General features: G+C 45.7%; 55 protein-coding genes, 1 tRNA gene and 1 pseudogene (2 of these 57 cut by a window edge). 28 read left to right on the top strand and 29 right to left on the bottom strand.

Going from position 1 to position 57,671, the window contains the following annotated elements; genetic code table 11:
* From B7360_RS10390 to B7360_RS25225, 3 genes are all read left to right on the top strand, one after another.
* On the top strand, nt 1-931 hold the 3' portion of the coding sequence (locus B7360_RS10390) for an ATP-binding protein (RefSeq protein ID WP_085343447.1). 875 nt of this gene lie to the left of the window's left edge; the window shows 931 of its 1,806 coding nt (coding positions 876-1,806); its start codon lies off the left edge, out of view; its stop codon occupies nt 929-931.
* A gap of 4 nt (nt 932-935) precedes the next feature.
* Nucleotides 936-2,273 carry a sigma-54 dependent transcriptional regulator gene (locus B7360_RS10385; protein WP_085343446.1) on the top strand — a complete coding sequence of 446 codons (1,338 nt, stop codon included), beginning with the start codon at nt 936-938 and terminating at the stop codon, nt 2,271-2,273.
* 78 nt (nt 2,274-2,351) lie between these two features.
* Nucleotides 2,352-2,534, top strand: a complete 183-nt coding sequence (locus B7360_RS25225; protein ID WP_041853050.1) for a hypothetical protein — start codon at nt 2,352-2,354, stop codon at nt 2,532-2,534.
* A 42-nt stretch (nt 2,535-2,576) separates the two neighbouring features.
* On the opposite strand, the gene B7360_RS10375 is transcribed toward B7360_RS25225, so the two are convergent.
* From B7360_RS10375 to B7360_RS10335, 9 genes are all read right to left on the bottom strand, one after another.
* Nucleotides 2,577-3,938: a TRAP transporter large permease gene (locus B7360_RS10375; RefSeq protein ID WP_005390510.1), complete on the bottom strand. Its 1,362-nt coding sequence runs from the start codon at nt 3,936-3,938 to the stop codon at nt 2,577-2,579.
* 3 nt (nt 3,939-3,941) lie between these two features.
* Nucleotides 3,942-4,616: a TRAP transporter small permease gene (locus B7360_RS10370; RefSeq protein ID WP_005390505.1), complete on the bottom strand. Its 675-nt coding sequence runs from the start codon at nt 4,614-4,616 to the stop codon at nt 3,942-3,944.
* A 70-nt stretch (nt 4,617-4,686) separates the two neighbouring features.
* A complete protein-coding gene (locus B7360_RS10365; RefSeq protein WP_065645432.1) occupies nt 4,687-5,685 on the bottom strand; it encodes a TRAP transporter substrate-binding protein in 999 nt (332 codons plus the stop codon).
* A 212-nt stretch (nt 5,686-5,897) separates the two neighbouring features.
* Complete coding sequence (locus B7360_RS10360; protein WP_085343445.1) at nt 5,898-7,367, bottom strand: protein adenylyltransferase SelO; 1,470 nt, start codon at nt 7,365-7,367, stop codon at nt 5,898-5,900.
* Between the two features lie 176 nt (nt 7,368-7,543).
* On the bottom strand, nt 7,544-8,305 hold the full coding sequence (locus B7360_RS10355) for a sugar transporter (RefSeq protein WP_085343444.1): 762 nt from the start codon (nt 8,303-8,305) through the stop codon (nt 7,544-7,546).
* A gap of 155 nt (nt 8,306-8,460) precedes the next feature.
* On the bottom strand, nt 8,461-11,445 hold the full coding sequence (locus B7360_RS10350) for a M6 family metalloprotease domain-containing protein (RefSeq protein ID WP_085343443.1): 2,985 nt from the start codon (nt 11,443-11,445) through the stop codon (nt 8,461-8,463).
* A 356-nt stretch (nt 11,446-11,801) separates the two neighbouring features.
* Entirely contained in the window at nt 11,802-13,169 is a 1,368-nt protein-coding gene (locus tag B7360_RS10345) for a TrkH family potassium uptake protein (RefSeq protein ID WP_085343442.1), read from the bottom strand.
* On the bottom strand, nt 13,166-13,828 hold the full coding sequence (locus B7360_RS10340; RefSeq protein ID WP_006742864.1) for a TrkA family potassium uptake protein: 663 nt from the start codon (nt 13,826-13,828) through the stop codon (nt 13,166-13,168). The genes B7360_RS10345 and B7360_RS10340 overlap by 4 nt, the downstream gene beginning before the upstream one ends.
* Before the next feature lie 253 nt (nt 13,829-14,081).
* On the bottom strand, nt 14,082-15,290 hold the full coding sequence (locus tag B7360_RS10335; protein ID WP_085343441.1) for a DEAD/DEAH box helicase: 1,209 nt from the start codon (nt 15,288-15,290) through the stop codon (nt 14,082-14,084).
* A gap of 176 nt (nt 15,291-15,466) precedes the next feature.
* Between B7360_RS10335 and B7360_RS10330 the strand changes: the two genes are divergently transcribed.
* On the top strand, nt 15,467-16,771 hold the full coding sequence (locus B7360_RS10330) for a hemolysin family protein (RefSeq protein WP_085343440.1): 1,305 nt from the start codon (nt 15,467-15,469) through the stop codon (nt 16,769-16,771).
* A 9-nt stretch (nt 16,772-16,780) separates the two neighbouring features.
* Here B7360_RS10330 and B7360_RS10325 read toward each other — a convergent pair whose 3' ends face one another.
* The 4 genes from B7360_RS10325 to B7360_RS10310 all read right to left on the bottom strand — a co-directional run bounded on the left by B7360_RS10325 (nt 16,781) and on the right by B7360_RS10310 (nt 20,487).
* On the bottom strand, nt 16,781-17,521 hold the full coding sequence (locus B7360_RS10325; RefSeq protein WP_080619239.1) for a transglycosylase SLT domain-containing protein: 741 nt from the start codon (nt 17,519-17,521) through the stop codon (nt 16,781-16,783).
* Nucleotides 17,522-17,741: 220 nt separating this feature from the next.
* Complete coding sequence (locus B7360_RS10320) at nt 17,742-18,986, bottom strand: NAD(P)/FAD-dependent oxidoreductase (RefSeq protein ID WP_005390463.1); 1,245 nt, start codon at nt 18,984-18,986, stop codon at nt 17,742-17,744.
* Between the two features lie 7 nt (nt 18,987-18,993).
* Nucleotides 18,994-20,061, bottom strand: coding sequence for a methyltransferase (locus B7360_RS10315; RefSeq protein WP_005390460.1), 1,068 nt, complete (start codon nt 20,059-20,061; stop codon nt 18,994-18,996).
* A gap of 27 nt (nt 20,062-20,088) precedes the next feature.
* Nucleotides 20,089-20,487 (bottom strand): hypothetical protein, encoded by a 399-nt coding sequence (locus B7360_RS10310; RefSeq protein ID WP_005390458.1) that lies wholly within the window; start codon nt 20,485-20,487, stop codon nt 20,089-20,091.
* 76 nt (nt 20,488-20,563) lie between these two features.
* On the opposite strand from B7360_RS10310, the gene B7360_RS10305 reads away from it, so the two are divergent.
* Genes B7360_RS10305 through B7360_RS10225 form a run of 17 tightly spaced genes read left to right on the top strand, consistent with a single transcriptional unit; the run spans nt 20,564 to nt 35,778 of the window.
* Complete coding sequence (locus B7360_RS10305; RefSeq protein WP_005390456.1) at nt 20,564-21,292, top strand: beta-ketoacyl synthase chain length factor; 729 nt, start codon at nt 20,564-20,566, stop codon at nt 21,290-21,292.
* Nucleotides 21,289-22,056 (top strand): 1-acyl-sn-glycerol-3-phosphate acyltransferase, encoded by a 768-nt coding sequence (locus tag B7360_RS10300; protein WP_085343439.1) that lies wholly within the window; start codon nt 21,289-21,291, stop codon nt 22,054-22,056. Before B7360_RS10305 ends, B7360_RS10300 begins: the two co-directional genes overlap by 4 nt.
* Nucleotides 22,057-22,069: 13 nt before the next feature.
* Complete coding sequence (locus tag B7360_RS10295) at nt 22,070-22,330, top strand: phosphopantetheine-binding protein (RefSeq protein ID WP_005382278.1); 261 nt, start codon at nt 22,070-22,072, stop codon at nt 22,328-22,330.
* Nucleotides 22,331-22,345: 15 nt separating this feature from the next.
* Nucleotides 22,346-22,603: an acyl carrier protein gene (locus B7360_RS10290; RefSeq protein ID WP_005396007.1), complete on the top strand. Its 258-nt coding sequence runs from the start codon at nt 22,346-22,348 to the stop codon at nt 22,601-22,603.
* Nucleotides 22,603-23,163: a hypothetical protein gene (locus tag B7360_RS10285; RefSeq protein ID WP_005396008.1), complete on the top strand. Its 561-nt coding sequence runs from the start codon at nt 22,603-22,605 to the stop codon at nt 23,161-23,163. Before B7360_RS10290 ends, B7360_RS10285 begins: the two co-directional genes overlap by 1 nt.
* Before the next feature lie 4 nt (nt 23,164-23,167).
* Nucleotides 23,168-24,568 carry an AMP-binding protein gene (locus B7360_RS10280; protein WP_085343438.1) on the top strand — a complete coding sequence of 467 codons (1,401 nt, stop codon included), beginning with the start codon at nt 23,168-23,170 and terminating at the stop codon, nt 24,566-24,568.
* A 10-nt stretch (nt 24,569-24,578) separates the two neighbouring features.
* Nucleotides 24,579-24,947, top strand: a complete 369-nt coding sequence (locus B7360_RS10275) for a 3-hydroxyacyl-ACP dehydratase (protein ID WP_085343437.1) — start codon at nt 24,579-24,581, stop codon at nt 24,945-24,947.
* Nucleotides 24,940-26,646, top strand: coding sequence for a glycosyltransferase (locus B7360_RS10270; RefSeq protein ID WP_085343475.1), 1,707 nt, complete (start codon nt 24,940-24,942; stop codon nt 26,644-26,646). The genes B7360_RS10275 and B7360_RS10270 overlap by 8 nt, the downstream gene beginning before the upstream one ends.
* Nucleotides 26,630-28,183, top strand: coding sequence for a histidine ammonia-lyase (hutH, locus tag B7360_RS10265; protein WP_085343436.1), 1,554 nt, complete (start codon nt 26,630-26,632; stop codon nt 28,181-28,183). Before B7360_RS10270 ends, hutH begins: the two co-directional genes overlap by 17 nt.
* The gene (locus B7360_RS10260; protein ID WP_069513649.1) at nt 28,183-28,629 is read left to right on the top strand and encodes a thioesterase family protein; all 447 of its coding nucleotides are present in this window, start codon (nt 28,183-28,185) and stop codon (nt 28,627-28,629) included. Before hutH ends, B7360_RS10260 begins: the two co-directional genes overlap by 1 nt.
* A complete protein-coding gene (locus B7360_RS10255) occupies nt 28,629-29,249 on the top strand; it encodes an outer membrane lipoprotein carrier protein LolA (protein WP_005382286.1) in 621 nt (206 codons plus the stop codon). Before B7360_RS10260 ends, B7360_RS10255 begins: the two co-directional genes overlap by 1 nt.
* On the top strand, nt 29,221-31,563 hold the full coding sequence (locus tag B7360_RS10250; RefSeq protein WP_085343435.1) for an MMPL family transporter: 2,343 nt from the start codon (nt 29,221-29,223) through the stop codon (nt 31,561-31,563). The genes B7360_RS10255 and B7360_RS10250 overlap by 29 nt, the downstream gene beginning before the upstream one ends.
* A complete protein-coding gene (locus B7360_RS10245) occupies nt 31,560-32,171 on the top strand; it encodes a DUF3261 domain-containing protein (RefSeq protein ID WP_085343434.1) in 612 nt (203 codons plus the stop codon). The genes B7360_RS10250 and B7360_RS10245 overlap by 4 nt, the downstream gene beginning before the upstream one ends.
* 20 nt (nt 32,172-32,191) lie before the next feature.
* On the top strand, nt 32,192-33,379 hold the full coding sequence (locus B7360_RS10240) for a beta-ketoacyl-[acyl-carrier-protein] synthase family protein (RefSeq protein WP_085343433.1): 1,188 nt from the start codon (nt 32,192-32,194) through the stop codon (nt 33,377-33,379).
* Nucleotides 33,372-33,836 carry a hotdog family protein gene (locus B7360_RS10235; RefSeq protein ID WP_074191022.1) on the top strand — a complete coding sequence of 155 codons (465 nt, stop codon included), beginning with the start codon at nt 33,372-33,374 and terminating at the stop codon, nt 33,834-33,836. The genes B7360_RS10240 and B7360_RS10235 overlap by 8 nt, the downstream gene beginning before the upstream one ends.
* Nucleotides 33,833-34,558 carry a 3-oxoacyl-ACP reductase FabG gene (gene fabG / locus B7360_RS10230; RefSeq protein WP_021453573.1) on the top strand — a complete coding sequence of 242 codons (726 nt, stop codon included), beginning with the start codon at nt 33,833-33,835 and terminating at the stop codon, nt 34,556-34,558. The genes B7360_RS10235 and fabG overlap by 4 nt, the downstream gene beginning before the upstream one ends.
* A complete protein-coding gene (locus tag B7360_RS10225) occupies nt 34,555-35,778 on the top strand; it encodes a beta-ketoacyl-ACP synthase (RefSeq protein ID WP_085343432.1) in 1,224 nt (407 codons plus the stop codon). The genes fabG and B7360_RS10225 overlap by 4 nt, the downstream gene beginning before the upstream one ends.
* Before the next feature lie 95 nt (nt 35,779-35,873).
* On the opposite strand, the gene B7360_RS10220 is transcribed toward B7360_RS10225, so the two are convergent.
* On the bottom strand, nt 35,874-37,565 hold the full coding sequence (locus tag B7360_RS10220) for a class I SAM-dependent methyltransferase (protein WP_085343431.1): 1,692 nt from the start codon (nt 37,563-37,565) through the stop codon (nt 35,874-35,876).
* A gap of 163 nt (nt 37,566-37,728) precedes the next feature.
* Nucleotides 37,729-37,805 (bottom strand) — tRNA-Arg (locus B7360_RS10215).
* A 203-nt stretch (nt 37,806-38,008) separates the two neighbouring features.
* Between B7360_RS10215 and folD the strand changes: the two genes are divergently transcribed.
* Complete coding sequence (folD, locus tag B7360_RS10210; RefSeq protein ID WP_085343430.1) at nt 38,009-38,869, top strand: bifunctional methylenetetrahydrofolate dehydrogenase/methenyltetrahydrofolate cyclohydrolase FolD; 861 nt, start codon at nt 38,009-38,011, stop codon at nt 38,867-38,869.
* 68 nt (nt 38,870-38,937) lie between these two features.
* On the opposite strand, the gene B7360_RS10205 is transcribed toward folD, so the two are convergent.
* The 4 genes from B7360_RS10205 to B7360_RS10190 form a co-directional block, all read right to left on the bottom strand.
* Nucleotides 38,938-40,137, bottom strand: a complete 1,200-nt coding sequence (locus B7360_RS10205) for a NupC/NupG family nucleoside CNT transporter (RefSeq protein ID WP_031780514.1) — start codon at nt 40,135-40,137, stop codon at nt 38,938-38,940.
* A 257-nt stretch (nt 40,138-40,394) separates the two neighbouring features.
* Nucleotides 40,395-41,339, bottom strand: a complete 945-nt coding sequence (locus B7360_RS10200) for a LysR family transcriptional regulator (protein WP_005396032.1) — start codon at nt 41,337-41,339, stop codon at nt 40,395-40,397.
* A gap of 91 nt (nt 41,340-41,430) precedes the next feature.
* A complete protein-coding gene (locus B7360_RS10195) occupies nt 41,431-42,402 on the bottom strand; it encodes a lytic transglycosylase domain-containing protein (protein WP_005396034.1) in 972 nt (323 codons plus the stop codon).
* A 48-nt stretch (nt 42,403-42,450) separates the two neighbouring features.
* Nucleotides 42,451-42,732: a YcgL domain-containing protein gene (locus B7360_RS10190; protein ID WP_005382303.1), complete on the bottom strand. Its 282-nt coding sequence runs from the start codon at nt 42,730-42,732 to the stop codon at nt 42,451-42,453.
* A 197-nt stretch (nt 42,733-42,929) separates the two neighbouring features.
* On the opposite strand from B7360_RS10190, the gene minC reads away from it, so the two are divergent.
* From minC to minE, 3 genes are read left to right on the top strand one after another with little or no spacing between them, the layout of a single operon-like run.
* Nucleotides 42,930-43,592 carry a septum site-determining protein MinC gene (minC, locus tag B7360_RS10185; RefSeq protein WP_005382304.1) on the top strand — a complete coding sequence of 221 codons (663 nt, stop codon included), beginning with the start codon at nt 42,930-42,932 and terminating at the stop codon, nt 43,590-43,592.
* A gap of 17 nt (nt 43,593-43,609) precedes the next feature.
* Nucleotides 43,610-44,422, top strand: coding sequence for a septum site-determining protein MinD (gene minD / locus B7360_RS10180; protein WP_005388331.1), 813 nt, complete (start codon nt 43,610-43,612; stop codon nt 44,420-44,422).
* A gap of 2 nt (nt 44,423-44,424) precedes the next feature.
* Nucleotides 44,425-44,688, top strand: coding sequence for a cell division topological specificity factor MinE (gene minE / locus B7360_RS10175; protein WP_005396037.1), 264 nt, complete (start codon nt 44,425-44,427; stop codon nt 44,686-44,688).
* Nucleotides 44,689-44,766: 78 nt separating this feature from the next.
* Here the strand turns inward: minE and rnd are convergent, their stop codons facing one another.
* From rnd to B7360_RS10140, 7 genes and pseudogenes are all read right to left on the bottom strand, one after another.
* Nucleotides 44,767-45,885, bottom strand: coding sequence for a ribonuclease D (gene rnd, locus B7360_RS10170; protein WP_031780515.1), 1,119 nt, complete (start codon nt 45,883-45,885; stop codon nt 44,767-44,769).
* Between the two features lie 79 nt (nt 45,886-45,964).
* Nucleotides 45,965-47,656 (bottom strand): long-chain-fatty-acid--CoA ligase FadD, encoded by a 1,692-nt coding sequence (gene fadD / locus B7360_RS10165; RefSeq protein ID WP_085343429.1) that lies wholly within the window; start codon nt 47,654-47,656, stop codon nt 45,965-45,967.
* A 106-nt stretch (nt 47,657-47,762) separates the two neighbouring features.
* Nucleotides 47,763-48,617, bottom strand: a complete 855-nt coding sequence (locus B7360_RS10160) for an alpha/beta fold hydrolase (protein ID WP_005396045.1) — start codon at nt 48,615-48,617, stop codon at nt 47,763-47,765.
* Between the two features lie 6 nt (nt 48,618-48,623).
* Nucleotides 48,624-49,181: a Slp family lipoprotein gene (locus B7360_RS10155; protein ID WP_005396046.1), complete on the bottom strand. Its 558-nt coding sequence runs from the start codon at nt 49,179-49,181 to the stop codon at nt 48,624-48,626.
* 41 nt (nt 49,182-49,222) lie between these two features.
* Nucleotides 49,223-49,527: pseudogene (locus tag B7360_RS10150) on the bottom strand (chromosome partitioning protein ParA).
* A 60-nt stretch (nt 49,528-49,587) separates the two neighbouring features.
* Nucleotides 49,588-50,289, bottom strand: a complete 702-nt coding sequence (gene tsaB / locus B7360_RS10145; RefSeq protein ID WP_005396049.1) for a tRNA (adenosine(37)-N6)-threonylcarbamoyltransferase complex dimerization subunit type 1 TsaB — start codon at nt 50,287-50,289, stop codon at nt 49,588-49,590.
* A gap of 29 nt (nt 50,290-50,318) precedes the next feature.
* Entirely contained in the window at nt 50,319-52,259 is a 1,941-nt protein-coding gene (locus tag B7360_RS10140) for an ATP-dependent DNA helicase (RefSeq protein ID WP_005396051.1), read from the bottom strand.
* A gap of 218 nt (nt 52,260-52,477) precedes the next feature.
* On the opposite strand from B7360_RS10140, the gene purU reads away from it, so the two are divergent.
* A complete protein-coding gene (purU, locus tag B7360_RS10135) occupies nt 52,478-53,311 on the top strand; it encodes a formyltetrahydrofolate deformylase (protein ID WP_005382206.1) in 834 nt (277 codons plus the stop codon).
* A gap of 74 nt (nt 53,312-53,385) precedes the next feature.
* On the opposite strand, the gene B7360_RS10130 is transcribed toward purU, so the two are convergent.
* Complete coding sequence (locus tag B7360_RS10130) at nt 53,386-53,985, bottom strand: VOC family protein (protein ID WP_005396053.1); 600 nt, start codon at nt 53,983-53,985, stop codon at nt 53,386-53,388.
* 220 nt (nt 53,986-54,205) lie between these two features.
* Here B7360_RS10130 and argS point away from each other — a divergent pair, with 220 nt between their 5' ends.
* Nucleotides 54,206-55,939, top strand: coding sequence for an arginine--tRNA ligase (gene argS / locus B7360_RS10125; RefSeq protein WP_046874243.1), 1,734 nt, complete (start codon nt 54,206-54,208; stop codon nt 55,937-55,939).
* Between the two features lie 126 nt (nt 55,940-56,065).
* Complete coding sequence (locus B7360_RS10120) at nt 56,066-56,494, top strand: HIT domain-containing protein (protein ID WP_005396057.1); 429 nt, start codon at nt 56,066-56,068, stop codon at nt 56,492-56,494.
* A 93-nt stretch (nt 56,495-56,587) separates the two neighbouring features.
* Here B7360_RS10120 and B7360_RS10115 read toward each other — a convergent pair whose 3' ends face one another.
* Nucleotides 56,588-56,818 carry a FeoC-like transcriptional regulator gene (locus B7360_RS10115; RefSeq protein WP_005396058.1) on the bottom strand — a complete coding sequence of 77 codons (231 nt, stop codon included), beginning with the start codon at nt 56,816-56,818 and terminating at the stop codon, nt 56,588-56,590.
* Nucleotides 56,815-57,671: the 3' portion of a Fe(2+) transporter permease subunit FeoB gene (gene feoB / locus B7360_RS10110; protein WP_005396059.1), read on the bottom strand. It continues 1,420 nt past the right edge of the window; 857 of the gene's 2,277 nt are visible here — the last part of the coding sequence; its start codon lies off the right edge, out of view; it ends in the stop codon at nt 56,815-56,817. Before feoB ends, B7360_RS10115 begins: the two co-directional genes overlap by 4 nt.

Genomic DNA, 57,671 nt, shown 5'->3' with positions numbered 1-57,671 from the left:
TTACATTTTTGTACTTACTCTTGCATTCACCGTGTTGTTTTTAATTGGCCAGCTCATCTATCACCGTCAACAACGCCACTTACAACTTGAGAGAATTCAACAAGAGGCCAATCAAAAACTTGAATATCAAGTCATGGCTCGCACCGCAGAATTGCAAGCAGAAATCGCCCAGAGAATAGAAACCGAACAAACACTTCGCCTAACCCAAGACGAACTCGTTCAATCTGCGAAACTAGCAGTATTAGGGCAAATGTCAGCCAGTATCAGTCATGAACTGAATAATCCACTTGCGGCCATTCGCAGCTTTGCTGAAAACGGCAAGCTGTTCCTCCAAAAAGAAAAATATGAGCGAGTGGAAGATAATCTAACTCGCATCTCAGCCCTCACTGATCGTATGGCAAACATCAGTCAGCAGCTTCGTTCTTTCGCTAAAAAAACCAGTGGAAACGAGCTAGCTCAATCTCGTTTGTTTCCAGTAATTGCCTCAGTCAAAGAGCTGATGAAACCCGCACTTAAATCTGCACGTGTCACGCTAGAAACGCAGGTACCAGAGCACGATGTTGAAGTTCAGATCAATATCATTCAACTTGAACAAGTGTTGGTTAATTTGCTGACCAATGCGATAGAGGCTCTCAAAGAGCAACAAGACAAACAAGTACAGTTATCCGTAGAGCAAGACGAACATGCCGGTTTGGTTTGGATTCATGTAGATGACAATGGTCCAGGGCTTGGACATTTCTCACTTTCGGACTTATGTGAGCCTTTCCTAACTACCAAACAAAATGGGTTAGGTTTAGGGCTCTCTATCTCGCAACAAATCTTAGCCAGTATGAACGGAAGATTATGTGCCCAAAATCGAGAACAAGGCGGAGCTCGATTTTCATTGTGTTTACCTATCGCTCCTAACAACACAGAACAATCAAAAGGATGAGATCATGTGTCAGGTGTTTTTTATTGATGATGAAGCCGATCTTAGACTGGCAATAGAACAAACGTTTGAATTGGCAGATATCGATGCCACATTCTTTCCAGACGCTGAATCTGCCTTACTCGCCATTAAGCAGGGAGTCGAGCCAGGTGTGGTGATTACCGATATTTGCTTACCCGGTATTTCAGGGATGGATTTACTGAATACCCTTGTACGAAAAGACACCCATCTTCCCGTGATTATGATTACTGGTCATGGCGATATCTCAATGGCAGTTAATGCGTTACACCAAGGAGCGTATGATTTTATTGAAAAGCCATTCCCACCTGAGCACCTAGTTGAAACCGTCAAGCGCGCCATTGAGAAGCGCCAATTAACGGTTGAAAACGAGAAGTTACGCCTGTCTCTCAAGGCAAGTAAAACGCTCGGACCTCGTGTTATCGGAGAAACGTCTAGCATTCAAATGTTACGCCAAACCATTGCTCACATCGCCGATACTGATGCAGATATCTTATTGTTTGGCGAGACTGGTACAGGTAAAGAGTTAATCGCCCGCTCTTTGCATGAGCAAAGCTCTCGACGGAACCAAAACTTTGTCGCAGTAAATTGTGGTGCAGTACCAGAGAATTTGATTGAGAGCGAACTCTACGGGCATGAAAAAGGCGCATTTACTGGCGCAGAAAGCCGCCGTATCGGTAAATTTGAATTTGCTCAAGGCGGTACACTTTTCTTGGATGAAATCGAGTCAATGCCAATCCAAGCCCAAATCCGTTTACTGAGAGTACTGCAAGAGCGTGTGATTGAGCGTGTCGGCTCGAATGAACTCTTGCCCTTAGATATTCGAGTAATTGCCGCAACCAAAGTCGATTTGAAACGCGCTGCTGAAGAGGGAACCTTTCGCCAAGATCTTTACTATCGACTGAATGTGGTTACCTTAGATCTCCCGCCACTGCGTGAACGGAAAGAAGACATCCCTGCCCTCTTCCATCATTTCCTATTGGTAGCGGCTTCACGTTACGGTAAAAGCTCTCCTAGCTTGTCATCCCACGACCTCGCCCAACTGATGAGCCATGACTGGCCAGGCAATGTTCGCGAGCTAAGAAATGCAGCAGAGCGTTTCGTGCTATTGGGTAAATTAATTCAGTTAGGAGAATCGACTCCGGTTGCCAAGCCTTCTTCAAGTCTTGCAGAACAAGTTGCAGAGTTCGAGAGAGCAGCCATTGAAGGTGCATTACTGGAAAATAACGGCAGCATTAAACAGACAATGGCGCAATTGAATGTGCCTCGAAAAACTCTGTATGACAAAATGCAACGCTATCAAATAGATAAAGAGCTCTATAAATAAAACGATTCTCAAGGATTGGTATTATATCCAACTTGAATCATAATTTTTAATAATTGATTCATCATGGTTGTTACGGATATGAACGAGAAAGTGAGAATACCGATCATTACAGATACCGTGATGGTAGACGGGCAATATCAAGAAGAGAGACGTTCAGGCGAGGAGCGGCGCAAGAATAAAAAGAAGTGGCGAAGCTACGAGCGGCGAGTCCACCCAGACCCTCGTAGGCCTAGCTACAAACCCATAGACGAAGAGGTGTGAATCATCACACCTCTTTTGTTTTTCTTCAAATATCTGGTGCCATTATTTAGTGATGATTTCTGGCCCCATCAAGGTGGTTGGTAACCAAGTCGATACCCATGGCACGTACGTTACAATAATGAGGAATAGGAACATCACCGCCACCCATGGCAGTGCGGCTTTTACTACATTCATCATCGACATTTTGGCGACACCTGCAGTAACAAATAAGTTAAGCCCAACAGGTGGTGTTATCATACCTATCTCCATATTCACCACCATCATAATACCTAAGTGAATTGGGTCGATCCCCAGTGCTATCGCAATCGGGAACACCAGTGGTGCAACAATGATCAATAAGCCTGATGGTTCCATAAACTGACCACCAATCAACAGCAATACGTTCACCACAATCAAGAAGGTGATTGGTCCTAGACCAGCTGACATCATCGACTCTGTGATCATTTGCGGGATGCGTTCTTCCGTGAGAACGTGCTTCAAAATTAACGCATTGGCAATAATGAAAAGCAGCATGATGGTGAGTTTACCCGCTTCATAAAGCGTGTGTTTGGTATCTTTATGAACGAAGGTGTGAAAAATTTTGACTAACGCAGGCTTAGTATTTTGCTTATCAGCAAATGGCCCCATGTCTTTGTATACAAAGTTGGCAATAAAGAACGAGTACACAGCAGCAACCGCAGCGGCTTCTGTTGGGGTGAAAATACCGCCATAAATACCACCGAGAATAATCACCACCAGCAACAAGCCCCAGCTTGCATCCTTAGCTGCATCAAACGTCTCTTTCCAACCGACAAATGGTTGTTTTGGCAGGTTCTTAATACGGGCAGCAATATAGATCGCTATCATCAACATGACACCCGCTAGCAAACCGGGAATCACACCACCGAGGAACATACGTCCAACTGATACATCGGTCGCGGCAGCGTAAACCACCATAACGATAGACGGCGGAATCAAAATCCCTAGCGTACCTGCGTTACAAATTACGCCGGCCGCAAACTCTTTTGAGTAGCCGTTTTTGATCATACCTGCGATAACGATGCTACCTATGGCAACAACCGTTGCTGGAGATGAACCTGACAGCGCGGCAAACATCATACACGCGACAACCGAAGCCATCGCTAAACCACCACGGAACCAGCCTACAATCGCAATCGCGAAACGAATGATCCGTTTCGCTACACCACCTGTCGACATAAAGCTTGAAGCTAAAATGAAGAATGGAATTGCTAATAGAGTGTAGTGTCCAGCAAATGCATTAAACAACGTTTGAGCAACAGACGCCAAAGACGCATCCGAATGAATCAAAAGGAAAAGAATACTGGAAAGACCCAGAGAAACTGCGATTGGCACGCCGACGAGCATGAAACCAATCACCATCAAAAATAGAAATAAGATATCCATGGCTTATTGCTCCTTGCTCTTAGAATTGTCTGAGGCCTTTGGAGCCATAAGATCACCGGCATCACTCATCTCTTCTTGAAGCGCCTCTAGCTCTTCTTCCGCTTCATGCCCTGCAATCAGTCGGTCGAGCTTTCCGGTAGCAATTTGCCATGTTGCCTGAGCAAATCTCAGCGTTAGCAACGCCATACCAAGCGGCAAAGCGAAATAAGGAATAAAACGTGGCAGCTTTTCGTAACGCTCTCCCTCGTTTAACCAATCCGCCATAAACTGAAGCATTTCCGGCATTGGAATATCATCCGTTTCATACCACGCTCGGTCTGTGGCAAACGGATACCAGTAGTTCCAAGAGCCAATTAAAAGCAAAATAGAGAAGGCTAAACAGCATATTGCAGCGAATAACGCCAAGGCTTTTCGTTTGCCCTCTGGCACTATGTTGATAATCACATCAACACCAATATGAAAGTGTTTTTTCACACCGTAAGAAGCGCCGACCAACACCATCCATGCGAACATAAAGACGGTGAGCTCAAGCGCCCAAAGAATATTGTCGTTAAAGACATAACGAAAGATGACATTGGCAAAGGTTAACAAGGTCATGGCACCTAAGAAGAAAGCAATCAAAGTCTCTTCAATGGCATCGGTGATTCGTCCAGCCTTGGCAAAAAAAGTCTGTTCCATAATTACATCACGTCGTCTGTAGGGGAAAAGAGCCCCCTCTAATCGAGAGGGCTAAGCGTGCTAGGCGTTATTATTTTTGGTTAGAAGCCAAAGCGGCTTCAATTAGGTCAGAACCAATGTCTTTTTCAAACTTCTTCCATACTGGCTGAAGTGCAGTGACCCATTCTTGGCGCTGTTCTGGCGTTAACGTGCGAACCACACCACCAGCTTCGATGATGTTGTTTTTGTTCGCAAGGTTCACTTTGGTCGACTCAGCATTACGCTGCGCTGTCACCTCTTGGATGATTGTGTTTAGCTGCTCGCGCTGATCGTCTGGTAAGTTTTCCCAGAAGTCGTTTGACGTCACCACTAGGTAATCCAGAATCCCGTGGTTCGTTTCCGTAATGCCATCTTGAACTTCGAAGAACTTTTTGCCGTAGATGTTTGACCAAGTATTTTCTTGACCATCAATAACCTTAGTTTGCAGGCCACCGTACACTTCTTTGAATGACATTTTTTGCGGGTTTGCACCTAGCTGTTCAAACTGAGCAACGAGAACGTCAGAAGCTTGAACACGGAACTTAAGCCCTTCAGCATCGGCTGGAGAAATGAGCGGCTTGTTGGCTGACATTTGCTTCATGCCATTATGCCAAAACGCAATACCTTGTAGGCCACGTCGTTTCATTGAGTTTTTCAGCTTTTCACCGGCTTCAGAGTTTTGGAAGCGGTCAACAGCGTCGACATCGTCGAATAAGAAAGGCAGATCGAAAAGGCGGTACTTTTTGGTGAATTTCTCAAACTTAGAAAGAGAAGGTGCAGCGAGTTGAACATCACCATTTAGTAGTGCTTCCAACACCTTATCATCATCGTAAAGCGTTGAGTTCGGAAACACCTGCATACAGACTTTACCGTTCATTTCTTCGTTGACACGTTTTTCAAGCAACGAAGCCGCAATACCTTTTGGGTGTTTGTCCGCGTTCGTTACATGGCTGAACTTGATGACCGTTTCACCTGGGTCACAATTCGCGGCAGCGTTAAAGCTCGTTACAGCAAGCGCAGAGACAGATAGTAGAGTTAGAGGCTTAAACATTATTATTCTCCTTGTTGAATCACATCCCATCCCGTCCATGAATAACTAAGTGTTAGGCGATGGGTACGGATGTTCAACAAAGAGCAATTAATGGACCATGTTAAAATTCATATGTATTTCAATAAATTAACAAAGCCCATTAACATGAATACAGAGTATAACGAGTGAATTCCACCCAAGAAAAAGATTCAAATGGGTGGGAAATGACCCATTTATGAAGAACAGCTTATCTCCATTTTCTTCCCCCATTCTGGTGGCAATTTCGCGTAATCATCAAACTCGGGCTGCTCATCAAATGGGCGCTTTAACAGTTCGGCCAATCGATGTAATTCGCTAAAGTCCCCTTCTTCCGCTTTATCAATCGCCAACTGAGCCAAGTAGTTACGCAAGATGTATTTGGGATTGGCTTGACGCATCTGTTCGCAACGTTGTTCGGCTGAAATCAGATCCCCTAGTTCATCAACCTCTAGCTCACATCGAGCTAAGTACAGATCAAGCCAAGCTCGCGCAGCTTCTCGGTCTAGAAACAAGTCGATTACGGCTTGAGAAGAATCAGTATCAAGATTTGAAAGCGTTCTAAAGAAGCGAGTGTAATCCGTTTTATTTTGGTGAAGGAGCTCAAACATTGCTTCAAATAAACGTCCATCTTCCGCGATCTTGTTTTTTAAACCCAACTTCTCACGCATTAGGCGGCTGAACTGCTGACTCAACCGGACTTCAAATTGACTCAACGACGCTTCTAAATCTTCTCGCTCAACGAGTGGCGATAGCGCATGCGCGAGTGCTGATAGGTTCCAAAGCGCAATTCTTGGCTGTTGGTCAAATGCATAACGGCCTTGGTAGTCGGAATGATTACAAATATATCCCGGCTCATAATCATCAAGAAAACCAAACGGGCCGTAATCAAACGTTTGACCAAGGATCGACATATTGTCGGTGTTCATTACCCCATGAGCAAACCCATACGCTTGCCAATAAGCAATCATGTCCGCTGTTTTCTGAACAATTTCACCAAACATTGCAGCGTATGGCTTCTCTGCCGATGCACAATCAGCAAAGTGCCACTCGATCACTTTGTCCGCCAGCAACTTCTGCTCTGCCAATTGATTGGTATAGAAAAAATGCTCGAAATGGCCAAAACGCACGTGGGTCTCCGCCATACGAATCAACATTGCGCCGAATTCTGTTTTCTCGCGATAAACCGGCGTGTCACTGACCATCATGCCAAGAGCACGAGTCGTCGGGATCCCAAGCCCCGCCATGGCTTCACTACATAGATACTCACGAATGGTTGAGCGCAACACCGCCCTGCCGTCCCCCATTCGCGAGTAGGGGGTTAGCCCCGCGCCTTTAAGGTGAATATCAAACCAAGTGCCATCTTGATGCTCAATTTCCGCCAACAGCAATCCACGTCCATCGCCCAAGTCTGGGTTGTAAACGCCAAACTGATGTCCTGCGTATTTCATCGCCAAAGGACGAAACGGTTCGAATTCGCTTTGCCCAGAAAAAACCGCCAATAGCTCATCGCTTTGCTCTGCTGGTAAACCAAACTGCTGCGCAAACTCACTATTCCAAGCGACCCAACGAGTATTATCCAAGGGTTGCGGCTCGACCAAAGTATAGAAAGCTGACGGTAATTGACTAAAGCGATGGGTGAAACTGACCCGTTGCCAAATGGACATGTGGGGTTCCTTAATAAAAAGAAGTACTGCTGTCAGTATACGTGTGAACGTCACTGTCATTCAGCCATGAAATGGGCATGGGTATTTTGCGTGAATAACGCGAAGGCGATAGGAAGGTATTAACCCGCTGCATACCACCTCACAAACGGAAGTGGTATGTAAAAGCGATCAAATGATTAAGCGGAAAACTCTTCACCCGTTTTTGGTGGCTCTGATGGTGTATCAAAACGAGCGCGTTCAATATCCACGACCGTTTTATAGCTCAACGATAACAAAGCCAACTGGTACGCACCGAAAATACCATAGGCAACACCCACAAGACTCAGCATGAAGAGGTTAGTAAAGTGACTAAAGATAAGCTGACTGAGCAATCCCGCGCCCAATGGAATTAAGCCCATCAAAATGAATACTTGTTTGTTGTATGGTCTGCTTTGGTTCCACGAACGACGCAAGCTGCGCGGCTGATGATCCATTGCGGTCGCTGGCAATACAAATGACCAGCGCGCCATCACCCAATAGCCCGGAATGCTTGCAACCGTTGTGATAAACGCCATGGCGACAAAATCGGGTTCACCACTTTCTGCAATATAGAGAAACGACAACACAAAGATCGGGATACCAATGACGAGCATCATCATCAGTCCAAATAATATCCACCAGCCAATGAAACGGAATTCTCTGGCTGACAAGCGAAATACATCCAACGCTGAGTGCATGTAATCGCCAATCAAATAAATTCGGTGTACACGCACAGCCGCCATCGCGGCAACAAGTGGGTATAAAATGATTGTGACGAAATAAAATCCCGCGATGTTTCCTTCTTGAGCGTTCGCTTGATCTTGCCCCGTCATTTCAGGATACATAAACACAAAAATTGAGTGCACGATGATCAATGGAATACAAGCAATGACAATTGCGAGTAGGTTCCTTCTGACCATCACTGCTGCTTCTCGGCATATTGCCGAAACAGAAAAATCGCTTTAAAAATAATGAGAAACACATCTCATAAGATAATGAGAGGTACTAGGAAGTAAAACGGGCACAAAATTAAGCCACTCAATCTGAGTGGCTTATACCGTAATTCGATATCGTTTTAGACGCGGCGTCGCCAGCCCAATGCAACAAGTAACATCAGAGCCCAATAAGAAACACTGCCGCTACCTTCAGAGTTCTTGAATGTCGTTGTTTTCAAGGAAGCGACAACCGTCACGGTCACTTCACCTATTGCGGTAGCACCGTTGCCATCTGAAACCGTATATTGCAGCTTGATGTTATCAACCGCACTATCCGGAGCTTGAAAACGAATTTTGCCATTTTCTACACTCGCACTTCCCACGCCCGTCAGGTTCTGTACGCTTTCTACAACCAGTTTATCGCCATTCACATCCGAATCATTGCCAGCAGCATCAATCACAATGCTTTCACCAACGGCAACGGTCGCCGTATCTGCTAGCGTGACTGGCGCTGCGTTTTGCATGGTTAAATTGACGGTAGCACTGGAGGTTTCATTACTTGGATCAGTAACGGTTAGACGGAATGTCAGAACCTCACCCGCTTTTATACCTTGAGGCACTGTAAAGCTTGCCGTAGCACTGGTCGAATTTCCGATAGAAACTGAAGTACCAGCCAATTGCTCCCATCGGTAGTTCAACACATCGCCATCCGCATCTGTGCTGTTTGCCGCCGACAATGTTACTTTCTGTCCAGCAGTAATCTTTTGGCTATCCACATCGATGAGCGCTTTTGGTGCTTCATTACTACCAAGTACTTCGACCTGCACGCTCACAACCGAAGACGAATATACGCCATCCGTAGACAGCAAACGATATTGGAAGCTATCCAAACCAACAAAGTTAGCTTCAGGTTGGTATTGGTTGCCAGAAATGGTGCCATGCTCAGGCTTCTGCACAATGTCCACATTGAACTGATACCCTATGGCCATGGAATCATTGTCCATCAGGTTCAGATCGACTGGCGTATTCTTATCGGTTTGCAGTGAATCAGCTTTCGCTTCAACAATGTTGTTCGCCTCCACATTCAAGAGTGCTGCGAACGGAACATAAGAGAACCCGGCTTGCTCTAAACCAAACGTACCTATCTCGTTGTAATTACCAGTCCACATTACAGGCAGGGATGATTTTTCAGTTTTTAGTAAGCGGCCAAAGTCAAAGTTCGATTCAAATTCACCGCCTTCTAATTCCACTACTAACAGGTGCTGACCCGCACTTAATTGGCTCGGTTGAGGGAATAAAATTCGGGATGGCTTTTGGAAGCTACCTTGCTGTAAAAGTTCAGCATTGTTCTGATCCAATATTAATCGGTAGCCCACGTTACCTGAGAATGGGAATCGCCATACTCGATAAGTAATGTCACTTTGAGCGCTATTGCTTTGCGCGTAAAGTTGAAGACCATCAAGCTTTGACTCAGCATTCAAATCCAATGATATCGCCAGGGTGTTACTGCCACTTGCGTACACATAACCTTGGTGAAGAGAGTTCAACCATGCCGATTTATTTGGCTCGTTTATATGCTCAAGAGAAAAACTGCCGCCGCTGGTATTGCTGGCAATGTTGGAAATACGAACCCCAGTATCAAACCCGGCGATCGCTCTCAGACCCGGGGTCGATGTATCTGAAATGACATTGCCACCATTAGGATACAAATCGCCGGCATCACTGCTTCCATCATGTTCTAACTCATTCAGACCATCGGCCTGCATGATTTGAACCTGCATTGCGCCAACATCGTTAAAGCGATTTTGGACATTAACCGACGTCGCTAGTATGCCTTCTGCCGCCAATGCTCGGTCGTAACCGCTAAAGGTACGGCTTTCCAAATAAACGCGTGGGCCAAACTCTTTCAAGTATGGGTCGAGATACACCAGTTTGACATCGTCGTTATTCACGGAAATAGGCATCGGGCTTTCATGAGTGATCGTTGGTACAACGAAACCAGCGGCGTGTTTACTCCACGCGCTCATGTTCACTGGCGTGTCTCCTGCGTATGAGTCTCCCGGTTTCTGTGCCCATGAACCACCACCCATCACGCCCCAAGAACCGATCGAGGCATCACTGTTCCTTGCGTACAAATCCGGCAAGCCAAGCATTAAATGGCCAAGCTCATGTACGATCACGCCTAACGTCGCTTGATGATCAACTTGGTAGTCAGCAAACACACAATAATCGGCAATTTTTTTGCCATCTAGTGTCACATCGTCGTGAGAGAATTTATGAGGCCAAATAGAAGGACGATCAAGGAATCCGGTTGAACGGTCGCCACCCGCAAAAATAAACATAACTGAGAGTTCTGACGGTTCTACGGTACCATTTTGATTGCTGTCGTAAGCCGAAAGATTAAAGTACGGATCCAGTTTTTGATACGCTTCGGTGAAGACCGCATTCAACTTGGCAGTGCAAGTCTTGTCTGTTGAGCTAGAGTGGCAATTTGGGTGGCTTTGCGCCACGGTCACATTGATCACACCATCATTCGCGGTACCATAACTCTCAATCGCAGGGACAACTTTGAATTTCCCTTGAGAGTTTTTATCAAAATAATCGACAACGCTTTGGCCATCGGTATTAAACACACGTTGTTCGAAGTCATGCACCATCGCTTGATCATCAAAGGAGACTTGCACAACCAACAGTGGTTGCTGCTTCACCGATGAGCTACTCATCGCCTGATAACCTTGCGCCGAACGCAATAGATTTTGGCGCGCCATCGGTTCAATGGTTTTTAGAGAAGATAACTGCGGCTTAACTTGTAGATCCGGGCGAAACTTCGCCGATTCAGGCGCATCACTTGATTGAGTTTTAGCAACACCCGTCGAGCGTAACGTTGGGATGTCTGACTCGCGCTGAATCTGTGCAAAAAACCAAATGCCATCTTCATGAACCAAGGCATTACCTTGTTTATCTTCAAACCAGTGGAAATCGGCAGTGCCGCGTAAAATTGCCTCACTAGAGGTACCATCGCTCAACGCAATAGTATGCCAAACTGGTGATGGCGGAGTAGTTGCCATGCTCTTACCTGCAAGAAGCGCAGTTAGCATAGTCAAGGCGAGTGTGTTGAATTTCAAAGTACGGCTCCATCTTTTCGATTCGTTTAATACCAAGCACAGCCAGTACACAGTAACCCATAAACATAGAATGAGGTTGAGTGGCTAACGACTAAGGCTGGTATCAATTCGCTCAGATAACACAATATTATTTAGCATCACGTTACAAAAGCGTCGGATGCCCAAATACTTTTGTAAGTGTGGCTTCCGAGGGTATAAATTGAGTGAATGAATAGTATCGAAACAAAAAAAAGAAGAAATAAACTTCTGCGACTTTGTAGATAAAATTGGGCAACGTCCCACATATTTTATAAATGTACGAGCACTGCTATTAATCAGTGCTCGTTATGGTCGGTGGGGTGCAGATAAACGCTACTTTAACCTGTAAGAACGGCGTCTTCTGGGTATTTGATTAAGGTAGGCTCAGGGCGGGCCAACATGTAGGCAAGCGTGAGAGGCCCGATACGACCAATGATCATCACCACGATCATAATGTACTTGCCAGGTTCAGAAAGCTCTGCCGTCAAACTAGCGGTAAGTCCTACCGTCGCAAATGCGGAAATGGTTTCAAACATGACCTGATCAAAGCTTGCCTTCTCTGTGAGCATCAATAAAAACATCGCGCTTGTCAGAATGGCGCCGCTCACAACGATAATGGCAAGTGACTTAGTCACGGTTTGCCAGTTTACGGTTCGTTTAAACATAACCACGTGTTTCTTTTGGCGCAAAAAGGTCCACGTAGCCATGAACGCAACGGCAAATGTGGAAACCTTAATACCGCCCCCCGTTGAGGTGGAGCCAGCACCAATCAACATCAAAACAATCATGATCAATAACGATGGCTGGGTAAACTGCGCCAAGTCGACACTGTTGAATCCGGCCGTTCGAGCACTAGCGGATTGGAAGAATGCCGCCAACCATTGACCAGCCAAAGGTAACGATTCCATTGTATTTGGATTACTCCGCTCGAGTAACCAAAACATCACCGTCCCAACAAAGAGCAATATCGGTGTCGCGATAAGCATGATTTTGGTATGAAGATGCAAAAAGTGAAAACCTTTACGCCAGTTCAGCCAGATGTCTCCGACAACAGTAAAACCAAGCCCACCAAAAATGAATAACCCGGCCAGGGTAAAGATGACCAGCGGGTCATTCACAAAGCTCATCATACTGTCTGAAAACAGAGCAAACCCTGCGTTGTTAAACGCAGAAATCGCATGAAATAACGCGTAAAACATGCCAGTTTGCCAGCCCATTTCAGGAACCCAACGAACGGAAAGGAAAATAAACCCAATAGATTCTGCGACAAGCGCAAAAATCACAATCCGCTTCACCAGTCGGTTTAAGTTGACCTGTCGAGCTTGCCCTAGCGCTTCTTTCGCTAACGCTTGCTGGCGTAAGCTTAAACGCACACCAAACATATAGAGTAAAACCGCCGACAACGTCATCTGTCCCAACCCACCGATTTGCATTAAAAACATCAGCAAGATTTTCCCGGCTAACGTAAAGTGCTGCCCGGTATCGACAACACCAAGCCCTGTCACACTGATGGCGGATGTTGCGGTAAACAAAGCGTCCGTTATCGAAAGGCCCGTAACAGAAAAAACCGGCAAAGTTAACAGCACGGCAGAAGGCAGCAACACACCGAGAAAACTCAGCAATATAATCCGCGGCTCGTTACCCTTGGCTTTTTCTCGTTTACCATCTGGCGCGTAAAAAACGCCTTTTTGATGAAACTGCGTCATAGTGATTTTAATTTATTTGCCAGCGCATCTTGCGGGCCAACCACAATAATGAGATCGCCAATTTCTAGCTTGGTATTAAGGTCTGGCGCCTTGGTAATTTCTGGCCCCCGTTTAAACCCGAGTACTTGCACACCGTCGACTTTGCACAGTGCGAGGTCACTTAATGTCTTACCCATCCAACGAGATCCAATCACAAACTCCGTCATGGCTAAGCCACTACCTAAAGGGTGGAACTCAAGAACCCGTTTATCGAGCATTTTACGCGCGACACGTATCCCCATGTCACGTTCAGGCATGATAATGTGGTCCGCACCAATCTTTTGAAGAACACGCGCTTGAAATCGATCGTTGGCTTTAACCCATACTGACTTCACTCCCGCTTCTTTGGCGATCAGTGTGGCGAGAATACTGGCGTTAACGTCCGCTCCGATAGCAATCATCACCATGTCGTAATCATCAAGCTTAAGCTCAGCAACCGTCTCTTCGTGAGTACAATTAGCCACAATTGCCTGACTAACAAAACTGGCAGCTTCTTTAACTCTGTCTTCGTTGATATCAACCGCTAAAACTTGAGCTCCTGAATCTTGTAGCTCTTTACACACTGCCAAACCAAACCGGCCAAGACCAATAACGGCGAATTGCTTATCACCTGTTTTCATTTATGCCTCATCTTATGCATTCACTAGCAAGAAAAAAAGTCTGCGCCCATTCCTAACCTTGTGCAAACCTGAGGACAGAGAATTGACAAAAGCTTTACGAAAGCTGACTCACTTTGAGTGTTAAGCGTATGACATAAATTAACTTTTTTCCTCATTACGGCATAAAAGCCAACACTGTCAACCCATGAGTGAATCTCCCTAAAACGCAAAAAGCCGCAACAATGCGGCTTTTGGATCGTAGAGATAAAACAGGCTATTTTGATTCGCGCTTATCGTGCGGTTTACGCTTGTTCTTAGGTACGTAATTTAAAATAGAAATCGGCACTGGCTTTCTTGGTGCAAAGCCGTCAATTTCCACTCGCTCTAGCAAGTGCCCTAAACGGCTCTCGATCATACAAAGGTTTTTAAAGTCATCTTTTGAGACTAATGAGATCGCTTCACCTTGTGCGCCAGCACGACCAGTACGACCAATACGGTGTACATATTCATCTGCTGGATACGGTAAGTCGTAGTTAATAACAACGGGCAAGTTATCGATATCAATACCGCGCGCTGCAACACCAGTTGCGACTAGGTACTGGATTTCACCGGCTTTGAACTTTTCTATTAATTCTTGGCGAACACGCTGATTACGGCCACTGTGAAACGCTTCAGCCACAATGCCGCGCTTTTCAAGTTGGCTAACAAGCTTGGCAGCACCGTGTTTGGTTTCAATAAATACCAGTACTTGCGACCAGTCGTTTTCTTTGAGCATGTGACTTAACAGTGACGACTTCATGTCCTTATCGACGGTGGTGATCCACTGCTTGATGTTCGACTTAGATGCACTGTGTTTTGCAATCGTGATCTCTTCAGGATCAATAATCGCGTTTTTCGCCAAATCACGAACAGGGTTAGATAGCGTTGCCGAGAACAGTAGGCTTTGAACATGTTCTGGCATACAATCGACGATCTTATCGATCGCATCGATGAATCCCATGTCCAACATTTTGTCCGCTTCATCAAGCACTAGTATTTCCACTTCATCAAAGTGAATAGCGCGTTGACCGTACAGGTCAATCAAACGTCCCGGCGTACTTACCACAATATCGACACCCTCGATCAAGGCTTGTTTTTGTGGCGCATAATCCACACCACCAAACATCGCCATTGAGCGCAGCGGTAAGTTTTTACCATAAGCTTCAATGCTTTGATGAACCTGAAGCGCAAGTTCGCGTGTGGGCGTAAGAATAATAGCGCGAGCGCGTTTTTTACGTTGCGTTTCGCCTTGACTAAGCTTTTCTAAGATTGGTAGAACAAAACTGGCCGTTTTACCTGTCCCCGTTTGTGCTGCAGCAATTAAGTTGCTACCACGCAGTACGATTGGAATGGCTTTTTGTTGGATAGAGGTCGGTTTTTCATAACCTAGCGCTTTTACTGCTTCAGTAATCGATGCGCTTAAACCAAGCTTAGAAAATGGCATAGAAACGTCTCAACAGAAGAAATGGGCGCGTAGTGTATCAGAATCCCAGTGAAGTAACAGAAGGATTCATGCGCGTAGAGCCCGATAATAGAGCGCTGCATGATTTACTCGCAACATCACATTTCTTGCGCGTGAATCTAGTTATGCTGCTAACGTGTACATTACTGGGAAACGTTATGGACGTATTACTGCTGGTTGGATTAATCGCACTCAATGGCGCGTTTGCTATGTCAGAGATCGCTCTAGTCGCAGCCAAAAGCGGAAGGCTAAAATTAATTGCAGAACACAACGCCTCTGCCGCTTTAGCGCTCGAACTAAAAAACAATCCGACTCAGTTTCTTTCCACGATCCAAATAGGCATTACCGTCATCGGGCTATTAAGTGGTATTTTTGGTGAAGCAACGCTTTCAGTACCATTCGAAAATTGGTTAGTAACCCAAGGGCTAGAAAGAGAGATAGCAACGGTACTTTCAACGACGAGCGTCGTGCTCATGATCACCTACTTCGCGATTGTGGTGGGAGAACTCGTTCCCAAGCGCTTTGCACAAAACAACGCAGAAACCATCGCTATTATCGTAGCTTATCCGATCCACTGGCTCGCCAAGCTCACCACTCCTTTTGTCTTCTTATTGACGTTTTCAACCGATACTTTTCTCCGATTATTGCGCCAAAACGACAGCAACGGTGAGATTGTTACCGAGGAGGATATTTTTGCTATTGTTAGTGAAGGCTCTGAGTCCGGTGCGATTGAGCCACAAGAACAATTGATGATTCGCAACTTACTCCACCTTAACGATCGTTTAGCATTATCGTTAATGACACCACGGTGCGATATCCATTACCTGGATGCCAACCAACCTATTGATGTCATCCTTACTGACCTTCGCCAAACCCAACACTCCGTATGGCCAGTCTGTAAAGGTAGCTTGGACAATATTATTGGTACCATTTCATCCAAAGTCCTGCTCGATGAATATGACGAATTGTCTATCAGTAAACTGGCTAAACAGCTCAAGCGTCCGCGTTTTGTACCCGAGTCCATGAAAGGGTTACCTCTCCTTAACTACATGCAACAAACCAGTGCGGAAATGGTCTTTATTGTCGATGAGTATGGTGATGTACAAGGCCTAGTAACCCTTTACGACTTGTTAAAGTCAATTGCTGGAGAACTGGGCATGGCACCACAGCAAGTGTGGGCCAAGCAACAAAAAGATGGCAGCTGGTTGATGGACGCGTTGATCCCGCTCAATGAGCTCAAGAATAAACTCGAACTGAGCAGCATAGAAGGCGAAGAGCGAGAAGGCTTTCAAACATTAAATGGGCTTTTGACATGGCTTTATGGTCGAGTCCCAAATGTTGGGGAGCACATTCACTACCAAGGTTGGCGATTTGACATACTCCTCGTTAAAAAACATCGCATTATGCAAGTCAGAGCCACCAAAGACACCGATACACCAACCAACAATAGCGAAGTGGAATAAAGCGCGGCCCTATCCCATCAAATTGGGCTGTAAACCTTTCTCTAGTTTTTTCCGTACTTTATAGGAAACATCATTAAGCGTGATTTTTCCTGTATTGTGACGATCGATACCCGCATTTTGTCGGTATGCAATCGAGCCTTGCTTGAACAAAACGAAAGAAGACGGTTTGCCAATCGCAGCAGGATAGAGAATTGCCATATACGCATCTTCCAGACTATTGATTTTATGGCGATATGGCCAGTAATAGGCTTTTACATAGTCAAGTTGCTCGACCGCGCTCATCCTCGCAAGAGTTTTCGTACTCACTCCTAATGACTCAGCGGTAGAGGGCATAAATTGAATTAACCCTGTCGCCCCACTTCCTGAACCATTTTTGATGCTTGGACTGAAGGTTTCAGCGGTTTCAAATGCCATGCAGGCCATCAGATGATTAGGGTTGATCTCCAGCTCTTCACTAATACGAATGACTTTGCATTTGAACTCTGGAGAAACTTTGCCTCCCCACGCCACCGCGTTCTCGGGTTCAACAACCGAAGAGACCGTTGGCGCGTCGTGTTCTTTGACAATTCGAGAAAGTAAAGGAAGTGTTTGGCGAAGTCGATGGTTCGAACTCACCAAGCGAATTGATTTGGCAAGAAACTTATCTTTTTTTTGGTGCAGTTTTTGGAACTTTACTAATTTATACAGTTGCTTATAAACCGTTTTCACAACGAAGCCGGATTTAGGGAACACTCCCAAAATGTAATCCATTTCCTACACGTTTAATATAAATATCAGCAATAATGAGTATGTATGTGATCATAATCACTATAAATTTTCTCAAATTCGATACACCTCGAAACAAGTGGTCAAGATGTCTCCAGTAAGTTCGAAGTACAAATAAAAAGGTATTGTCGAGAATAAAAAAGGTCTTACCAATTGCTCGGTAAGACCTAGGTTTACGCATCCTCAGCTAAGAGAATTTATACTCTTACAGTTCCGCTTCTCGAACCAGCTCAGCGAGCGTCGACAAACGTTGTTCGCTTTGTTTTACGTAAGGGTTGTTTGTATCCCAAGCGTACCCAGCCAAAATCGCGCTAATCATCTGCTTAATACGTGGATTCGGGTTTTGGTAGAAAATCACATCTTGCAATGTGCCGTTGTACCACCCCTCCACATAAGTACGGAATGTGTTCACCCCCACCATCAAGCGTTCCGAATACTCTTCTTGCCAGTCAACCACTTCACCATTTAATTGACGAGCTACGCAATCGGCCGCAAATTCCGCCGACTTCATGGCAATGGTGACACCAGATGAAAACACAGGATCAAGAAACTCGCCGGCATTACCAAGCAGTGCGTAGTTTTCTGTCGCTAAGCGTTTGACGTTCGCTGAATAGCCACCCAACTCGCCTGCTGGATTTGGGTACTTCGCGTTTCGCAACACAGAAGCCAACCCCGGCTCTTCATTCGCCAACTGCTGCAAAGCTGCAAGCTTATCCTCTGGGTATCGCTCAAAAAACTCAGGCTCACCCACCACACCAAACGAACACGTACCATTCGAGAATGGAATCAGCCAGTACCACACATCGTGATTTTCAGGATGTACGGAAATCAGAATTTTATTGCGATCGTACTCTAGCTCTTGTGGAGAGATACGATCTTCAATATGAGTAAATATCGCTTTTCTTGGAGGAAGACAAGAAGGCTCTTCAAGATCCAACAAGCGTGGCAAAACACGGCCAAAACCACTCGCATCCAAAACAAAATCAGCTTCGATTTGATAGGTCTGTTTATCTGGCCCAACAACTTCTAAGCGCGATTTTTTGCCTTCAAACGCCAAGCTAACTAGCTCATGTTGATAACGAATATCGACGCCCTGCTCTGCGGCACTGTCGGCGAGCACTTTATCAAAACTGGCACGTTGCACCTGAAACGTCGTACCCGGCCCTGGGGTATATTTGTCCGTAAAATCGAACTGGGTGTAAACACCGTTGCGACGAAATGCAGCGCCATCTTTATATTGGAAGCCAAACTGCTTTACCGCATTGGTCATTCCGGCTTGCTCGACAACTTCCATACATGCAGGAAGCAGGCTTTCTCCGATAGAGAAACGTGGAAAGGTGGCTTTTTCTATGACAACGACATCTATGCCACGCGATTTTAATAACGCAGAAACGGTGGAGCCAGATGGGCCCGCTCCTACGACGACAACTTGCTTGAGCTCTGTTTTCATTCTGAATTTAGTTTGCTTGTAGTTTTAATAAGGTGTGACCAAGGCCAATGTTGTCGGTTCTTTCGACGACAGATAAACCTGCCGCTTCGACAATTTCTAAGAAATCATCACTGCGATAAAAACGACTATTGCCGTTGGCTAAACAGGTAAAGTAGAGAGAGGTTGCATTAAGACTATAGGAAGCACCCGCGTATTTTTGGGCATCCCAAAATAGCTCCAATACGTAAATAGTATCTCCCTTCGTTAACTGGGCTTTGACTTTTTTAAGGATATTTAGGATCTCAATTGGTGAAAAGCAATCCAAGAACTGGCTCATCCACCATACGTCAGCATGCTCAGGCAATGTTTGTGCTTTATCAAGCATGTTGGCAGGGTATGGACGTACACGCTCGGCGAACTGGTTTTCAGAGACATTTGACATCGCCACTTCTAATTGCTGCGGCAAATCGACAATAGTAACTTCAACATCAGGATCATGCTTACAACACTGAATAGCCCATTTCCCGGTATTTCCACCAATATCCACTAGGTGCTTTGGCTTGCTTGCAAACACTTCTTTAAGCAGTAATGGAAACGAGCGATCCGAATAGAAGTGATCGAACTTAAACCAACTCTGTTTGGCTTGATCTGGCAGCGTCGACAGACCTTGATAAATCGTCTCCCAATTGCCCAACTCTTTCAAACCTGAAGGCTTACCTTCTTTAATCGCTTCCGTCAGATGCATCATCGCGGCGTAACAGACATCAGCCGTAAAATCCATGTTTGCGTTCGTCATACCATCGTGAAGAAGGTAAAAACCAAGGTTCGCAAGCGAATAGTTAGGTCTTTCCCATAAAACAATATGTGCGCTAATCGCCATATCCAACAATACTTTGACACCATATTCTGACACGCCCGTTTTCTCGGCAATGTCCGTGGCACTCATGCCTTGTGAACCGGCGCTGTCTAGCGCGGCTAAAATACCTAAATCTCGGAGCGTTCTGGCGGTCTGGAACACGATTGGTGCAAAAGATAACTTCTGAGCTTCTGTTTTTGCTTCAAAAGCATTAAAAGGGTCATTATTTTGATTTAACACGGAAAAACCTAACTGCAATTAATATTTTTATTGTTTAGACTGAGAGCCTAACAATGCAATAGCTCGTTGAATATCAACATTCAAGTTGTTTATCCAACGATTGTAATTGCGATGGATTTTGCCATCACTGGCTTTTAGATTTACTGAGTTGAGATAAATAATTGAGTAATATTTGTTGTTATATGGAATTTTTACTTCTGCAAAGTGTTTACGAACGTGAATTTTTGCAATAAGAACGCCTGGGCTTACTTCTTCAATCGTCCAACCTCGGTTGGTTGCCGATTGCACAATGGCCATTTTTACTTGTTTATTTTGAAGATCATAAGCAACTGGAGTATCCTCCACATTCATTACAGGTTGTACTCGTCCACAACCAACAAGAAGCAAAGTTAATAATAACGAGACATACAGCTTAAAACGCGACATGATAATTTCCTTTTTATTGTGAATTTGGGTCAACCCCAATTTGTATCGAGCTGTAAAATAAACAATTTAACCCAATATGCCAAACTCGAAGATCAACATTTCGTTCAATATTGATGCGTGGACAGCGAATTCATTCGGTTTATCCGAATCCAATGAATGGAAACAATGGGCAACAGAGATAAAATGGCCAGAAGATGGCAAAATCAATGTTGCAAATATTCCTGCGATGATGCGCAGAAGAATGAGCCCACTTAGTAAACTGGCGGTACAAACTGCAATCGAAATGCTTAATCAACATCAAGTTGATTACCTTGTATTTTCAAGCCGTCATGGTGAACTGCATCGCAGCGTCGCACTAGTTGAAGATATAATTAATGGAGAAGAAGCGTCTCCGATGGCTTTTTCTCAGTCAGTGCATAATACCGCCGCAGGGCTTGCCACTATTGCAACCAAACAGCCCATCCCCCTAACTTCGATCGCTGCGGCAGAAAACACATTCCAAAGTGCAATATTAGAAGCATGGCTGTTTTTGTCCGACAATCCTGACAAAAAAGTCCTGCTTGTTGATTTTGATGAGCCTATGCCTGACTCTTATTTAGAATATGAAAACCAACAATACCAAGGGTTTGGACTTGGCTTGATACTTTCTCATGGAGATGGCTTCACGGTGCAAAGCGGCATCAGTGCAAAATGCTCAAACCACCCTTTGCCACAAGGCTTAGCGTTTTTGCAACACTACTTGTCAGATGAAAATCAGTGGACTATTCACGCTCCGCAACAAATTTGGGAATGGCACAAGCAATGAGTCGCTTAAATCAGTATTGGCGTGTGCTAGCAACCGGCTTTTGTTTTTCAGTATTTGGGTTAGGTGGTTTAGCACTGAGCTTCATTGTTATTCCGACTATTCGTATTTTCGTTTCGGATCAAACCGAACGTGAATATAAAGTTCAAGGTGCGATTCGATATTCATTCAACACCTTTTGTAAATTGATGAAGTTAAGTGGAGCAATCGATTACGAAATTATTGGTGCCGATATTCTTCAACAAGATCGTAATTGTTTAATTGTTGCCAACCATCCTAGTTTAATCGATTACGTTCTCATTGCTTCACAATTAAATCGCTGCGACTGTTTAGTAAAATCGGCAATATGGTCGAATCCTTTTATGAAGCACATCGTAAAAGCAGCCGGATATATTCCCAATGAAGCGCCGGATGATTTATTAGCACTTTGTGATAAACGATTTAACAAAGGCAACGTGTTGCTTATATTTCCTGAAGGGACAAGAACAACACCAGGTGTAGAACCAAAATTACAACGCGGCGCTGCGCAAATTGCGGTAAGAACAGAACGAGATTTAAGGGTTGTCCATATTACGGTAACGCCAAGTTTCCTCACAAAAGAGAAAAAATGGTATCAAGTACCGGCAACAAAGCCTTTTTTCAGGGTTGAAGTTAAGGATAAAGTTGAGATTGACCCTTTTATAAAGCAAACTACGTCGCCGACAATAGCGGCGCGACGCTTACAACAGCACCTAGCTGAAAACATTTTTCCAGAAAACTTTTATTAATAAGCAGGTCCCAGTGGAACAGTTACACAACGACATTAAGCAACTTATTATTGATGCTTTAAACCTTGAAGATTTAACCGTAGATGATATTGAAACGGATGCACCACTTTTTGGTGATGGACTTGGCTTAGATTCTATCGATGCACTTGAGCTTGGACTCGCAATTAAAAAACAATACAACATCGTTATTGATGCCGACGACTCAAACACGCGCGAACACTTTGCTTCTGTAGCAAACCTAGCGAAATACGTTTCTTCTCAAACTAATGAATAAGTTGTAGGTATATTCATGACTGATGTAAATAAAGTTCAAGTATTTGAACAAGTTAAAGATGCGCTTGTTGAGCTGTTCGAAATTGACGCAGCCGACATTCAGTCAGATGCGCACTTATACCAAGATCTCGACCTTGATAGCATTGACGCCGTTGATTTGGTCGTACATCTACAGAATGTCACTGGCAAAAAAATCAAGCCAGCAGAGTTTAGTGCTGTAAGAACCGTTGACGATGTGGTTAACGCCGTCACTGAGTTATTGAAGGAAAGTTAATGCGCCAATTGCTGACTGGTCTGTCTGCAATTGTACTGTTTGCCTACCCCTTCGCCGTCTATTTCGGTATAGATAAATTTGGCTTGAACTTAGTTGGGGGCTTGTTAATTGCTGCGTTACTTTTGCGTGTTTTCGTCGCAAATAAGACCCCACTAAAAGAGTTTAAATTCTTGGCGCTCGCTACGGGCGCTGTTGGCATTGTTCTCATTACGCTTGGCATGGTGTTTAAACAACACGGGTGGCTTCAGTTTTACCCTGTCGTTGTCAATTTATGTATGCTGTGTGTATTTGGACTGAGCTTAAAACAGCCGCAATCGATCATAGAGAGGCTTGCTCGCTTGCAAGAACCCGACCTTCCGGCTAGTGGCGTGGCTTACACTCGCAAAGTGACGATGGTTTGGTGCGCCTTTTTTACGCTCAACGCTGCCGTTGCACTCTATACCTGTTTCCTACCAGTAAAAATATGGACGCTTTATAACGGCCTCATCAGCTACTTACTTGCTGGTGGCTTGTTCGCTGGAGAATGGATCGTGCGTCAATTTGTTCGAAAGGAACACTAATCGTATGAATACAACGTATTCGAGCTTTACCTCCCTAGCGACCTTGTTCGTCGCAGAGAGGTCTGAGCAATCCCCTGTCTCTTACGATCGCGACACAGTTATCACTTGGGGTGATTTCCAGCAGCACGTCGCAACACTTGCTCAGAAGTTAGAAACCCAACCAACGCAAAACATTGCGTTGTGTTTTGGCAACAGCTACCTGTTTGCCGTTGGCTTTTTTGCTTGTTGTCACGCAGGAAAATCCATTGTATTGCCTGGTAATTACCAACCAGAAGCACTCAAAGAACTCAGTGAGCACTACGATTTATTACTGCACGATGCCGATGTCTCGGTTCCAGAACAGGTGAGTTCGCTTTTAATCGAAGCTAGTTCATTGTTAGAAACCACATTGACTAACAAACAACAGGTAAACCAACCTTATGTTTGGCGTGAATTGAATCTGGCACAAATACCAGTGACGCTATTCACTTCTGGTTCAAGCGGCAAACCAAAAGCCATTGCAAAAACGCTGAAGCAGCTCGATGTCGAAGTGTCTATTCTAGACAACCTATGGGGCGACACGGTTGCCAACACACGCGTTGAAAGCACCGTCTCTCATCAACACATTTACGGCTTGCTGTTCCGCGTATTGTGGCCTTTGTGCTCTGCACGTCCATTTTCAGCACACAACCTTGAGTTCCCAGAGCAAATTGTCCATCACGCCGATGCTGACACCACGCTAGTAAGCAGCCCTGCGTTACTAAAACGACTCAGTGAAGAGCATAATCCGGTTGCGATTCGGTGCGTATTTTCTTCTGGTGGTCCCTTGCCAAACCAAGCCGCGCAGCACAGCCAGCAGTTGTTTGGGTCACTTCCTATTGAAGTTTTTGGCAGCACAGAAACCGGCGGCATCGCTTACCGTCAGCAGCACGTAGCCAGCACTCCATGGACGTTATTCCCAGGTGTTGAAGCAAAGCTTAACCATGAAAATTGTTTAAAGCTCCGCTCGCCACACATTGATGAAAACACTTGGTACCAAACTGCGGATGAATGCTATTTCCATGATAGTATTTCTTTTGAATTGCGTGGACGCACTGACCGAATCGTCAAAGTCGAAGAAAAGCGTATTTCCCTTGTCGAAGTGGAAAAACGTTTAGAGCAACTGCCGTGGGTTCAAGAAAGCGTGGTGATCCCAATGGAAGAATCAGGTCGCCTCACGTTAGTCTCGATCATCGTACTTAACGATAAAGGCAGCGATGTGCTTGATGAACTTGGTAAAGGCAAGTTTTGGCTTGAGCTTCGCAAGGCACTGCGCAATTGGCTAGAACCGATCGCTATCCCGAGAAAATTCCGAGTGGTCGACGAAATTCCATTGAACAGCCAAGGCAAACGCCAAGTTGCTGAAATTGAAAAACTATTCCAATAAAGCTAGTAACATGGATAAAAGAAAACCAACTATTCAGAATATTGAAGTGAGTGACCACACCGCAGAGCTGTCGCTGCGTGTGGATGCTGACATCTTAGATTTCCAAGGTCATTTCAGTCACTTCCCTCTTTTACCCGGCGTCACTCAAATTGATTGGGCGTTGTTCTACGCCGTTCAATATTTGAATACTCCCAAGATATTTAAAGGAATGGAAGTCATCAAATTTCAAGAGCCGATTCTGCCAAACACCGACGTTTGTCTCTCACTCTCTTGGGACAATGAGCGCGAGAAATTGACCTTTAAGTACACATCGAAAAACGGTGAAACCTTGGTGACTCACTCTTCAGGCAAAATGAAACTGGGTGAGTCACGTGAGTGATTACCGTCCCTGCTTTTTAATTCCTTGCTACAACCACGGCAGCACAATTGCAGACGTGGTTGCGTCGTTATCCTCTTTCGCTTTGCCAGTGCTAGTCGTGGACGACGGCAGCAATGAAGACACCAAACAAGCGCTTTCAGCTTTGAGTGAGCAAGGACTGATAAAACTGATTAGTTTGAGCGAAAACCAAGGTAAAGGTGGCGCGGTAATGGCTGGCCTACATCAAGCTCACCAGCTTGGTTTTACGCACACCATTCAAATCGACGCAGACGGTCAACACGACCTAGAAGCACTACCCAAATTGCTCAGCGCCAGCGAAACAAAACCAGATAACCTGATTTCTGGCCAACCGATATACGACGAGAGCGTACCTAAAGCCCGTCTGTATGGTCGCTACGCTACGCACATTTGGGTGTGGATAGAAACCTTGTCACTGTCTATCAAAGACAGCATGTGCGGCTTCCGCGCCTACCCAGTGGCGAAAACGGTCGCCGTGTTGAACAAGTACAACATCGGCAAACGCATGGATTTTGATATCGAAATTCTGGTGCGAATGTACTGGGAAGGCGTCGATATTGATTTTGTTCCAACGCGCGTGATCTACCCTGAAGGTGGCATTTCCCACTTCGACGCATTGTGGGATAACGTCAAGATAAGCTGGATGCACACTCGCCTATTTTTTGGCATGTTGCCGCGCATCCCTTCGCTACTCGCCAGAAAGCGCCGTCACACAGATGACAGCAATGCCCACTGGTCTAAACGAAAAGAACAAGGCACAATTTTAGGCATCAAAACCTTGCTCGCGGTTTACCGCTTGTTCGGCAGAAAAGCGTTCGACCTGATTTTAAAGCTAGTCATGCGCTACTACCACTTCACGGGTAAATCTGCCCGCGAAGCGTCTGAGATTTACCTGCAAAACTTGCAGTACTACGCAGCGCAGCAGAGCATCGCACTGCCAAAACAGTTGGACAGCTATCATCATCTGCTTTCTTTTGGGCGAACCATGCTCGACAAACTGGCAGCATGGCAAGGTGACTTTAACGTCGACAACCTAACCATTCACGGCCAGCATCATTTCGAAGAGATGGCGCAGAAAAAACAAGGCGTGCTCATTTTAGGCTCGCATCTTGGCAATATCGAACTCTGCCGCGCGCTTGGTCGTCGACACTCTCATGTCAAAATCAATGCCTTGGTATTTACCCAACACGCTGAACAATTTAATGCGGTAATGAAGGCGGTAAACCCAAATTCGGAACTGAATCTGATTCAAGTCAGCTCAATGGGACCAGACACCGCGATTCTGCTTCAACAAAAAATCGAGCAAGGCGAGTGGGTGGTGATCGTTGGCGATCGCACTTCCACCAGCAAAGAAAATCGTGTCGTTTGGGCAGATTTTCTTGGTAAACCCGCTCCATTCCCGCAAGGCCCATTCATGCTGGCCTCGGTATTAAAAGCGCCGGTTTATCTACTCTTCGGCCTACGCGACGATGAAGCAAACACTCCGCATTTTAATGTGTACTTTGAACACTTTAGTGACCAAATCACGCTACCGCGCAAGGAGCGTCAGCAGGCACTAGGACGCGTTGTTCAACAGTACGCACACAGATTAGAACACCACACACTGCAAGCGCCGTTACAGTGGTACAACTTTTTTAACTTCTGGACTTTAAGTAATCAGCCACATGACAAACAACAATAATCACAACATCACTTTTGGTGCCCAATCTTTAACCATCGAAGATGTCGTTGCCATTGCTCAAGGTGCAAAGGCAAACATGAACACCTCGCCAGAATTTACCGCGAAAATCGATCGTGGCGTGGCGTTTCTGGAACGATTACTGAAAGAGGAAGGCGTTATTTACGGCGTGACCACAGGTTACGGCGATTCATGTACTGTGGCGATTCCACCCGCTCTTGTGGATGAACTTCCGTTGCACCTTACGCGCTTCCATGGCTGTGGCTTAGGTCAAATCCTTTCTCATGAGCAAGCTCGCGCGGTGCTGGCAACACGTTTATGTTCATTGTCGCAAGGCGTATCTGGCGTGTCTCACGATCTGTTGAACCAAATCGTTACGCTTATCAATCACGACATTGCGCCGCGTATTCCACAAGAAGGCTCGGTGGGCGCAAGCGGCGATTTAACGCCTCTGTCTTACCTAGCGGCGACCTTAATTGGCGAGCGTGAAGTGCTTTACAAAGGTGATGTGCGACCAACACAAGAAGTGTTTGCAGAGCTGGGCATTGAGCCAATTCGCCTAAAACCAAAAGAAGGTTTGGCGTTAATGAACGGTACATCCGTGATGACGGCCCTCGCCTGTCTTGCCTACAAACGCGCAGAATACCTAGCGCAGCTTTGCACCAAGATTACCGCGATGGTCTCTGTGGGTATGCAAGGTAATGACTTCCACTTTGATGAAGCGTTGTTTGCGGTAAAACCTCACCCTGGTCAACAGCAAGTTGCGGCTTGGCTGCGTGATGATCTCAATGCTGAACGTCCGCCACGCAATAGCGACCGACTGCAAGATCGCTACTCGCTGCGTTGTGCACCACACGTGATTGGCATGGTGCAAGACTCACTGCCTTGGCTACGTCAATTGATTGAGAATGAACTAAATAGTGCCAACGACAATCCAATCATCGATGGCGACAACGAGCGCGTTCTGCACGGCGGTCACTTCTACGGTGGTCATATCGCAATGGCGATGGATACGTTGAAAGTGAACATTGCCAACTTATCTGATTTGCTGGACCGTCAGATGGCGCAACTGATGGATTACAAGTTCAATAACGGCTTGCCGTTTAACTTAACCGGTGCAGAAGGCGAGCGTAAACCGATCAACCACGGCTTTAAAGCGGTTCAGATTGGTATCTCAGCTTGGACGGCAGAGGCGTTGAAAAACACCATGCCAGCGAGCGTTTTTTCTCGTTCAACCGAATGTCACAACCAAGACAAAGTGAGCATGGGCACCATTGCGGCTCGTGATTGCTTACGCGTACTTGAGTTAACAGAGCAAGTTGCTGCGGCTTCACTGCTGGCAAGCGTTCAAGCGATTGAGATTCGTCGACGTCACAACGAATTGGACGAACACCACATGAGTCAGAGTTTGCGAGTAATTCGTGACGCCGTACTGAGCGAGTTTGAATTTGTGATTGAAGATCGCCCATTAGAACAAGATTTGCGTCATTTCATTGAACGCATTCAGCAACGTCATTGGCCACTCTACGCGGAGGTATAATGCAAGAGCAGGTTCTCTACCCATTAGAAGCAGAGGTGACTATGGTCACCTCATTCCAAGATGCTGACCCGATGGGCGTGATTTATCACGGCAACTTCTTTCGGTATTTTGAAGAAGCGCGTCGGGTGCTGATGGAGAAGATCCAATACAGCTATCGCGATATGCAAGACTCTGGGTACATGTGGCCGATCATCGACACGCGCGTTAAATACGTCAAGGCGATTCCGTTTAATCACACCATTCGTATTACCGTGCAACTCACTGAGTGGGAAAACCGCTTGCGTGTGGATTACGTGATTTACGACGCCGAAACGAATCAACGTATGTGCAAAGCGCATACAACGCAAGTCGCCGTATCCATTGAAAAGCAAGAGATGTGCTTTGTTTCTCCAGCAGTCTTTTTAGATAAAGTAGAGCAATGGCACAACCATGGGAGCCTGAACTAATGCAAAAGTGGTTACTCTCTTTTTTGCTGATATTTTCTGTTCCAGCACTGGCCACACCGACAGCAAATGTAACGGATTTGGCATCGCTTCAACAGCAGTTGTCTCAGCATGAAATCGTACGCGGAGATTTTACGCAGCAGCGTCATCTGGAAATGTTCAGTCAACCTCTAACCTCTAAAGGTCAGTTCACACTGAGCAAAACACATGGCTTGTTGTGGCAACAAACAGAACCTTTCGCAGTCAATTTGGTATTGACGGAAAACAAACTTCGTCAGACTTTTGCCAACCAAGATCCGAAAACGATCTCTGCTGAAGAAAACCCAATGGCGTTCTACTTTAGCCATGTGTTTTTATCCGTGTTCCACGGGGATACTTCTGCACTGCAAGAACAATTCACACTCGATTTTTCAGTTGAGAACAATCAGTGGCAGCTCGTTTTAGTGCCCAAACAGTCGCCATTAAATGCGGTGTTTAAAGCCATCACTCTTTCCGGTAAAACGCACATTGATCGCCTAACCCTGCAAGAGCTGCGCGGCGATAAGACCGAAATCACGTTTACAAACCAGACCTCTCTACCTCAGGAACTCACGGATGCCGAAGACGCTCAATTCCGTTTCTAAACTCAGTCTCTGCACTCATACCTTTGCTCTGGTTTGGCTCAATCTCGTTGTTTTAGCGGGCGCGTTGCTACTCAAACAATGGGTTTGGAGTGCAGAATCTCCGATTGAGACCAACATTTTAAAACTGTTGCCGAAGAACCAACAAAACCCGGTGGCTGAGCAAGCCTTTGAGTCGGTCTCGGCAAGTATGAGCGACAAAGTCATTTTCGTGATCACAGCGCCGGACAAAAATGCCCTTTTTGCAGCGGCCGCTGAATTTGATAAGGGGTTACGCCAAAGTAATCATTTTCGCGATGTGGTGGGAAAAATCTCACCTCAAGAGCAGCAAGCTTGGGCGAGTTACTACTTTAAGCACCGCTTCCAATTGCTGACGCCTGAACAACGAGAGCGTTTAAGCCAAAATCCAGAACAGCAAGTTCAGCATGTGATTCAGTCGCTGTACAACCCGTTTTCTGGAGTGACCGGGCAAGAGTTACAAAATGACCCTTTCTTGCTATTTCGTGATTATTTAAGCCAAGTTACCCAGCAATCTTCCTCTTTCCGATTGGATAACGGCTATCTATCCGTCGAAAAAGACGGTGCTCAATACTTGCTTATTACTGCCGAGCTAAAAGACTCGCCTTATAGCCTAACTGGGCAGTTTGCAGTCCCTGATATTCAAGCGCTAGAACACAGCGTCGCGCAGAAATATGGCGCTGAAGTCGCACATACTGGCGTTCTATTTTACGCCGACTTTGGTACGCAAAGTGCCAAATCGGAGATCAGCACCATCGGTGTATTCTCTCTGCTCGGTATCATTGCATTGTTCGTGTTGGCCTTTCGTAGTGTGATGCCACTGTCTCTCGCACTGCTTTCCATCACCATTGGTTTGCTCGTTGCGTTGTCCGTTACGACGTGGATTTTTGGAAAAGTCCATCTGTTCAGCTTAGTGTTTGGCGCAAGTTTAATCGGCGTGTCTATCGACTACGCATTCCACTACCTAACGGAACGTCTTGCGGCGGGAAATGAATGGGATAGCGAGCAAGGGTTAAAGCATATTTTCATAGCGATCACACTGGGCTTAATCACCAGTTTGATCGGCTATTTGGGCATGTTGGTGGCACCGTTTCCTGGTTTGCAGCAGCTTGCGCTGTTTTCATCCATTGGTCTGATTGCCGCTTACATCACCGTGGTGGCTTGGTATCCGATACTGGCTCGTAACCCATCGCGATCCATTTCGAACTTACCAGGACAATCATTGTTGGCGAAATGGCTAACGCTTTGGAATCAACCTCGAATTAAAGTCGGATTGCCGATGTTATGTGTGGTTGTGAGTGGCTTTTTCTTGCTGCAATTGAACTACGATGACGACATTCGTCTGCTGCAAACGATGCCGAACGATCTCAAGCAGCAAGAAACCTTGATTACGACGCTTAGTGGCATGCAAGCTTCGCAGCAAATGTTGGTCGTTACCGCCGACGATGACGAAAACCTAATGAAAAAGCTGGAGTCTTTGACGCCAACTTTAGAAGCGTGGAAAGCGGACAGCACCATCGAAAGCTACCAGAGCCTGAGCCGCTACTTAAGCTCAGTGGAACGTCAGCAACAAGACTATCAATTGATTCGCGATCTTTACGCAACACAATCCAGCCCACTTGCTTCCGGGCTGGGCTTAAGTAAAAAGCCCAAAATGGACGCCGACTTTATTCCTGTCACGGTTGAGCAGTACTTGCAAAACCCGGTATCAGCGCCTGTACGTTTTCTCCATTTGGGTAAGATAAAAGGAAAATCGGCAACGGTTGTGGTGTTAAACCAATTGCAAGACTCCACCGTTGTTAAGGGGTTTTCCAAATCACAGTCTGATGTTGTCTACCTAAACAAAGCTGAAGAAATATCCGCCCTATTTGGTGAATACCGAATCAAAATCATGGAGCTATTGGTAGCCGCCAGTGCTGTGATCTTTCTGGTGTTAATCAAGCGGTACGGTCTGCAACACAGTTGGCGAGTTTTACTGCCATCATTGATTGCTTGCGCCTGCGGTCTGGCAACGGCTGTCGCGATGGGAACAACGTTAAACCTGTTCAACTTGCTTGGCTTGGTGCTCATTCTTGGTATCGGAATCGATTACACTCTGTTCTTTGCCGAGAAAGCCCGCAGCGTGAGCACACTATTGGCGATCACCCTTTCGGCAATAACCACTGTGCTGTCATTTGGGTTGCTGTCACTAAGCCAAACTCACGCGATTCACAGTTTCGGCATTACGGTGTTAAGTGGTATTTTTGTCGCTTGGTTGCTCTCTCCGATTGCAATTAAAACAGAGGAAACGACGCCATGATTTTTAACCATGCTTTTCGCTGCGCGACGTTAATCGTACTGAGTCTGTTTTTAAGCGCATGCAGCTTGGTACCTCACCAATCGACGCCTCAAGTCGATATTGCTGAGCACACCCAAGTTAACTTACCGACTCCAGCCAGCTTGGGTTATCAGTTGACGGCCAGTCAGTTGATTACGGCTTCTTGGGCAATAGATGGCAAACCCACATCTGAGCAACTTCCGGTACAACTGCAAGTGACCAACAACGACGTGGTGCTGGCAGGCTTCTCATCCTGGGGGACAAGAGTACTCTCACTGTCTTACGATGGAGAACAAATTCAAACCGAAGTGCTCAACGGTTTACAAGGTTCGCTACCGCAGCCAGAACAGGTATTATTTAACCTGATGATCACGCTCTGGCCGAGTTCCGCTTGGGAAGGGTCGTTAAATGAGGTAAGGTGGCGAATTATTGATAAAAATAATTCTCGCGCCATCTTTGATAGCGACGGTGAAAAGATCATTGAGATTCAATACAGCTCTTCTAACAAGTTAGAGGGTGAGATTGATTTTCATCACCTCAAACATCAGTTTTCAATTTCTATTCAAACACTGCAACATCAGATTAATTAAGAACAATTTAGAATAACAATATGCCTATTCGCTCTTCTCAACCTTTGTATATTCAGGCCTGTGGCTTTCACTCTGCCATGGGACAAGATGACGCGCTCATCCACCAATGTTTATCGGGAGCGAAGCCATCCAACATGGTGGTTGACCAAGATATTTTAAATTCAGGCCTCCAAACCGTAATCGGTCGAATTGCACAGACGTTACCGCAATTACCGACCGCACTCAGCCAGTTTGATACGAGAAACAACCGCCTCGCACTTTCGGCTTTGCAGCAAATCGAAAGCGACGTGCGTGAAGCCATTGCTAAATATGGTCGTGACCGTATCGCAGTCGTGATCGGCACCAGCACGTCTGGCATTTCAGATGGCGAAATCGCATTTGGCGAAAAGCTGGCAAATGGTGAGTTTCCCGCCGACTACCATTACACCAAACAAGAACTTGGCAACTGCAGCGATTTTATTGCCGCCTACTTTGATTTGAGCGGCCCACATTACTCAGTTTCCACCGCTTGCTCTTCTAGTGGTCGCGTCTTTTTAACCGCGCAACGCCTGATTCGCTCTGGCATTGTTGATGCGGTCATTGTAGGTGGTGTGGATACCATTTGTCGCCTAACGCTAAACGGCTTTAACGGTTTAGAAGCTCTATCCGATACCCTTTGTAAGCCGTTTGACCAACATCGCAACGGCATCAATATCGGCGAAGCCGCAGCATTAATGTTGCTAAGCAAAACACCTGCGCCCGTTGCTCTTCTCGGAGCTGGCGACAGCTCAGACGCGCACCACATTTCCGCACCACACCCAGAAGGGTTAGGCGCAGAAGAAGCGATGAAAAAAGCGTTGGCCAATGCAGGACTTACAGCGCAAGACATTGGTTACATCAACGCGCATGGCACAGCAACGCCGTTAAACGATGTGATGGAAAGCAAAGCCATTCACCGCTGCTTTGGTAACTCCGTCCCTGTGAGTTCAACAAAGCCACTTACCGGACACACATTAGGCGCTGCAAGTGCAACGGAAGCCGCGATCGCTTGGCATATTCTCAAGTACAACCTTGACTTGCCAATGCAACACTGCGAAACCAAAGCAGACGATATCCATATATCGTTAGTTGAGACGCCAACCAAACTGGGTAACAAAGCGATTCTCAGCAACTCTTTTGCTTTTGGTGGCAATAATATTAGTCTTATTTTTGGTTACGCTCATGACTAAACTTCCTCCCATCGAACAACTTTTGCCACACGACAAACCAATGATCTTGGTCGATCGTGCTTTGGATGTTCAACAAGATACGATTCACTGCCAGGTTGATATCGCAGAACACAACCCGTTCTTCGACTCGACCTCTCAAACCGTGCCAGCATACGTTGGCATTGAGTTTATGGCGCAATCTGTCGCGGCGTGGTCTGGTTACCACGCATTAATGAAAGAACAAGCGCCACCGATTGGCTTTTTGCTTGGTAGCCGTCGATACACGTCTGAATGCGATGCGTTTTCTCGCGGACAGGTGCTCGATGTGTATGCTGAAAAAGTTATGGAAGATAACGGTATGGCGGTTTTTTCAGCCCGTATTGAGCTACAAGGAACTGTTGTAGCGACTTGCCAATTGAACGTTTACGTTCCATCAGAAGAAAAATTACAAGAAATGAAAATCAGGAGTCAACAATGACCCGACAAGTCCTCGTTACAGGTGCCAGCAAAGGCATCGGTAAAGCCATTGCCGTTCAGTTAGCCAAAGATGGTTTCCAAATCATCGTCCATTACATGGGCGATCAACAAGGCGCGCAAGATACCCTAGACACCATCGAACAACATGGGGGGAGCGGTCGTCTTATCCAATTCGACATCAGTGACCGTGCAGATTGCCGTGAGAAACTAGAAGCCGATATCGCCGCACACGGCGCTTACTATGGCGTCGTGAACAACGCTGGCATCACAAAAGATACCGCTTTCCCTGCGATGACCGAAGAAGAATGGGATGGCGTGATTCATACCAACCTAGATAGCTTCTACAACGTTCTTCACCCTTGTGTTATGCCAATGGTGCAAAAGCGTAAAGGCGGCCGAATTGTTACGCTTGCATCAGTATCTGGCCTGATGGGTAACCGTGGTCAAACTAACTACAGCGCAGCAAAAGCGGGCGTAATTGGTGCAACAAAATCACTCGCACTTGAACTGGCAAAACGCAAAATCACCGTTAACTGCGTTGCACCGGGGCTTATCGACACAGGCATGGTAGACGAACACGTAAAAGAACACGCGATGCCGCAAATTCCTTTACGCCGCATGGGAGAACCAGAAGAAGTCGCTGGTTTAGTCAGTTACCTTATGTCCGACATCGCAGGCTATGTAACTCGCCAAGTCATTTCGGTAAACGGAGGCCTAGTATGAACCGTCGAGTCGTTGTAACCGGAATGTCGGGCGTGACTGCGTTTGGTAACGATTGGCAATCTGTCGAGCCAAAACTGCGTGACTGCCAGAACGCGACGCAATACATGCCTTCTTACGAACAGTATGATGGTTTGAACACCAAGCTCGCGGCACCAATTTTAGATTTTGAACTGCCAAAGCACTACAAGCGCAAGCAAGTACGCGGCATGGGGCGTGTTTCTAAATTGGCGACCGTCGCAACAGAAAACGCACTGAGCCAAGCAGGTTTGATTGGTAACGACGTACTCACCAATGGTCAAACGGGTATCGCATACGGCTCATCAACAGGCAGTACTGACGCAATCGGCGCATTTGGTGTCATGCTGAATGAGAAAACCACGAAAGCGATCACCGCTACGACTTACGTGCAGATGATGCCGCATACCACGGCAGTGAACGTTGGTCTATTTTTCGGTTTGAAAGGCCGAGTGATCCCAACCAGCAGTGCATGTACCTCCGGCAGCCAAGCAATCGGCTACGCCTACGAAGCGATCAAACACGGCTACCAAACGGTCATGGTTGCTGGTGGCGCTGAAGAATTGTGTCCAACGGAATCCGCTGTCTTCGATACCCTTTTTGCCACCAGTCTGAAGAATGAAGACCCGAAAAGCACACCAAGACCTTATGACTCCGATCGCGATGGTTTGGTGATTGGTGAAGGTGCGGGAACACTGGTTCTGGAAGAGTACGAACACGCCGTCGCTCGTGGCGCGAAAATCTATGCAGAAATCATCGGTTTTGCCAGCAACTGTGATGCCGCACACGTCACTCAACCACAGATGGAAACCATGCAAATCTGTATGGAAATGGCTTTGCAAAACGCGAGCATTCCTGCTGAGAAGATCGACTATGTATCTGCTCACGGCACTGCCACCGACCGCGGCGATATTGCGGAAAGCAACGCAACAGCGAATGCTCTGGGCAAAGTGCCAATAAGTTCACTCAAGAGCTACTTTGGCCACACACTAGGCGCGTGTGGCGCAATTGAAGCGTGGCTAGGTTTAGAAATGATGCACACAGGTTGGTTCAACCCAACGCTCAACCTAGAAAACCTCGACGAGCAATGTGGCGATTTAGACTACATTGCCGGACAAGGCCGAGAGCTGGACGTGAAATATTTGATGAGTAACAACTTCGCCTTTGGCGGCATCAACACCTCCATCATCTTTAAAAAGATGTAATGCCCTTAGTAAATGCAAAAGCGCTGGTTAACCAGCGCTTTTTTGTTAGTTACCAATCAAACTTCATTTATCACGAGGTAATAGCAAACGAGATATTACCATTCCGCGATACACAGGCGACTTTTAACACCACGAATTTGTAATCCCATCGCTTCAAAGACATGCTCAAAATCTTGGCAAGATGCAGGTACATTAGGCAACGACATTGAAGCCTCAGTGAAAAATGTCCGACTCAAAGTATCCGTCTCTCCCCACGCTAACTGCCACCAATCCAAAATTCGCGGCTTGGATGCGTTTAATCGATAGCTAGCAGGAATACGATCACGCTTGTTTAGGTTTTCAACCTTAGATGTTGGTAGTAAGTTCCACTTATCATTGTTGGGCCAATAAGCAAAAGGCAAACAGTGATCAACGTGATACTCATTTCGTAATTTGCTTCCACTCCATACACTGACAATGTCGCAATGGCTGAGCTTCAACTGTTCAATTCTCTTTCGCACGACTCGCGTATCATGGTCTTTATCAATCCAGACCAAACAATCATGATACGTTTGCAGTGGAATACCCCGCTCTTGATTAGACCGAAATCGTTGCATTTCCATAATCCACTGGTTGACCACCAGCGGCTCAATCCAAGAGTTATACAATCGAAAACAATCCCAAAGGCTTTCATCCAACACAAACAGCCCATAACTTTCGAGGAATTCGCTATCCACAACAATTGAACTTTTTGGCTTCTTAGCTGAACGAATCATTTCAAAGTAAGGGTTTGATTTATCACCTTGATAGGTAAAGGTGACGGGACCATCTTTTATGGTTTTTAAGCTGTCTTTTATTGCTTTATCAAGCGCCACTGCATCTTCACCCAAAAATGTCATGCCTATAGCAAGATCATCAGGACTTAAATGGGAAAGTCTGCCCCAACCATCGGGCTTTATAAAACCTAGCCCTTTAGACGAGTTCGAGCTTTGCTGGATGTTCTCTTTATCGATTAAACGCTTAAATTGACGAATCCAATATAAGCCGACTAATCCTAATGGGATGGCAACTTTACCTTCGCTGCGATCAACCACTGCACCAGAATGAGCGTCTGCAATACGTAGTAAAGTACGTAGTAGTGCTAGTTTATAGGTAGCCGATTTGGAATCATTGACGATAATGTGGCGAACCTTATTCAGATCACCAGAACCATCATCAGGCAAAGACATCACTACCGTTTGCCAAGATACACCCGTTCGCTTTAACTGATCATCATCGAGAGATACGTTCCTCACCATTAAAGCGCTATTCTTTGCAAACTTTTCGAGCTCTTCAACCGATACCGGATAAGCTTTACGACCGTCAGAAAAGTCACCGTGACGAAGGCTAATCACCAATCGACCATTAGGCGCTAACAAATTTGCAAGTTTGCGAAATGCACGTTCACGGTGCGTAGGCGCAAGATGCATCCATACCGCACTGACAAGAATTAAATCGAAGCGAAAGCCAAGATTAATGGTTTTCTCAAGCTTAGGTAATGCATCTTCAAGCCAAGTAACGGAATCGCCACAGTAAGACTTACCAAGCCTTAGAAGTGCTTGAGCAGGCTCAATCGCAACAACTTCACACCCATGTTCAGCCATCCATTTCGCGTCTCGACCAGAGCCCGCGCCAACATCTAACACGCGATCTCCAGCCTGGGGCCAGAAAACTCTCCAACTCGCGTGGACATCCTCAAACTGGAGCGATGTGTATTGCTTCGCGAAAGAGTCGGCGTGTTGGTCATAAAAATTAGAAGTGGCAGGCATAAAGACTAACGAAAGATAATTAATATGCGTCCATATTAATTGCTAGAAATTGCAATGGCTAGAATGCCATTCAAAAGTTGTAGATAGAGTGGTAATTACAGCCAAAAACCTAAAAACGACAAAGCCCCGACAACTCAAAGAGTTATCGGGGCTTTTGAATAAATGGCACGCCCTATTGGATTCGAACCAATGACCACATCCTTAGAAGGGACGTGCTCTATCCAGCTGAGCTAAGGGCGCGCTACAGGGACAGGATTATACGAGTTCAAACGGGTAAATCAACGGGTTTTCATAACATTCTGATCTGAATGCCTAAAAAAAGTCCATCAAAACGCTTAATGTTCAAAAACACCACAAAGCAAACGTTTGCGTATGGATGTTAATAAGAAATTCTGCGACAATGCGCCGCAGATAATTTGCCTTCTTAATTTATAAGGAAAGTCATGACTGCTCAAAATATAGACGGAACTCTCATTTCCCAAACTGTTCGATCCGAAGTGGCAGCACGTGTTAAAGCTCGTGTTGAAGCTGGGCTACGTGCCCCTGGTTTAGCAGTGGTTCTAGTTGGTGAAGATCCTGCTTCTCAGGTTTATGTCGGTAGCAAACGCCGCGCATGTGAAGAAGTTGGGTTTGTTTCTAAGTCTTTTGACCTTCCTGCGTCTAGCTCAGAAGAAGAGTTACTAGCGCTGATTGATGAATTAAACAACGATGATGAAATTGACGGCATTCTAGTGCAATTACCCCTTCCTGCGGGCATCGACACAACACATGTTTTAGAGCGCATTCACCCAGAGAAAGACGTGGATGGCTTCCACCCTTACAACGTTGGTCGTCTTGCACAACGTATTCCAAAGCTTCGCTCTTGCACGCCAAAGGGCATCATTACCCTACTAGACCGTTACAACATAGAGCTTCGTGGCAAACATGCTGTTGTGGTTGGTGCATCAAACATTGTTGGTCGTCCAATGACACTTGAACTGCTGCTTGCGGGCTGCACGACAACAACATGTCACCGTTTTACCAAAGACCTAGAGAGTCATATGCGTCAAGCTGACGTTGTCGTGGTTGCGGTTGGTAAGCCAAACTTCATCCCTGGAGAGTGGATTAAGAAAGGTGCAGTGGTTATCGATGTCGGCATTAACCGTCTTGATTCAGGCAAGCTAGTTGGCGACGTGGAATACGATAAAGCACGTGAAAGTGCGAGCTTTATTACTCCTGTCCCTGGTGGTGTTGGCCCAATGACCGTCGCAAGTTTAATTGAGAACACGATGCTCGCTTGCGAACAGTTCCACACGGACAAATAACGTAAAACTTCAGATACGAAAAAGGCTCCGCAAGGAGCCTTTTTGCTAATTTTAGGTATCTCTTTCAATTACAGGCTTAAAATCACGCCCGCAATCGAAGCGCTCATTAAGTTAGCCATCACACCAGCGATAATCGCACGGAAACCATGCTTAGAAACAAATGCACGCTTTTCAGGTACCAATGAGCCCAGTCCGCCAATCAACATCGCCATACTTGAGATGTTTGCAAAGCCACATAAAGCAAACGTCACGATTGCTTGTGAGTGTTCACTAAGTTGAGACTTCACTTCTGCAAGCTGGATGAAAGCGACGAACTCATTCACCACAATCTTATTACCAATCAGCGAGCCTGCTGTGGTTGCTTCTTGCCATGGTACACCTAATAACCAAGCGACAGGTGCGAATACATACCCTAGGATCAACTCGAAGCTTAGTGGCGTCCCAACAAGGTCACCAATCCAACCTAGCATGCCGTTTAACATTGCAATGACACTGATAAACGCCAATAGCGTACCACCTACCGATACAGCAATGCGTACACCCGCCATGGCTCCATCGGCTAATGCTTCTACTACGTTGGTTGCACGTGGAATTTCAACTTGGCTAATGTCGATATCTGCTGCTTTATCCGTATCTTCTGGCATTAAAATTTTTGCCATCAGCAAGCCCGCAGGTGCCGACATAAATGCAGCAGCAATAAGATAGTTAAGGTCGACGCCCAGTGACGCGTAACCAACCAATGTTCCACCAGCAACAGAAGCCAAACCACCTGTCATCACCGCAAAGAACTGCGAGTCGGTCATGTGCTTTAGGTATGGCTTTACCATCAATGGCGCTTCAATGGTGCCAACAAAAATATTCGCCGTTGCAGACAAAGACTCAGCACGACCGATACCCAGCAGCTTTTGAATACCGCCACCGATAAAGTTGATGATTTTTGGCATCACACCAATGTGATAAAGACCTGAGATAAGAGAGGAAAAGAAAACGATGATACCCAGAACATTGATCGCAAAGGTGAAGCCCCCTGTCGCCAAATTACCGAATAAAAACGCAATGCCCTCTTGACCATAGTTGATCAAATTCGACACTACGCTGCTCACTGAATTCAGCGCATCTCGTCCTGCTGGTACATATAAAACCAACAACGCAAACAGTACCTGCAAAGCAAACGCAAACGACACTGTTCTCAGCTTTATATTTTTTCTATTTGTAGAAAGTAGCCATGCTACGAATAGTATGGCTACGATACCAATAATTGAGTTCATAAAATGAATCCGACAGAAGGGGGATATGGAAGGCACCGGATTGTATAGCGGACTCAAAATGCTGCAAGTTGAGGATGTTAACAGTGTGAAAAGTTTAAGCGCCCAATAATTAACCTTAATTATAAGGCATTGAATTATAAGAATATAAACGTTTGCTTATTTTTATTGTTTCTATATAGAAAAGATGTTTCTAGTTCTGGAAAAATTTTTGTGAAGTGAATCACCTTATGTGTCGTTCAATAACGTCATTGATCCTGTTACTTAGGAATAGATATGTAAGGCGCTAGACGTTGATCCCAATGACACGGGTTACCGATCTTCTGTTTGATGAAGTTAATCACTGCGGATATTTTTTTGGGCATATGTTGGCGGCTTGGATACACCGCATAAAACGGCATCGACTGGCTGGCTTTCCAGTCCGGTAACAACTGTATTAACTTACCCGTTCTAAACTCATCACCCAGTAAGTAAGTGGCAAGGTAGGCAATGCCCCAACCTGCAATAGCGGCATCCCGAACGGCTTCTGCCAGATCCACTGAATAGTTGCCCGAAACTTTTACGTTCAACTCCTGCTGATCTTTAGTAAACGCCCACCCCGTATAGTCACGCTCCCAGCTTCTGTATATAAGACAGTTGTGAGAAGACAAGTCATCCGGCTCTGTTGGCGTATCATGCTTCAATAAGTAATCTGGTGACGCCGCTACAACAAACTGGCAATCCGTCAAACGCTGCGCAATGTAGCCTTCAGGCAAATGCTCGTTGTTAGTCACCCATAAATCGAGCCCTTCGGCTAACATATCGACTTTATAGTCAAACAAATGCACCTCCACTTGAAGTTGAGGATACAGTTCGCGCAACTCTTGAATTGCGGGGATTATGTGCAAGGTACCGAATGATTGCGACAAACCAAGACGCACTAAGCCTGCCACTTCATCCCGCTGGGTTTCCATCTCTAATGTGGCACTGCTCACCGCTTGTACTACTTGCTCACAGTGATGAAAAAAGGTTTTTCCTGCCTCAGTCGGCGTAAAGCTTCGCGTAGTGCGTTGAACAAGCTTGATACCAAGAGATGCTTCCAGCTGGCTCAACTGCTTACTCACATGAGACACCGACACGCCTAAGCTCTTTGCAGCAGCCGTGAAACTTTTATGTTTAAGAAGAGCGGAGAAGATCACCATTTGTGCAGCACGTTCAGATAACACGCTTTACCTCGATTTGATTATAGGAAAAACAAAGGACTCCGAAGAGCCCTCATATTGAATACTGGATGCCAAGTGATTATTTTATAACAGCTCAGTATTTAATTCGGTCAGCCAAGTGACTCACGGCGAGTGCGAAATAGTAAGAGCGGTTCCACTTCATCAGTACGTTGTAGTTATTGTAAACCAGATACGTACGACCATTCTCGTCGTCCGGCATGATCAACCATGCTTTGATGTCTTCATCCAGTTTTGGCAACGGGCTACCATCGTATTTTGTGATACCAAGTTTGCTCCACTCCTGAAGATATTTACCTTTTTCAGCCGTGCGCCCTTCTAAGCTGCGATCAATGCCTTTAGGGACTTTCACTTGGCGACCCCAAGTGTATTTGTCATCCCAGCCGGACTTGCTCAAATAGTTAGCCGTTGATGCAAACACGTCGGCTTCAGATTGCCAAATGTCTTTTTTACCATCCTCGTTGCCGTCAGCGGCAAAACGAAGAAAAGAGCTTGGCATAAACTGACATTGCCCCATCGCACCAGCCCATGAACCCTTAAAGTTTTCCAGTTCAATATGGCCTTGATCGAGGATCTGCAATGCCGACATGGTCTCTTTACGGAAAAACTCTTCACGACGACCTTCAAATGCCATTGTAGACAACGCGTCAATCACTTTGAAGTTACCCGTAAATTTACCAAAGTTACTTTCTACACCCCACAGCGCCACGATAAAACGAGGCTGCACACCGTACTCATCGCCTATACGCTTTAGCTCGGTGTAATGCTCTTTATAGAGTTGTCTTGCTTGCTTCACCTTCCATTCGGGCACCGCGCGAGGAATGTATTCATCCAACGTCAGTTTCTTCTCTGGTTGGTTTCGGTCCGCTTTTACTGCTCGAGGCTTGTACTCAACATTCGCAAAAGCAGCACTAATGACCTGCTCTGAGATACCTTTATCACGCGCTTCAGCACGCAGCTTATTCAAGTATTCATCGAAACCCTCGCTACTTGCAAAAGCCGAGGTACACACACCAACGCTAAGCATGGTAGCCAGTATTTTTTTCATATTGCCCTCCTTGAGCAAGGCAGAAATCCCAGATGAAAAACGATGACGTTATTCGCCTTTCTGCTGGGCTTTTTGTTCTTTGTACTTTTCTAGTAGGTTCTCCGGCGGAGGCGGAACCTGCAAAAAGAAGCCATCATTTTGCAATGAAGCCTTCACTTTTTCGATATCAACTTGTGCCAATTTACGGCCATCAAGTTTAATCGTCATAACAGCGATAGGCTTACCGAACATCTGCATTAAGGTGTCAGGAACCTGTGAAAAATCATCCTTTTTCGGAATATAGAGATAAGTACCTTCTTTTTTCGAGCTTTTATAAATAGAACAAAGCATGACACGCCTTTTATGCTGATTTAGCCGCGTTGAGTGCGGATTAGGTTGAAAACGTCAAATTCTCGCAAACTTAATAGCAAATTTGAGATTAATTCACCTATTTGCCCACGAGAGAACTTGCTGCGTCAAAGGATGAAATATAACATGACAGACCTAGTTTAAGGCAACGCTCTTTCAATAAAGGCAAGAAGTCCACGATGACCCATTCACCAGACCTTAAAGGTAGCAGTTTTACATTGTCAGTTTTACACCTTTCTGACAATGAGATCGCAAAGACTGTCGAATTTTTGCAAGAAAAAGTTTCTCAAGCACCTTCTTTTTTTGCATCCGCGCCTTTGGTAATCAATATAGCAAAAGTACAAGGCGACATTGATTTCCCTAAGCTTAAACAAGGCATCTCAGATGCTGGTTTTATTCCGGTCGGTGTAACGGGCTGTAAAGACAAGCGTGTACAAAATCTTGCTTCCGAAGCTGGCTTCGCCATTATGTCGGCAAGCAAATCACCAAGCCAGGCGCCAGCCAAAATGGCACCAACGAAAGTAGTTCGCACGCCTGTTCGATCAGGACAACAGATCTACGCGAAAGATGGTGATTTGGTGGTGTTAGCGCACGTAAGTGCTGGTGCTGAAGTCATCGCTGACGGCTCTATTCATATCCATGGCACACTTCGAGGCCGTGCGATTGCAGGCGCAAGTGGTCAGCAGGAAGCGCGTATTATTTGCCACGATTTACAAGCAGAACTGGTATCCATTGCGGGTGACTACTGGTTAAGCGATCAAATTGAAAGCGAGTACTGGCAAAAGAAAGTAATGATCAGTAAAGCCGATGAATCATTACATTTAGAAGTTCTCGCGATTTAATCTAAAAAGGAAAAAAAATGGCACGCATTATTGTAGTAACGTCTGGTAAAGGTGGCGTTGGTAAAACCACTTCAAGCGCAGCCATCGCCTCTGGTCTAGCTCTGAAGGGAAAAAAGACCGCGGTGATCGATTTTGATATCGGTTTGCGTAACCTCGACCTAATCATGGGCTGTGAGCGCCGTGTCGTGTATGACTTTGTAAACGTCATTAACGGCGAAGCGACATTAAACCAAGCGCTGATCAAAGATAAGCGCACGGACAACCTATTCATTCTTCCTGCTTCTCAAACTCGTGATAAAGACGCACTGACAAAAGATGGTGTTCAGCGCGTATTCGGCGAACTTGATGAAATGGGCTTTGATTTCATTATTTGTGATTCACCAGCAGGTATCGAGCAAGGCGCATTAATGGCCTTGTACTACGCCGATGAAGCCATTGTCACAACGAATCCAGAAGTCTCTTCTGTGCGTGACTCTGACCGCATTCTCGGTATTTTAGATTCTAAGTCCCTGCGCGCAGAACAAGGGCTAGAGCCAGTAAAACAGCACCTGCTACTGACTCGCTACAACCCATCTCGCGTCACTCAAGGCGAAATGCTAAGCGTTGAGGACGTAGAGGAGATCTTACATATTCCACTACTGGGCGTGATTCCAGAAAGCCAAGCCGTGCTTAACGCGTCAAACAAAGGTGTACCGGTTACTTTTGACGATAACACCGATGCGGGCATGGCTTATTCTGACACCGTTGATCGCTTATTAGGCAATCAGGTTGAATTTCGTTTCCTTACTGAGGAGAAGAAAGGACTCTTTAAACGACTCTTTGGAGGCTAGACATGTCATTATTAGAATTTTTCCGCCCACAGAAGAAAACTTCTGCGAATCTAGCTAAAGAGCGTTTGCAAATCATTGTTGCTGAGCGCCGCAGCCAAAATGATCCTGCGCCTTCTTACTTGCCTCAATTGAAAGAAGACATCCTGAAAGTGATCAGTAAGTACGTGGCAATTGATCCAAATATGGTTGACTTAACATTTGAGCACAAAGACGACGATATCTCAGTTCTTGAGCTCAATGTGAAGCTACCAGACGACGAGAAGTAAACCACTTTTCCTCACGAGATTGAATGCTCAGATTAGAATGAAAAAGGTTGGCACCGAGGCCAACCTTTTAATCTTTCATTACTTTAATGCTTTGTTCATCTTGTCGCCGAGCAGGTCCAAGCGCCAGCCCTGCATCAAGTCAGGCAACACTTCTGGATCGCGATCTTTTTTCCACACCCAACTGATCAGCTGATTAATCTGCTTTTTAGAAGCAAGGAACTCCGTCGCTAAGCCAGACTTCTGCGACGCCGATTTCACTATGTCTTTCATATTTTTGAAGACTTGTTTGTAACCTGGATAATCCATTAAGCGTTCAATTTTCGCTGGATACTCTTCAGAAGGTGTTTGCTTCGCTTGTTTAACAATCGCGGCAATCTTCGCGCCATGGCGGTTAATCGCTCGGATATCAATATCTTCCGCTTCCATCTTCTTAAAGTTCGTTAAGCCAAGACGAGCGACTGTTAACAGGTCACCTTCTTTGAAGATAAAGTTCAGCGCTAAATCTCGTTTGATTGCTTCACGGTAACGCCACGTCGCTAGAGGCTTTAAAATAGCCAGTTCAGAAGGTTTTAACTGCCAAGCACCTTTAATATCAAGGTAGGCATTCTCTTCATTAGTGACGCGAATGCGTTTTGAAACCAACAAATCACTTTCTTGTTGTACGGCTTCCCACCAACCTGCTTGCGTCACCTTATCGAAAAGCTTTTCGTATAACGGTAGCAAGTAATGCACGTCTGCAGCAGCATAATCTAATTGCTTTTGCGTCAACGGTCGAGCCATCCAGTCAGTACGTGATTCACTTTTGTCGAGCTCTACGCCTAAATATTCTTCCACCAGCGATGCGAAGCCTGTTGATAGACCGTGGCCAAGAAAGGCCGCCATCAACTGTGTATCTACCATAGGGAATGGAGTGCAACCAAATGCGTTTTGGAAAACTTCTAAATCTTCACCGCAGGCGTGCAGCACTTTTAGCACAGAAGTATCTTTTAATAGCGCTACGAACGGCGTCATATCCGTTAATTCGGTCGGATCAATCAGCGAGAGGCGATTACCATCGAAAAGCTGAATCAGACCTAACTGCGGGTAGAAAGTGCGAATACGGACGAATTCGGTATCCAGCATCACTACATCTGCCTCTCGGGCGTGAATGCAAACTTCTTCTAGATCTTTGTTTTTGTTAATAATTTGATAATTCACATACTTCTCGCTATAAAAAATGCCAGCAAAACGCTGGCATTCTATCATTTTTTAAATCTTTCGACTCGACGAAATCGGCTTATGCGCTTTTCTTCGCGAGTTCAGCGTCGTTCTCTTCACGCAGAACACGACGCAAGATCTTACCGACATTGGTTTTAGGGAGGTCTTCACGGAACTCAACCAACTTAGGTACTTTGTAGCCAGTTAAGTGCTGACGACAATGCGTAATAACTTCATCTTTGGTCAAGCTCGGGTCGCGCTTCACGACGTAGATCTTCACTAATTCACCAGAGACTTCGTGCGGTTGACCAATAGCAGCCACTTCAAGGACTTTGCCGTGTAGCGCTACAACGTCTTCGATTTCGTTCGGGTAAACATTAAAGCCTGATACCAAGATCATGTCTTTCTTACGGTCAACGATGTGCAGGAAGCCTTCGTCATCGAACTTAACAATGTCGCCGGTTGATAGCCAGCCGTCTTCGTTGATCGTATCTTTCGTTGCTTCAGGTCGTTGCCAGTAGCCTTGCATAACCTGAGGACCACGAACTTGAAGTTCACCAGTTTCAGTGTTCGCAAGAGCATTGCCTTCTTCATCCACAATGCGAACTTCTGTTGATGGCACAGGCAGACCAATCGATCCATTGTATTCAACAAGGTCATGCGGGTATGCAGCAACCAATGGAGAACACTCGGTTAGGCCGTAGCCTTCTAGTAGGTAACAACCCGTGGTCTTCTGCCATCTTTCTGCTACTGAGCGCTGCACTGCCATGCCGCCGCCAACGGCTAAACGTAGGTTACTGAAATCCAACTCGTGGAAGTCTTCGTTGTTGATCAAAGCATTAAATAAGGTGTTCACGCCCGTGATCGCAGTAAACGGATGCTTTTGTAGCTCTTTCACGAACCCTGGAATATCTCTAGGATTGGTAATAAGTAGGTTACGGCCACCCATTTCGACAAACAGCAGACTGTTTACGGTAAGAGCAAATACGTGATACAGCGGTAACGCTGTAACGACTAATTCGCGCCCCGGAGATAAAACCGGCCCGTACGCTCCTTTTGCCTGTAGAACGTTCGCAATCATATTACGGTGAGTCAGAATCGCACCTTTCGCGACGCCTGTCGTACCGCCCGTGTATTGCAGGAATGCAATGTCATCCCCAGACATAAACGGTTTAACGTATTGTAGACGACGACCTTTACGCAATGCCTGACGCATTGAGATTGCACCAGGTAAATCGTACTTAGGCACCATGCCCTTAACGTACTTCACGACAAAATCGACAATCGTACCTTTCGCTCGTGGCAGCATTTGACCAAGACTGGTTAACACCACGTGTTTAACTGGTGTTTTATCGACGATTTGTTCTAGCGTGTTCGCAAAGTTAGATACAATCACAATCGTCGTCGCACCTGAGTCATTCAATTGGTGTTCAAGTTCACGAGGAGTGTAAAGTGGGTTAACGTTTACGGCGATACAACCTGCACGCAAAATACCAAACAACGCCACTGGGTATTGCAGTAAGTTTGGCATCATCAGAGCAACGCGGTCACCCTTTTGCAGTTTTAACTCGTTTTGCAGATACGCTGCGAATGCGCGACTACGCTCTTCCAATTTACGGAAGGTCATAACCGAGCCCATGTTCATGAATGCTGGTTGGTCTGCATATTTTTGTACAGACTGCTCAAACATTTCTACCAAAGACTCATATTGCTCTGGATTAATGGTTTCAGGTACGTCACTTGGATAACGTGAAAGCCATGGTTTATCCACGATGTTACTCCTCGTTTATAACTGGCTAAAAAATAGCGTCCTTTTTATTTTGAAAGCTATTACAGCACAGCGAACGTGCTTGAGCACGCAACTCTCAAACACTTGTTTAAATTTTGTTAACTACACCAAGAATTCGCGTTGCGACCTCGAGTATTTGCTCTAAATGACAGTGATGACCACCCTTGACAGAAACCACTTGCGGCGGGTTCTCTCCCCAATCAGCTTGGTTAGATGGTAAATTCTGAAATCCTTGATCGCCTAATACGATCAAATGAGGACAACGTATTTGGCTGGTAATCGAGTTAGCATGCGCTTGCGCCATTCGGTAAAGCGACGCACATTTTAACTTGGCGTCATGCCGCCAATACCATTTATCTCCTCGCGGCTCCGTTCCTCGCTCGACTATCGGCAGAAGCTGCTCAGCGGTTAATTGGTTGGCTTGCACGCGTAATTTTAACGCCAGATCGAAGGAGGCAATGGCTCGCTCTGGCTTGTTTTGCTGTCTTATTCGACTTAAAACGCCATCACGAAGACGAGGCAAACTGTTAGTAGGATCTTCAGTAAGAGGCCCTGCTCCCTCAATTTGCACAAGAGCTTCGACCTGCTCTGGAAACGCAGCACTATAGCAACTTGCGATTAAAGCACCAAGTGAATGCCCTACTAATATCAGTCTGTTTGGCGATAATTCATCCAACAACTGATATAAATCGGCAATATAGTCGTGAAAGGGGTAATAGTTATCGTGAGATTTATGACTCGATAAACCGTGACCAAAATGATCGATGGCGAGGAGGTGTAAGTGAGGATTAAGTTGGTTCAACTGCTCCATGAGCGCTTTAAAGCTGCCCGCATTATCTAACCACCCATGAAGAAAAACGACTGACAAGTCAGCCGTTTTCTCGTTCCCTATCTCAAGGGCTGCCATTTTGCCGGCAGGAAGCTCGAATTGACGCTCATGCATCGCAGATTATTTGACCTGTTTTATCACTTTACCGTCTTGTGGGAAATCATTACGCCACATGCGACAGTTAATCGAGTAACATGGGTAAAAGTAGGTTGGCGAGTCATACATGCGTACACGTTCTTCAATTTTCCACAAACGGTAGCCTTGCCCCTTAATGATCGGGAATACGTATTCGTGCTCACCAATCTTTCCTTCTTCTTCTCCGGCGCCTTTACCTACAACCGTCAACAAACGACCTTCACTAAAGGCAACAGGCTCTAAATAACCATCAAAATAGGCAATAAATCGTCCCGTTGGCTCTTCATCAATATCCGGTTTACCAGATTTACTGATTGGTAGGTTTACGATCTCTAGACGGGTTTTATCTTTGAAGTTATCCACTTTAGCGATGATTCCTCCAAGACGAACATCTTCACTCACTTGCCCCTGAGACTCAGCGAAAGCTTTATAGTCTGTAACGACTTGTTCTGTGCTTGCATTTAGCTCCTCTGGCAAAGAGCTACACGCAGACAAACCAACCGTAGCAAATAATGCGAGAAAAAACCGTCCAAAAACCTTCATAAACCACCTTTCAATATTAGTAACCCCAAGCTGGGGAGATCTCACACGTAAATATCGACACCAAGTAATTGAGCCAGTTCCTCTTTTTTAGTTCGATTCATGACATCCATGTACTGCTCCATTGCTTTACGTGCGCTCCCTTCAGGAAGGTCATATTGCACTTGAGCTCGATGAATTTGGGACTCATCCACGTGTTTTATGGAGTGCGCCACAGCGTTAGCAACCTTTGAAGGCTGACCTACAGCTGCTTTGTTTGTGATTTATCTACCTGCTTCTTTTTGCTGACTTTATTAGTGCGGTTTGCACCGGGAATCAAAGAAGGAGGCAAGCCATTAATCGACGCCATAGCACTCCATAAAAATACAGGGCAAACGCCCTGCTTTTTGTCAGGTTAATGAAAAACGGACTATTCGCGACCAGGAAGTTTTTTCCATGTCACATTATCGCGTAGATAAACTGGGCTAGAATCTTCTACCGGCACAGTATTACCCTTTTTAAATTCTTGTTCAGCAAGAATCACGATGTCTTGTGAATCAGGGTACAGAACCTCGCCATGCGTCAAATTAAATGGTAGGTCTGCTAATACTTCTTGGTATGCATCCCAACCAGTACCTGCTGTCGTCCACATTTTGTCGTCTGCCTGTGCTTCTTCAGTTAGACGTGCTGGTGGAATAACACACTCTTCATCAATACCAACCCATTCACCATTGTCTTGACGAGAATAGCGCGCCCAATAAACTTCACTCATACGTGCATCAATGGCAACAGCGACATTGGTCACACCATGTAAACGATGGCTACCTTGAGCCATCGCAGCCAGCGTTGAAACGCCGATCATAGGCAAGTCAGCGCCGAACGCCAAACCTTGTGCGATACCAATACCGATACGAACGCCAGTAAAGCTACCTGGACCACGTCCAAACGCTAACGCATCTAGCTCTTGTAGAGTCAGGCCAGCTTCTTTTAGTACTTCATCAACCATTGGCAGTACTTTTTTGGTGTGATCGCGTGGTGCAACCGCGCTACGTGAAATCACTTGATCATTAGCCAACAACGCAACTGAACAGTTTTCAGTCGCTGTATCGATAGCAAGAATTTTTGCGCTCATTTAACTCTCTACAACTCTCATTTATTGGGTTATGCCTCAGCACTTGCGTCTGTGACAGATTGTTCTGTTTTCAGGAATGCTTTGATTCCATCTAAATCTCGCGTTCTTGGGATAGGTGGTAGGCTTCCGAGGAAAATACCACCGTAGTCTCGCGTGACAAGGCGATTATCACAAATGATCAACGCACCGTGATCCTTCTGATCTCGAATTAATCGCCCTACTCCCTGCTTTAACGTAATCACTGCATCCGGGATTTGTACTTCAGCAAATGGTTCACCGCCACGTAATCGACAATCCTCGATACGGGCTTTGAGTAACGGATCGTCAGGGGCGGTAAACGGTAATTTGTCGATAATAACACAGCTCAGCGCATCACCTCTAACATCAATCCCTTCCCAGAAAGCGCCTGTCGCCACGAGTAAAGCGTTACCCAGTTCCATAAACTCCGCCAAGGTTTTCTGCTTACTCATCTCCCCTTGCATTAACACAGGCAGCTCAAGTACTTCTCGGAACTTCTCACCTAGTTCACGCATCATGCTGTGCGAGGTACATAAAAAGAAGCAGCGACCATCATTTTCTTCAATCACCGGAGCAAGCATTCGGACTAACTTATCCGCTAAGCCGTTACTGTTTGGCTCTGGCAGATACCTTGGCACACAAAGGCGCGCTTGTTTTTGATAATCAAAGGGGGACGGCAGAGAAAATTGCTTTGTAGGCTTGAGGCCAAGGCGCTCAGTAAAGTGCTTGAAGTCGCCCGATACGGCTAGAGTTGCTGACGTGAAAATCCACGCGCCTTGTTTAATCTCTATTTGCTCATGGAACTTGTCCGCGACAGAAAGAGGCGTAATGTGCAGAGCGAAATGACGAGGCGAGGTATCGTACCAGTATGAGTAACCAGTAATATCGACATCACATACCCGGTCGATGCGGCCTTTGATCAAATTGGCTCGTTCAAAGGCGGTATCCAGTAATTGACTGCGCCCTAAGGCTATTTTGAGAACATCAATCGCCAATTCGAGGCTATCAGTTAAGCGCAATAATTCTCGCTTAATAGAGCCTGATTGCAACGCCTCACGCCAGTTGCCACGAAAGCCTGGCTCACCCAGTACAATCCGCATGTCCATTGCGCTTTGCATGAGTTTGTCGCCCACTTTTTGCAATTGACGCATATCTTTGGCTTCGGTGCGGTAGGCTATTTCAATGTCTTTGGCAAGATCGTGAATTTGGCGGCTTGAAACTGACTGGCCGAAATATTCGCTCGCAATATCTGGCAACTGATGAGCTTCATCAAAAATAAACACATCGGCTTCTGGGATCAGTTCACCAAATCCTGTTTCTTTGATCGCTAAGTCAGCAAGAAATAAGTGATGGTTCACCACAACAATGTCGGAGTCCATGGCTCGCTTACGCGCTTTCAATACAAAGCAATCGGTGTAGCTCGGACACTCTTTACCTAAACAGTTATCATTGGTTGAAGTGATGGTCGGAATGATCATGCTGTCTTCTGGCAGATCATCACAATCACCAAGGTCACCTGTTTTGGTTTCTGATGACCAAGCACGCACTTTAACCAATTGAGTTAATAGCGTCGGGTCAGATTCATTAGTATGGCTTTCGACCAATTGGCGGCTCAAGCGATCCAAACACAGATAGTTAGAACGCCCTTTTAATAATGCAACTTGGCCATAAAAACCAAGCGCATTGACCATGAGTGGTAAGTCACGATGGTACAACTGCTCTTGCAAGTTTTTCGAGCCTGTACTGATGATCACTTTTTTACCACTCAACAGTGCAGGGACTAGGTATGCGAAGGTCTTACCGGTTCCAGTTCCTGCCTCTACCACTAACTGGGTTTGATCTTTGATCGCACTGCTGACGGCTTCCGCCATATCGATTTGTGGCTGACGGGCTTGAAAGCCCGGAATCGCCTTACCTAATGCGCCATCAGAGGAAAAAGTTTTTGCGATCATGCTTGGTATTGAGTTTGAAAAATTATCGAGAGTATATCAGAGGAATAGGAGTGACATCAGCCCACAATCTGACCAGCTTGCGGCGACGCACGGATATTTTGTTGAAACCAACGTAAGAATAGATTATTTATGGTGAAACATGGCAGTACAGTTACACCCGCCTGGGAATAATAACAAATTCGTACGCTAAAATATTAATGCATGGAAGTACCTGATTTATGGAAAAGAAAACACTGTTGACCCACTGTTCTGACGCCCCGGGTCTCATCTCGAAAATCACTAACATCTGTTACAAGCACCAACTCAACATCGTTCACAATAACGAATTTGTTGATAATACCAGTGGCCACTTTTTCATGAGAACGGAGCTGGAGGGATACTTCAACGATCAAACGTTTCTTGCCGACTTGGACCAAGCCCTCCCGCAAGGTGCTAAGCGTAAATTGGTTGGCTCTCGCCGTAAGCGCATCGTCATTCTCGTCACAAAAGAAGCGCATTGTTTAGGCGATATTCTGATGAAAACCTACGATGGAAGCCTAGATGTTGAGATCGCCGCTGTGGTGGGGAATTACGACAAACTTCAAACTCTCACCGAGCGCTTCGACATTCCTTACCACCACGTGACCCATGAAAACCTTAGCCGTGAAGAACACGAGCAGAAGATGCTAGAAGTGATCGACCAATACGATGCTGATTTTTTGGTGTTAGCTAAATACATGCGCGTATTGACGCCTACATTTGTTGAGAAATACCACCACAAAATCATTAATATTCATCACAGCTTCTTACCTGCTTTTATTGGCGCGAAGCCATATCAACAAGCTTACGATCGCGGTGTGAAAATCATCGGTGCAACGGCACACTTCGTGACCAATGATTTAGATGAAGGGCCGATCATCAAGCAAGACGTCATTCCTGTCGACCATACATTCAATGCCCAAGATATGGCGCAAGCAGGACGCGATGTGGAGAAGAACGTATTGAGTAAGGCTTTGAATAAAGTGATCAATGACCACGTTTTTGTTTACGGCAATAAGACGGTTATCCTTTAAGTTCATCGCATTTGAAAAAAGAAAGGGTTGCTCATTTGGCAACCCTTTCTTCTTAATAGTTGTTCAGAGCTCACTTATTCAGCCTGCTCAGACTCCACAATACGCTTAAGTGAATGCGGGTGCAGCTTGATACAAATGCCTTGGTACTTAAACGCCACGGTTGGGTTGTTCAAGCGTTCGCCTTCCCCTTTCGGGCTCGACAATTTGATCTTTACACCCAGCTCTTTTAACTCATCAAAACGCGCGCCAAACGCTGGGTAAGTGTGTTTCAAATCAGCAAGAAACTCATCTGCGGTTTCGGCATGAGACGGAATCACAAACTCCACATGTTCCCAGCTTTCATTTGGGTAGATTTTGCCTTCCGCAGGGTATGGCAGCTCCAGACACTCAATCTTCCAGCCACGGCTTTCCAACGCTTTGTCGAATTCGATAACGATGATTGGGCGACCGTTTATTTTCGCTTGTGAAATCACCTTACCGTATTGATTCCATGCTTCATGCGCGGCTTTCGCTGTTTCAGTATCATTAATACGCAGCGCAATATGGTCAGCTTGAGCAAAGCTCAGATCCAGTTTTAACAGGGTTGCAAGCTCTTCAATCTTCGCCATAAATGCGTCCAGATCTTGGATCATCAATTCAGGCGTTAGGCGCTTTTCAACTAGTTGAGTCGTCATTATGGCTCTCTTATGGGGCGATTTATCTCATTACTTTGAGCGCAATAGTAAACGCAAACTAAGCCACATTTCCATTCAATCGAAAAAGTAAAAATTTCGCCTATTCATCTCTGTATGAAAAGCAATAAAGTTGTTATGATTAGCCCCATTTTTGTGAACTCTAACAGAGCTCGGCGTACATTCTGCCGAGTTCTTTGTCCTTGAATTGAAGGAAACGCGTGTGAATATCCAAGCACTTATTAATGACAAAGTATCTCAGGCTCTAGAAGCCGCTGGCGCACCTGCAGGTAGTCCTGCAGCCGTTCGCCAATCAGCAAAGCCACAATTTGGTGATTACCAAGCAAACGGCGTAATGGGCGTTGCTAAAAAACTGGGTACTAACCCACGAGAATTTGCACAGAAAGTACTGGATGTTCTAGACCTAGATGGTATTGCGAGCAAAACAGAAATCGCTGGCCCTGGTTTCATCAACATTTTCCTAAGCGAAGAGTTCCTTGCGAAACAAGCCGACGCGGCGCTAGCAGACGAACGTCTTGGCGTAGCTAAAGAAGAAGCGCAAACCATCGTTGCCGACTACTCTGCACCAAACGTAGCAAAAGAAATGCACGTAGGTCACCTGCGTTCAACCATCATCGGTGATGCAGTGGTACGTACGCTTGAGTTCTTAGGTCACAAAGTGATCCGCGCGAACCACATCGGTGATTGGGGTACTCAGTTCGGTATGCTTATCGCAAACCTTGAGCGCGTACAACAAGAGTCTGGCGAAGTTTCTATGGAACTTGCGGACCTTGAAGGCTTCTACCGCGAATCGAAAAAGCTGTACGATGAAGATGAAGAGTTCGCAGTAAAGGCGCGAAACTACGTGGTAAGACTGCAAAGCGGTGACGAGTACTGTGCAGAAATGTGGAAAAAACTCGTTGATGTAACCATGATCCAAAACCAGCGCAACTACGACCGTCTAAACGTGTCACTGACTCGTGACGACGTAATGGGCGAAAGCATGTACAACGACATGCTTCCTAAGATCGTTGCAGACCTAAAAGAACAAGGTCTTGCCGTTGAAGATGATGGCGCGCAAGTTGTATTCCTAGATGAATACAAGAACAAAGATGGCGAACCAATGGGCGTTATCGTTCAAAAACGCGATGGCGGTTTCCTATACACAACAACAGATATCGCATGTGCAAAATATCGTTATGAAGAGCTAAGCGCAGACCGTGTGCTTTACTTCATCGACTCACGTCAACACCAGCACCTAATGCAAGCTTGGACGATTGTTCGTAAAGCGGGCTATGTGCCTGAGTCTGTATCTCTTGAGCACCACGCGTTCGGCATGATGCTGGGTAAAGACGGAAAGCCATTCAAGACTCGTGCGGGTGGTACCGTTCGTTTGGCAGATCTTCTGGATGAAGCAGAAGTTCGCGCAGCACAGCTGATCGAATCTAAAAACCCTGAACTAGATGCGGAAGAAAAAGAGAAGATCTCTAAAACAGTTGCAATGGCAGCGGTTAAATACTCTGACTTATCTAAACACCGTACGACTGACTACGTGTTCGATTGGGACAACATGTTAGCGTTTGAAGGTAACACAGCACCATACATGCAATATGCATACACTCGCGTAGCTTCTATTTTCGCTAAAGCTGGTGTTGCTATGGATGCTCTCCAAGGTGACATCAAAATCACTGATGAGAAAGAGAAAGCACTTATTGCTAAACTTATGCAGTTCGAAGAAGCGGTTCAATCTGTTGCTCGCGAAGGCCAACCACACATCATGTGTAGCTACCTATTCGAACTAGCAGGTCAGTTCTCTAGCTTCTACGAAGCGTGCCCTATCCTAGTTGCTGAAGACGAAGCAGTGAAACAAAGCCGTCTGAAACTAGCTGCGCTAACAGCGAAGACCATCAAGCAAGGTCTGTCTCTACTGGGTATCGATACTCTAGAGCGTATGTAATCCGCTTTTACGTAGTTAGCTTAAGTAGCACAAGCTAAATGATGACAAAGGTTGACGTGAAAGCGCCAACCTTTTGTTTTATCTGTCGTATACTAATTCAAACTAAAAATTAATCGGACAGCAATAATGAGTTTTGAACTTCATCCTCAATTGGCAAAAGACACTTCGGTGATTGGTCACTTCCCACTTTGCGTCGCGCTTCTTCATAAAGATAATGCTGTGCCATGGGTTATCTTGGTGCCTAAACGCGAGAATTTGAAAGAGCTACACCACTTGCCAATGCAAGAGCAACAACAGTTTTTGCTCGAATCTCAAGCGGTAAGCCAAGCACTCGAAGCGACATTCCGCCCAGACAAGTTAAACCTTGGCGCCCTAGGTAACATGGTGCCACAGCTGCACATTCACCATATTGCGCGCTTTAAAGACGATATGGCATGGCCGGGACCAGTTTGGGGTAACACCACAGGTAAGTTTCGTACTGACGAAGAACAAGAAGAGATTCTTAACCGAATTCGTAATGTGTTGTCGTTAAGCTCTATCTTCCGCAAAGCGTAACCGTTATATAACTTTTAATTCAGGTAGAAAGTAAAAAGCCGCATCATTGCTGATGCGGCTTTGTTGTTTGTGCGCGATGGTTCATTGTTCCTACTACATGGTTACGGTAAGTGACAAACCATCGTGCTTTGTGACTGCATAGCGTATTCGCGTTATATGATGAGCTTTATTTGTATCTACCAAGCGAGAAATGCGACCTTTGTTAATCCATACACTTAACATGGCGTCTGCACCGTCTTCACTCATTCCGAACTGTTTTGCTAGCTCAGATTGGGAAACCGTTCCTTTTTCGGCAATATATTGATAAAGCTCTTTTAAAATCATACGACTTGCGCCTCAAACTCGCCTTGATGTTTCTTGCCTACGCGCTTGAAAACGCGGTACGTGCCAAAGAAAATCGCAATAATTATGGCAATCCAAACGCCGCTGGTGATAGGGCTATCAGCGAAATGCATAAGCTGATGATAGAAAGTCGCACTCAAGTACGCGAGCCCCATTGTCCATACCGCTATAAAGCGCGCAAAGTTATTGCCGAATTCTCGAACATAGGCCCCCATCGCAGCCACACAAGGAGTGTAAAGTAAGATAAAAATTAGGTACGCAAAAGCAGCATGACCAGAAACAAATTTCTCTTTTATGTTACCAAAGATCGATTCATCAATTTCTTGCTCCTCTGCGACTGCATGAGAATCCGCTAAATTACCGACGTCAATTCCCAGCGGATCAGAATAGCTCAGCCCTGCTAGGTTTTCAGGAATGCTCATCACCGCTTCTTCTAGGCTACCCATAAGATCAAATTCTGCATCCTCTCCATCGGTTGGCGTAGTATATAAGCTGTTCAATGTGCCCACGACTGCCTCTTTCGCGAAGATACCAGTAATAATACCAACCGTTGCTGGCCAGTTATCCTCTTGAATACCAATTGGTGCAAACACTGGCGTCACAACCTGAGCGGCTTTTGATAGAACCGATTTATCACTGTCTTCATTACCGAATGTACCGTCAGTTCCTAGCGAGTTGAGGAAGCTCAAGATAGCAACAACCACAACGATGGTTTTACCTGCACCCAGTACGAAACGCTTAAGTTTTTGCCAAGTTTTGATCACGACGTTCTGCAATGTCGGAAGCTCATAGTCAGGCATTTCCATCACCAAGCTATCACTGCTGCCAGGATACA

The sequence above is a fragment of the Vibrio sp. ArtGut-C1 genome (genome assembly GCF_002105475.1).
In the GTDB taxonomy this organism is placed as follows: domain Bacteria; phylum Pseudomonadota; class Gammaproteobacteria; order Enterobacterales; family Vibrionaceae; genus Vibrio; species Vibrio diabolicus.
This window is presented reverse-complemented; position numbering and strand designations above follow the sequence as displayed.

Coding starts and splice junctions, on each gene's coding strand:
- B7360_RS10385 (WP_085343446.1), top strand. CDS start 936: ATGTGTCAGGTGTTTTTTATTGATGATGAAGCCGATCTTAGACTGGCA.
- B7360_RS25225 (WP_041853050.1), top strand. CDS start 2,352: ATGAACGAGAAAGTGAGAATACCGATCATTACAGATACCGTGATGGTA.
- B7360_RS10375 (WP_005390510.1), bottom strand. CDS start 3,938: ATGGATATCTTATTTCTATTTTTGATGGTGATTGGTTTCATGCTCGTC.
- B7360_RS10370 (WP_005390505.1), bottom strand. CDS start 4,616: ATGGAACAGACTTTTTTTGCCAAGGCTGGACGAATCACCGATGCCATT.
- B7360_RS10365 (WP_065645432.1), bottom strand. CDS start 5,685: ATGTTTAAGCCTCTAACTCTACTATCTGTCTCTGCGCTTGCTGTAACG.
- B7360_RS10360 (WP_085343445.1), bottom strand. CDS start 7,367: ATGTCCATTTGGCAACGGGTCAGTTTCACCCATCGCTTTAGTCAATTA.
- B7360_RS10355 (WP_085343444.1), bottom strand. CDS start 8,305: ATGGTCAGAAGGAACCTACTCGCAATTGTCATTGCTTGTATTCCATTG.
- B7360_RS10345 (WP_085343442.1), bottom strand. CDS start 13,169: ATGACGCAGTTTCATCAAAAAGGCGTTTTTTACGCGCCAGATGGTAAA.
- B7360_RS10340 (WP_006742864.1), bottom strand. CDS start 13,828: ATGAAAACAGGTGATAAGCAATTCGCCGTTATTGGTCTTGGCCGGTTT.
- B7360_RS10335 (WP_085343441.1), bottom strand. CDS start 15,290: ATGCCATTTTCTAAGCTTGGTTTAAGCGCATCGATTACTGAAGCAGTA.
- B7360_RS10330 (WP_085343440.1), top strand. CDS start 15,467: ATGGACGTATTACTGCTGGTTGGATTAATCGCACTCAATGGCGCGTTT.
- B7360_RS10325 (WP_080619239.1), bottom strand. CDS start 17,521: ATGGATTACATTTTGGGAGTGTTCCCTAAATCCGGCTTCGTTGTGAAA.
- B7360_RS10320 (WP_005390463.1), bottom strand. CDS start 18,986: ATGAAAACAGAGCTCAAGCAAGTTGTCGTCGTAGGAGCGGGCCCATCT.
- B7360_RS10310 (WP_005390458.1), bottom strand. CDS start 20,487: ATGTCGCGTTTTAAGCTGTATGTCTCGTTATTATTAACTTTGCTTCTT.
- B7360_RS10305 (WP_005390456.1), top strand. CDS start 20,564: ATGCCAAACTCGAAGATCAACATTTCGTTCAATATTGATGCGTGGACA.
- B7360_RS10300 (WP_085343439.1), top strand. CDS start 21,289: ATGAGTCGCTTAAATCAGTATTGGCGTGTGCTAGCAACCGGCTTTTGT.
- B7360_RS10290 (WP_005396007.1), top strand. CDS start 22,346: ATGACTGATGTAAATAAAGTTCAAGTATTTGAACAAGTTAAAGATGCG.
- B7360_RS10285 (WP_005396008.1), top strand. CDS start 22,603: ATGCGCCAATTGCTGACTGGTCTGTCTGCAATTGTACTGTTTGCCTAC.
- B7360_RS10280 (WP_085343438.1), top strand. CDS start 23,168: ATGAATACAACGTATTCGAGCTTTACCTCCCTAGCGACCTTGTTCGTC.
- B7360_RS10275 (WP_085343437.1), top strand. CDS start 24,579: ATGGATAAAAGAAAACCAACTATTCAGAATATTGAAGTGAGTGACCAC.
- hutH (WP_085343436.1), top strand. CDS start 26,630: ATGACAAACAACAATAATCACAACATCACTTTTGGTGCCCAATCTTTA.
- B7360_RS10260 (WP_069513649.1), top strand. CDS start 28,183: ATGCAAGAGCAGGTTCTCTACCCATTAGAAGCAGAGGTGACTATGGTC.
- B7360_RS10255 (WP_005382286.1), top strand. CDS start 28,629: ATGCAAAAGTGGTTACTCTCTTTTTTGCTGATATTTTCTGTTCCAGCA.
- B7360_RS10250 (WP_085343435.1), top strand. CDS start 29,221: ATGCCGAAGACGCTCAATTCCGTTTCTAAACTCAGTCTCTGCACTCAT.
- B7360_RS10245 (WP_085343434.1), top strand. CDS start 31,560: ATGATTTTTAACCATGCTTTTCGCTGCGCGACGTTAATCGTACTGAGT.
- B7360_RS10240 (WP_085343433.1), top strand. CDS start 32,192: ATGCCTATTCGCTCTTCTCAACCTTTGTATATTCAGGCCTGTGGCTTT.
- B7360_RS10235 (WP_074191022.1), top strand. CDS start 33,372: ATGACTAAACTTCCTCCCATCGAACAACTTTTGCCACACGACAAACCA.
- fabG (WP_021453573.1), top strand. CDS start 33,833: ATGACCCGACAAGTCCTCGTTACAGGTGCCAGCAAAGGCATCGGTAAA.
- B7360_RS10225 (WP_085343432.1), top strand. CDS start 34,555: ATGAACCGTCGAGTCGTTGTAACCGGAATGTCGGGCGTGACTGCGTTT.
- B7360_RS10220 (WP_085343431.1), bottom strand. CDS start 37,565: ATGCCTGCCACTTCTAATTTTTATGACCAACACGCCGACTCTTTCGCG.
- folD (WP_085343430.1), top strand. CDS start 38,009: ATGACTGCTCAAAATATAGACGGAACTCTCATTTCCCAAACTGTTCGA.
- B7360_RS10205 (WP_031780514.1), bottom strand. CDS start 40,137: ATGAACTCAATTATTGGTATCGTAGCCATACTATTCGTAGCATGGCTA.
- B7360_RS10195 (WP_005396034.1), bottom strand. CDS start 42,402: ATGAAAAAAATACTGGCTACCATGCTTAGCGTTGGTGTGTGTACCTCG.
- B7360_RS10190 (WP_005382303.1), bottom strand. CDS start 42,732: ATGCTTTGTTCTATTTATAAAAGCTCGAAAAAAGAAGGTACTTATCTC.
- minC (WP_005382304.1), top strand. CDS start 42,930: ATGACCCATTCACCAGACCTTAAAGGTAGCAGTTTTACATTGTCAGTT.
- minD (WP_005388331.1), top strand. CDS start 43,610: ATGGCACGCATTATTGTAGTAACGTCTGGTAAAGGTGGCGTTGGTAAA.
- minE (WP_005396037.1), top strand. CDS start 44,425: ATGTCATTATTAGAATTTTTCCGCCCACAGAAGAAAACTTCTGCGAAT.
- B7360_RS10160 (WP_005396045.1), bottom strand. CDS start 48,617: ATGCATGAGCGTCAATTCGAGCTTCCTGCCGGCAAAATGGCAGCCCTT.
- B7360_RS10155 (WP_005396046.1), bottom strand. CDS start 49,181: ATGAAGGTTTTTGGACGGTTTTTTCTCGCATTATTTGCTACGGTTGGT.
- tsaB (WP_005396049.1), bottom strand. CDS start 50,289: ATGAGCGCAAAAATTCTTGCTATCGATACAGCGACTGAAAACTGTTCA.
- B7360_RS10140 (WP_005396051.1), bottom strand. CDS start 52,259: ATGATCGCAAAAACTTTTTCCTCTGATGGCGCATTAGGTAAGGCGATT.
- purU (WP_005382206.1), top strand. CDS start 52,478: ATGGAAAAGAAAACACTGTTGACCCACTGTTCTGACGCCCCGGGTCTC.
- B7360_RS10130 (WP_005396053.1), bottom strand. CDS start 53,985: ATGACGACTCAACTAGTTGAAAAGCGCCTAACGCCTGAATTGATGATC.
- B7360_RS10120 (WP_005396057.1), top strand. CDS start 56,066: ATGAGTTTTGAACTTCATCCTCAATTGGCAAAAGACACTTCGGTGATT.
- B7360_RS10115 (WP_005396058.1), bottom strand. CDS start 56,818: ATGATTTTAAAAGAGCTTTATCAATATATTGCCGAAAAAGGAACGGTT.